Source organism: Chitinophaga sp. CB10, assembly GCA_001870995.2.
GTDB lineage: Bacteria > Bacteroidota > Bacteroidia > Chitinophagales > Chitinophagaceae > Chitinophaga.
In genome coordinates, this window is record MLAV02000010.1 from 57,672 (window position 1) to 115,342 (window position 57,671).

Genomic DNA, 57,671 nt, shown 5'->3' on the forward strand with positions numbered 1-57,671 from the left:
CAAACATATCATCCAGCGCGTCCACAGAGATCAGGTGAGAAGCGTTTACGCAACCGCCGAAGAACTCGAAAGAGTCGTCGTTAGCTTTGTACACTTCGATGTAATCCAGTACTGTACCGTTACCAACGCCACCCAGGGTCAGACCGTTGATTTCGTTGTTTGGTGACAGCTGATAACCAGGATACTCAATACGAACGTATTTCAGGATACCGGAGTTATCGGAATTAATGGTATCGGCAGCGGTAGCATAAGTAGCGCTCGGATCAGTGATACCTTCAATCACTTTGGAAGTCTGCCAGTTAGTTTTAGCGCGGCCCAGGATCACGATACCAGCCCAGTCACCAGACTGTGGGGTAGCGGAAGCGGAAGTGAATACGATTGGCTCAGCAGCAGTACCTTCTGCAATGATTTTGGAACCACGGGTGATGATCAGACCACCGCCCGGAGTACCGCCTACCTGGTGGTTACCTACAGCGCCCAGGATGCGGGTACCTTTTTCGATAGTGATTTTTGCGCCATCTTTTACATAAATCAGTCCGCTCAGGGTGTACACTTTGCAGGACTGGAGATAGATATCAGATGTAATGTTCGTGTTGATAGTACTATCGCCGCAGCTACCTGGAACAGCAGCCAATACCGGGCGGCTAGCCTGGTTTTCTTTTTTACAGGAAGTAGCGAGCATAGCACCAGCAACTGTCATTACTGATAAAGTAGCTACTAATAAGGGTTTCTTGTTCATGGATTTTTTTTTAGAGTTTTCGTTTCGGGTAATTTGAAATTGATACCTGATCAGGGTTATTTTTTACGCGTAATTATTTTGAGTAATTTTTAAAAACGGTAAAGGATGGAAGCATTATACGTTCTGCCGGGGTATGCTTTCAGGTCCACAAAATCTTTTCCATCCTGGTATTGTAAATCGGAGTTTGATGGTTTAAAGCCAGGGTCGTTGGCGATACCGTCAAACTGGTTTTGATATACGATGCTGTAGGCGTTCAATATATTGGCAACGCCCAAACGTATTTCCGCCTTATCCCGCAGCAGGCGGATGGCAATCTGACCATCCAGTGCGTTCAGCGGTTGCTCGTACAAAGCGTTGTTATCAGTAGAGGCGCGGTACAGCTTATTGGAGATGTAGTTATAGTTCAGGCTTACTGAAAAACGGGGCACATCGTAATACAAGCCGGCGTTTAACATATAGGTGCTGGCGCCTGCCTGCGGGCGGTGATCCAGCCATTTGGCCAGCGTTTCCACCCGGTGGAATTTCTTATTTTCATCCTTCTCATAAGTTTCCTCCATGTTACGCACCCAGGAATCCAGGTAGGTAAAGTTGCCATACAGGCTGAAGTTGCGCAATACCGGTACCTGTGTAAAGCCGAATGATTTTTTGATTTCTACTTCCACGCCGTAGTTATCGGCGGATTTGTTGTTTTTCAGGCTGTACACCCTGTTGCTGCCCATTTTGAAAATCTCCATCGGGTAGGCGATCTTTTTCATGAACAGGGAACCGGAGATCAGGTCGCCGGGAGCAGGGTACCACTCGTAGCGGAAATCGAAATTCTTCAACATGCTGGAACGGATGACGTTCTGCGACATGTACTCGCCGCCCAGTTCCCAGTCATATTCCCGGAAGTAGGCCAGCTCGCGGATATCCGGGCGGATGATACTTTCGGAATAGGCCAGGCGCAGGTTCATGGCAGGCGTAATGCTATAGATCAGATTTGCTGACGGGAAAACATGCCAGTTGGATTCCTGGTTAAACAACTCGCTGAAGTCAGCATCCGGCTCCTTGGCTATCAGCTCGTCCATCCTTACTTTGAGCAGGTGGTTGATGCCGTCCAGCGGGAGGTTTTCCGCACGTACGCCCCATACCAGCCGGAATTTTCCGAATTTGTTATCCAGCATGGCGTACAGCGCATGCAGGGTAACGTTGGCATTGAAGTCATCTCCATCGGTAGCCATGTTCACCAGCACGGTAGAATCGTCGAAGAAGTGGGAAAGCGGCTGCGGCAGCTGCACCGGCGTGGTTCTTTTACTGCCGGAGTTCAGCACGTAGAACAGCCGGTCCTTATTCCAGCCGGCATAGCCCACTTTGGCCAGGTTTTCCAGCGGCCCGAGTTTGAATGGGGCGGATACGGCCAGGTCCCAGGAGAAATTCTTTTCCTTTACGCGGCTGTACCAGCGCAGGGAGCCGTCGTTATTAATACCGGAAGCGCCGGTGATGCTGATGGAGTTGATAGGCGTGGTGGAGTCGTAGGCGGAGGCGCCCGTTACCACGCGGTTATCAGGCCGGATCTTGTCCAGTGTCAGGTAATTGGCGTTCCATTTTACTTTTATGCCCTGGTTGCCGATGGCGTGTTCGCCTTTGAGCTGCTGCTGGAAAATTTTATTCTGCACGGCCAGATCGCGCACGCCGGCGGTGTTGGGGCCACTTTCATCGTGGTGGCCGCGCACGATGATCAATTGCTGCTCCAGGGATTGCATATACAGCGATTGATAGCTGATTTTATTTTTTGCATTGCGGTAACCGATGCCAAACACGCCGTTCAGGTTGGCGCTGAAGCCATAGCGGTATCCGCGCGCATATTCGTTCGCGCCGGTATTGTCGCGGTCAAAGTTGGTAAAACCATCCCTACCGTACACCAGCTCCTGGGTAGCGAAGGTATTCCGGTATCCTGCGGCGGCTACCATACCGAAGTGGCTGTTGAACACTTTCCCGCCGGACAGCTGGAAGTTGGGAGAAACCGGTGCGTTCATGCCGGTGAGCTTCCAGTTATTCGCAAAATAGGGTTTGCTTTTATCCCAGTTGGCGGCAGCGTCCATCATTTCCTGGCGGGAGTTCCAATCTGTTTTGCCCATCCACTGGCGGTGGTCGGAAATACGGCCCAGGTATTCCTTGCCTTCCAGGGGTAGTGTGACAAAAGTTTTGCCGGTGGTTTTATCGTTGTAGCTGGCGCCTGCGTTGATGTTGAAGAAACTCTCCGTAGGGATGTCGAGCGTATTCACTTCCACGAGGCCGCCGCCGAATTCGGCGCTGCGGTCCGGCGTCAGCGTTTTTACTACGGTTACATTTTCAATGACGCTGGACGGGATGATTTCGTAATTGAAATTCTTGCGGTTCATTTCCGTGCTGGGCATTACCTGCCCGTTCAGCACTGCCTGGTTATAGCGTTCGCTGAGGCCGCGCACCACTACGAATTTATTATCGATGGTGGAGAGGCCGGTTACCCGCTTCAGCACCTCCCCCACGTTTTTATCAGGGGTACGGCCGATCTGCTCGGCGCTGATACCGTCGATCATGCCGGCGCTGTTCTTTTTGATGGCGTACAGGCCTTCCACGGAAGCGCGTTTATACGTTCCCGTTACGGTGACGCCTTTGAGGGTGGCATTACTGGTTTTCAGCACTACATTGATGGGGGTAGCGTTTTTCGGCGTCACCTCCACGCCGGTTATTTTGTGGGAATCGTAAGAGATAAAGGAAAAAGTGATGTCGTAGGTACCGGCTTCCAGGGGCAGGTCGAAAGTACCGTCGATATTTGTCACGGTGCCGGCGCCGTTGCTAACGGAAACGGTTACACCGGGCAGCGGTTCGTTCTTCGTGTCCAGCACCTTACCGGTAAGGCGGCCCTGGGCGCGGTTGGCCGGGCGGTCCGCCCTGCCTTTTTTGATGGCGATAGTGGAGGCCCCGGTCATCTCGATATCCACAGGACTGTTATAATCCAGGTATTCCAATACCGTGTTTAAAGGGGTTGCTGAAAATTTAACAGCGGCCACCTGGCATTGCTGCAAATATTCAGGGTCATATACGAAAGTATAAGGAGTTTGTTTTTGGAGAGCTTTCACGATTTCTCCGGCATTCGCATTACTGAACTGAAGGGATACTTTGTCGTGCAAGGCTTTGTACGACTGTGACTGTGCGGTTCCCACTGTGCATGTGAGCATACACATCGACAGTATTTTCACAGGCATGGCGGCGCCTGTACAAAATCTGTGTAAAGAATTTTGCATACTTCTTAGCTATTAATAATTGATGATTATGCTACTTCTTCGACGATATCAGGTAAGTGCCATCGTTCACACGGGTACATTTCAGCTCATGCACATAGGCCAGGGTAGCGAGAATTTCTCCGATAGGGGTATCCGCACTGAAATTGCCTGATATTTTTTTTGCTGCCAGTTTTTTATCTGTCAGGGTTATTTTGCATCCTTCGCGCTGTTGTAGCCGGGTAAGCACATCAGCTAACGTGGTCCTGTTAAAAACGATCCTATTCTCTTTCCAGTCGAGTATTTCTTTTTCATCAAAGCCGGTGGTATTGGGGTTGGGCTCTCCTTTGCTGGTGAGCATTTCCCCTGGCATCAGCACTTTCGTATAGCCGTTGGCGCCGGAAACGGCGATCTTACCTTCGAGCAGGCTGATCTGGATGCTGCTATCCGCGCGGCTCACGGTGGATATATGAAAGGTGGTACCGAGTACGCGGGTAGTCAGGAAGCGGGTGTGCACATTAAAGGGCTGTTTGGCGTTGCTGACTACTTTGAATAAGGCTTCGCCTTCCAGCCAGAGGTCGCGGCCATGTACGTTATAATCCGCCGTATAACCCAGGCGGCTGTTGGCGTTGAGCCATACCTGCGACCCGTCCGGCATGTTATAGACCTGCACATGGTTCGTGTTATTATACAGCGTATCCATGCCGGCGGCTACTGCTGCCTTAGGGGTAAACTTCATGTTTTGCCCTGCCAGCACGATGAGCCCGGCTACCACTGCCGCAGCGGCGGCGGCCCACCATAGGCGGTGTACTTTCTTTTCAGGTTTGTCAGCATCCTGCCAGGTATCAGTGAGCAGCTCGTCCAGTTCAGGCGTGGCGGTTTGCTCAAGGTAGGCTTCCACGAGGAGGCGCTCCTGCTCGGAGCAGTCGCCCTGGAAGTACTTTTCTAATATGGCTCTGTTGATGTGCATACACATAGAGTACGTTTGCAGGCAAGAAAGGTATGAGTGTAAAAAGTGGACTTAACAATTTGGTAATAAAAGGGGTAATTTTTCGGGGAGCTGTAAGGAGGGGTGTACCATAGGGCGGCGGGGGTGCCGGCGGCATGGGGAGGACGGATGATTGTGGAGAGGACGGGATTGTAGTGCAATGGCGGCGCTGGATCTCTCCCACTAAAACTTGAAAGGAATAATTACACCCCAAGCCGGGATCGAAGCAGGGGATGTGGATAAAGGAGTGGGGGAGGGATGCCGGCCAGGCGGGCGCCTGACCGGTATGTGATACTATTACCAGCATGCACCAATTTCCTCCAACCAAAAGTCTTCAAAAAAAGTATTATCCGGCCACACCCATGCATAATGATTATTCCATATATCACCAGTAACCCAGTAGGTTTCTATACATCTGAATATTGCTGTTTCGCAAATGCCATTTACCATCCTTTTATATGGCCCTGTACACAATGACACCGGCACCAGTTCCTGCCACATAGGTAAGCGACCGTTAGCAGGTAATTTGGATGCATCTATGCTTAGCCATAGCTTGGCATTTTCGGCAGAAATACATTTATCATCATCAGGTATCGCACTGAGGTCCAAGGCTTCAAAATAGCCTTCACTCACCTTTTGCCTTATCTCTTTGTGTGTTACCAGATAGTTCGATTGGGTTAGCCAAAATTTGCTGGCTTGCCATATACTGTTACACAAGGAAGGATTCACTCCGAATACTGCGTTAAATGACATCTGTGCGTTGGCCAGATTGCAAAGGATACAAAGGCTAATCACTGCTGTAATCTTTTTCATAGATGATATGCGTCTGTCAAAAGGATAATATTTAATAGAAGATTATTGCTTTCTAGCTTCTTCCAGTATCTCGAGTCGCTTCAGAATTGCTGACAACTGGGCTTTCAATACCTCATTTTCATGTTTCAGGCCCCGATTTTCCTCGCTCAGCTCCTGAACTGCCTTCATGGTAATAGCCAGGGAGCTGTTGGTATCAAATTTATCATGGGCTTTGGTCGCAAAGTGCCAGTCAGTACTATCCGCGATGATACCCACGCGGAGGTTATCTTCCTTATCATCCTTATAGACAAACTGCTTAATCTTCACGTTGTTGATTAATGGCAATGCAGGCTCATTGAAATCTGCAATGTCCTTTTTCAGGCTGGCTTTAGATGATTGGTAAAAGCCGTTTGCGAAAATGTTGCCATTACCATCCCGTTGAACGAGGTAGTTGGCAACGGAGGCGGTGGAAAAAAGTAGGTTGCCCGCATGATAAATGGTATTATTATCAATTGTCGGCGTCCCTGTACTTGGCACATTCAGTTTCGATCCTCCAGGTCCTACCTGCAACGTTCCGTCTGTACGCATAATACCTGTTTCATGGTAAAAGGACTTATTGTTATATACACGTACCCATAGGTTGTCTTGCATGAACAGACCGCCACCATAATCTTCGAAATAAATACCAGCAGGTCCTCTAGTCCTGATCCATTGATTACAGGTAATTCCCTGATTATCTATTTGAACTTTGGCCTGATCGTCGCCGGTAATGAATACGAAGCCGCGGTTTAAATGTTTCATCCGGAAGTACATGTTATAGTCATTACTTCCTAAAGTGGATATTCCGGCCCAGCCAGGACTTGCATACGTCATATAGTCTGCACTGCTCATAGTAATGCTATACTCGTCACTACCATCCCAAAAGCGGATTCCATGTTGATTCCCATGATGGAAATTCAATAAATTACCATCAAATAAGCCATTATTATTACGCAATTTAAACGAACCTGCCTCTATTCCGGCGTTAGTAGCACTTCCCCGGGAGGTAACACTTTCCAATGTTTCACCATTTTCAGGAGAACCTATAAAGCGGCGTACGGTACCAGCATCTACGGGGCGGATAAAATTGTCTGCACTACCAAAAATCCTGGTAATTGTACCATTCGACTCTGTAGGGGCAGTAGTATTAAAATAAGTGCCAAAGATATAGCCGTTACCATCCCGTGTTACAATGGAGCTACCAACGGGCGACATGCTTTGGCCAAACCCATCCAGCAGGTTTGCGTCAAGGCCGGAACCGGCGCCATCATTGTCGGAGCGCCACACCAGCCCGTCCACTCCATTGTCCTGCCTGGTACGTAATTCTCCAGCCGCATTCATGTATAAAGCAAGTCCACGCGTTTCGGGAATATGAAAACCATAGGAAGGGAATTTATTGTTACGCGCCTCGTAGTTTCCAAAGGCGAATAAACCGTTATTCATATCCACTGTTTTAACAGATGAAATCGTATTCTTCACCGTAATTAAGCTATCTGTTTCAGCAGAACGGGCTGTTACGGATGCCAGTGTTTCGCCATTGGAGGGTATTCCCAGGAACCTTTTAACAGATGTGGCATCAACGGGCCTGATGAAGTTGTCATAGCTACCGAATAACCTGGATAGGGCAACATTTTCTTCCGTAGTTGCCTGCGTATTATAATAATTAGCATAAAGATGGCCCGTTCCATCACGGACAGCAACTGAATAGAGATTCGGGCTGACTGCCGGCGGCATGCCCTGCAATAGATCGGCATCAAGACCTGAGCCTGCCCCATCGTTGCCGGCGTGCCAGATTGCAGAACCTGTAATGAATATATTTGGTACATTGAAATTAAAGTAATAACCAGTCCATTTCGCAATTCTTTGATTATTGGAATACAGCGTTATTTCGCCGTCTCCATCTGAGTTAAGGCCGGTATCGTGATCCCCTATGGCCAGAGAGATAGCAGGAGGTAATGGTTCTCCATTAGGTTGGTTAACATTATGGACAAATAATCTGGCCGGAGTAGAATTATTTCTCGCTGTAACCGATGCCAGGTTATCCACTTCCTGGAAAGAAGGTTTGTTGGTAATATTATCCCAGTTGATCTGGATAGCGCCTGGTGTGGTTAGGGAAGTTTTAGTTGCAAACTTTGCGTCAGCATAGTCTTTGAAGAGCAATTCCCTCCAGGAACTCCATGCCGTTTGGGTATCATCCTGTGTTCTTAGGAATACTCCATTTACTCCATTTAGTTCGCCGTTCCAATTCACTGCCATTTGGTACCCGGTTTTTCCATATTTCACTGTATGTCCTATATAATATTTGTACAGGCCTGCTTCATTTACCACTGCCTGATCAGAGACCGAAGGCATATCATGTGTATCGTAGGCAAAAAAACCAGTAATGGCATTACTTCGATAATCATTGAATAGCGTAAGGGTATTGTCCGGAATATATTTAAAAGGTTCAGGAGAAGGAAAAGAGTACACTACCCCACGTTTTATGTATTTAATTGAGTCCAGGAAACTAAAGATTGTGTCCACACCATTCCCGATGCCTGGCAAGGCGCTTAGGTCGAGGGTATCCTGGCCGACAATGGCAATACGCGATGCGCCCAAGCTCTGTAGCTTTAATTTGCGGAACTCCGTACGGCCGGCACCTTTGTTAAACAGAAAACCATCAACTTTCTGGGTTCTGTTTTCCAGAATCAGTTCGGCTGTATCACAAACGTTGTAGATGCGTACGCTGTCGGCCCGGATCTGATATACCTTTTGTGCAAACGAAACCTTACTTACGAGTAACAGGATAATAAAAAGGGATAAATTTTTCATTTACTTATCAATAAATAATTCACAAAGAGTTAACTATATTAAGGGGCCCGATAGTGATGGGCCCGATATTAAATTTTTAAAGTTGGTGTTGTTTTTCTAAAGCCTCCAGCCGTTTCATAATTTCTGTCTGCGTCCGGCGAAAGGTTTCAACCTGAGCTTTCAACGCTGAATTTTGATTCCGAAGCTCATCGTTTTGTTTACTTAGCTCCTGTACCGCTTTCATCGTGATGGCCAGGGAGCTGTTGGTATCGAACCTGTCGTGAGCCCGGGTAGAAAAGTGCCAGTCAGTACTGTCGGCAATGATACCAACGTGCAGGTTATCCTCCTTATCATCTTTATAGAAAAACTGTTTAATTTTTACATTGTTCAGCAATGGCAGTGCGGGCTCATTGAAATCAGTAATATTTCTTTTCAGGCTTGCTTTGGAGGACTGGTAAAAGCCGTTGGCAAAAATATTGGCATTTGCGTCACGCTGGACGAGGTTGTTAGCAATGGAGGTGGTGGAGTTAGGAGGAAGGTTTCCTGTATGGTAGATCTGGAACCCGTCGATAGTAGGAGCTCCGTTAAGGGGAACATTCAGTTTGGATCCATTATCTCCTACCTGAAGCGTGCCATCGGTACGCAGGATGCCGCCATTGGGTACATAAAAGGACTTATTACCGTAAGTCCTTATCCAGGTGGGATCTTCCATGTAGAAGCCTCCGCCAAAATCTGCAAAGAATAAACCGTTATTTCCAGCAATCCAAAGGCCGTGATTATCAATCTGGACTTTGGGCTGCTCATCTCCGGTAATGAACACAAAACCCCTATTGTTCCATTGCATGCGGAAATACATGTTGAAATCATTGCCCGGTTCGGTCGTCAAGCGTCTCCAGCTGGGTGTGACGGCTGCCATGTTATCGGCATAAGCCATGCTGATACTATAATAATCCTGGCCATCCCAAAACCTGATGCCGTTTCGATCACCCTGCTGGAGATTTAAGAAGGAACCATCGAAGGAGCCTCTGTTTTCGAGAAATTTCAAGGAGCCCCCGCAGACTACTGGTTTTGCGAAATAAAATTCAGGAAGTGTAGTAAAGAAATGCGAAAATTGGGCATTTCCGGCTCCTATTTGCGTCGTACCGTATCCGTTCTGTATATTCAAATAAGCATCAGGAGATGACAAGGTCAGCCCAGCCGTACTGTTGGAAAATTTGACTCCTGGCATTTGCAACAGATAATCAGTACTGCTGCCTCTTGCTGTTACGCTTTGCAAAGTTTCACCGCCAGGTGCAATTGCAGGTTTATTAAAAATATTTTCCCAATTTATTTGAGATGTGCCGGCAGTAGACAGGGAAATGTTAGTAGCATACTTTCCATCAGCGTAGTCCTTAAACAGTAATTCACGCCACGCTCCCCACTCTTTTTTGGTATCATCAGCGATCCGAAGAAATGCACCTTTAGGGCCATACAGCTCTCCATCCCAATTGACAGCCATTTGATAGCCTGCATCTCCAAACCTGATCACATGTCCGATATAATAATCCTTTAATGTACCCGGATTAATTTGTGCCTGATCTGATACCGGCGGCATATCCGGGACTTGATAGGCCCAGAATCCAGTAATGGCGCCTGGCCTGAAACTGGTAAAAGGTGCAGTGGTACCATCAGGGATAAATTTAAATGGTTCCGGAGAGGGGAAAGTGTAGACCTTTCCCATTTTCATGTATTTTATAGAATCCTCAAAGCTATAGATACTATCAATACCACTACCAATCCCAGGCAGCGCACTTAAGTCCAGCGTGTCTTGACCAACAATTGCAATACGCGACGCTCCAACAGTTTCCAGCTTCAGCTTCCGGAATTCTGTACGGCCGGCGCCTTTATTAAATAAAAATCCATCAATCTTTTGTGTCCGGTTTTCCAGAATCAATTCAGCGGTATCACAAACGTTGTAAATACGGACGCTGTCGGCCCTGATCTGATAGACCTTCTGTGCAAATAACATCCTGGTTATAAAAAAAAGGACAATAAATAGGGATAATCTTTTCATTTTTGACGATGATAAAAACTGATGAGTTAACTAAATATGAACTTCCCAGGTTTAGGACATCTATATACAAACTTGTCGAGCATAGGACTTCACATGTAGTATTTAATTACATTCTTTAATAACCAATATCCCCTCAAAATGCTTCACAACAGTGCTTACACTGGCTCATCAATCTGGCAGCGGTTAACAACGATGTTTAATATTTTCTTAAGTATAGGCTTATGGTTACGCAACGGTAAAAGTACATCAAAATTATTGTAACTGGTATAGCACAAAAGTGAGTTTTCTGAACAAGATGGGTTGGGGTTACAAACTTGTTTCAACTACTTTTTCTCCAGGGCGTCCAACCTACTGAGTACATCAGCTAAGGTAGATTTTAGCTGCTGATTTTCTTTTTGCAGGGAATCATTCTTTTCTGATAATTCCTGGACACTACGAACAAGTAATCCCACAGCAGAGGCATGATCAACACCTTGTTTTCCGGATGCAGACATCTCTTCAGGGACTTCGTCAGCGATAAAGCCGATATATATTTTATTACTGGAATCAGCTTTATATCTGAATGTACGTACCTGGGCTTCCTTCAAAATTGCCAACGCGGACCGGGAGAAAGGGGCAATATCTTTTTTCAAACTCCTTAGGGAAGTTTGTGTAATGCCAGTTGCCTGAACAGCGCCGGTAGCTATAATGTTGCCTCCCTTATCAATTGTCACCATGGGTGTAAGTTCTCTCGGATAAAATATACCAGTCGAAGGTGGGGTAACTGCCATACCTATTATGAGATTTCCATCGTTATTTAATCCCTGCCCCCAATTCAGGTATCCTGACTGGGTAAATGACAGGTAGGATAGATTTCCTCCTCTGGCGCGGGTAATACCAAATGGGGAATAGGCATATGTATCCGGAATCAGCCCTTCATCTACAACTTCCCCCGCTGAAACGGTCGCCCTTCCGGACAAGTAAATATTTGCCGGCTGTGGGTTTACATACTGGTTTTTTATAAAGTCATTTTCACCATTTACTATTTCACCCTCGGTATTTGTACGCAATAACCCATAAGATTTATGGTTATTGAGCATCAGTCTCCCGAAAAACCGGTGTCGGTTACTTTTCCCTGCCACAGTGGTGGTATCCGCCAGCACATAGTTCATATTGGCGCCGCCATAATCGATGTACCCTCCCCGCGTTCCATCTGCCAAATAAAAGCCAATCGAGCCAGAGGATGCTTCCATACTGGCGAAGGCTTCTTCCAGCTTTGTATAGCCATAGAGCCCGGGCCGGCCAAATGAAGCAGCGCCACCTACATTAAGTCTTTCAACTGCCCCTGCGCCATTTCCGATCGTAACGTTTCCATATCCATTAATAATAAAATGGGGTAGCATTGTCCAGCTTCCATACCCATTTGAGCCACCCAGGATAAATGAGTTTTCTGTATTGATACCCATTTGCCAAACTTTTTGTCCTAACCGGCTTAGAGCAATATAGGCAAGGTCGCCGGCCAGGTCACCCGGGCGTGTGACGCCCAAAGGCGCGTAGGCTTTTGTGTCCGGCCCTGTTACATTATCGCTGACCTGAAGCACACTCAAAATGCCTTCACCTTTTAGCCTGAATGAAGCTATCTGGTCGGAAAATGCCTGATTTCGTATGAAATCAGCACTATTAATTGTCAGTCCGGTGAGCAGGGATAAATCTATTGTATCCTGCCCGGGGATAGCAATTTTAGAATCACCTACCTGCTCAAGGCGTATGCGCCGAAACTCTGTTCGACCTTTACTTTTGTTATACAGATAACCAATCGTATCCTGGGTACAGTTTTCCAGTATAAGTTCAGCGGTGTCGCATATATTATAAATCCGGACGCTGTCAGCACGAATTTGATATATTTTTTGAGCGGAAAGGGTATTAAAAGTTACCAATAGGGCAAGGGAGAGAAATAAATACTTCATAGTTTAAATCCGATAATATTAAATGGATATCAGCCAGGCAATAGGATAACATAATTTTCCCGGATGCAATTTTATATAAAAACCGTGATTTCAAATAACTGTAAATTTCCATTGTTATCCTGATATATAAAAGTTGCCCGCAGCTTTTAAATTGTATTATTTTTACAGGCAATACTCACATTACCCAAGAATAGCTACAGTCGACAGCGCCAGGTTTGTCATGACATCTCATGCCTATTGCAGCGCATTAGTATTTAATTCGCTTTTTATCGACCTGTTTAAGTATCAAAATCTATGAAATTCACGCTAGCAATGGTCTGCCTGTTTGTATCCCTGTGGACGAGTGCACAGAACTTTTTACCTTCTCACAGTTTCATCCGTCAAAAAGTCGCGGAAGGATTTTTCACCCAGAAAAGTAACGCAAGTATCCCTGATGATGGCTTCTGTATCACCTCGCTGGAAGCCAAATCCTGGTTGTATATTGATGAAACTCTACTTCCATCGGATGGCAGGATGCCCTGGTTCTCGGAATTGGTGCCACTGATACCGGCACACCCATTATATCCGGTTACCTGTAACTATTTAACCACTTCAGTGGCCTCCACTCCTAATGCTGACTTTACTTCATGTGGCACTTATATATATGCCCCAGGGTTCGACCCTGCCTACTTATACGGAAGCAGCAGAACCCTGATCGACCCTTCGAATGTGTACTGGATCGGCGATCCCCGGAATTGTAGTATGGGTCAGTACTATCCCGGGTATGTATCCGAAGGCCCGCTCAATCGGTGCGGGATTTCATATAATACCCCAAATAACGACGGCAGCTGGAAATACATTACTATTACTATAGGCGCGTCTGAAGACAAAATTTACTATATCGGTGTTGGAGGTACAGGTGATTTCCGGGTATTTCTGGACCAGCAACTGGTAGTTCGTACCGACCTGCAAAGCGCTTACTATGAAAACTATAAAAATTGGCATATAATACCGGTAAATTTAACTGCAGGGACTCATACGTTTAAAGTAGGGTCACAGGATTATGGGCAACAGCAGGTTTTGGGGTTCGAGGTGTATGACAATAGAGAAGATGAGATAATGGCAGCGTCCGGGGTTTATATGTTGAATGTATTGTATAGTACGAAGAATGGGAGGGGAAGTGTGGGGTGGTGTAGGTAGGGGAGGAAGGTCATTCAAGTCACCTCCGGCTGATTTGGGGGGACTATTTCACTAATATGTATAAATTTAATAATGGAGGAATCAAATTAATAAATATTTTCTCATCATCTTATCAAAGGAGGTTAAGAACTGAGGCAGGATCATGTTGCTTAATCTCAGTGATTGCCATCGGTAGTTACCTTTTTGATGGTCAGCATACCGTTTTCAATCACTATTCGATGGGGCTACCACATAAAAACCTGCCTTCTCTAGCCATACACCCCGAACATTTATCCAGTGCACATTTCTGCCATGGTTCTAATGATTACGTAACTGCCTGTCATATAATTTGCTGTGGCGAACCATTTTTGTGTTCATGTGGATAAGTTTTTATTTTACTACATTTATGAATCAAGATGCGACTTATTTGTCGCACATAAACAAACCTATTTTTAGCATACTATTACACACAAGTATCAAAAACCTTCCAAAACTGCCACAGATGGGCTATTTTTGTTAACCTAAACAGACAGTCATGTCGCAAAAAAATAATCTCGGTAATCGTATCCTGGAACTGCGTAAATCCAAAAGCTGGTCACAGTCTGAACTTGCTGATAAAGTGGGGATTTCATACGCGCAGATAGGGAGTTATGAGACTAAAGGCGCCCAGCCACCAGCGGAAGTAATTAAAAAATTGCTGAAGCGTTAGATACCTCTGTAGATTACCTCATCTTCGGCAGCTCCGCCGATAAAGCCAGTGAAGCGCTGCACGATGGAGAGATTATTAGGTATTTTAAAGAGATTGAAGCGCTGCCGCATGAAGATAAAGATGCGCTGCTTAGAGTGATTGCGGCGTTTATTAGGGATGTAAAAACTAAGCAGACTTATATCCAATAAGTAAAACGGCAGCACTACCGTACTGCCGTTTTGTTTTATTTTTCACAATTATTCAGGCTTTTTCACGTCAGGGGGCAATAAATAGAACAAACTATCTAATACATATTCCTTATAGGAAGAGTAAGCTGTATCTGTTCGAACTATTTCAGATTTATCACCTGGAAAAATAAATCTAATCGTACTTGGCCCCATCTTTAATCTAACCATTCCACATTTATGCATAAATCCAGATAAAAACTCTTTCTCCTCATTTGATAAAAATTCGGCAGGAAGATCAGGATTGGGTTTTACTGAATCACACTCCTGCCCAAATGATTTGGCCGTAACTGTAAATTTCAATGAGTAACAAGATGGATAACGATGTTGTAAGGTATCCCTTAATACAGCCACCTTTTTAAATTCTAACTTATTCTTCAAGAAAACCTCATTAGGATCCGACTCCACTCTACCGCAACAACTAATAAATATCCATAAAAAAGCCAACAAAGTAGCTTTAAACACACCTTCTGTAATCGTTTCTAAACGCCTATTAATCTGGCTCTGCATAGTTTTCTGATTTTAATGGAATCTTATCGACCTGTTTTAATTTAATTCCAGTTGGTATTGACCGAACCATTGTTTCATCTTTCATTTTATTAGCAGCACCCTTTCCACTTGCTGATAAGGCCAGCGCTGCACTGCATGACGCGGAGGTTATCAGGTATTTTAAGGAGATTGAAGCGCTGCCTCATGAGGATAAAGATGCGCTACTGCGCGTCATTGCTGCTTTTATCAGGGATGTTAAAACTAAGCAAACTTATAATCATTAATATAACAGAAAACCCCGCCAATGGCGGGGTTTTCTGTTTATTGCTTAATGCATAGATAAACAATTGCGCTATGCAAACACACTACTAAATATCAAAAACAAACCTCCTGTTTTTTTCATCTAATTCGGTAGGTATAGAGGGTACCTCAAGTTTATAGTTTTGAACTAACCACCCTCGCATCGCACAATAAAGTCCTTCCTCCTGAAAATAAATAGGATTGGTATCTAGCCCACGAATAAAAAAACAAACTGTTGAATCGTTTATTTTACCGTAGATTTCACTAGAAAGATCTTTTATAGCCTTAGTTATATATTTATCAACATCATTTTCTGATAAAAAAGGTATCGGATGATTTATCCTCAAATAAATCCTATCATCAACCAACAAGTCATTTTCTAAAAGAACAGGAGACCTAATCTCATCTACGTCAATAAAAATAGCCACTCCATAGCCTTTTTTTGAAACAACAAATTTATAAACCATAATCTACTACTTGCTTCCTTTAAATAAATGAAAAACTCCTTTTGAGAAAAAATGTTCTGAGCCAAAGTTTGAAGTTGGAGCCTTTATGTAATCAAACCCATGTGGCAATCCTTCTCCATAAATACGGCTATACTTGTCAAAAAACAGCGTAGCTTCTTCCGTTCCACCTATAACCGTATGCTGGCTTAATTTTCCAAGTTTAGCTCCATCAATCTTAAATTCTACAATTGACATATCCGTAATGCCTCTTTTCAAATACGTATCCAAGTAAGCTTGTGCTTCCGCTTTGCTACCCCAGGCATATAACCCTTCTCCCCATTGAGCCCGTGTCGGAGCCGTTGGCCAAGGGTTTCCACCGGACAATAAACGTGAAGCATCTTCTGAGTCCTGAACCGTATAAAAAGAAACAGTGGTGCTACGTCGCCGTAAATTTCCTAGCCCCCCTGCTGGCAGCGCCGCATTTTCAGGCCCCATTGCAGCGCTAAACTTTGCTGCCGTAATGCCTGCCATATCAGCAAGTGATCTGGATCCATTCTTTCCAGCGGAAAAATCTTCAAACGATTTATAAGTCGTTCTTACATCAAAATCCTTCCACTCTTGCGACTGATTCGGATCCAGTCCACCATGCCTATCTATGGGTTCTCTATATATATCATGTACAGTAAATAATTGGCGCTGATTAACTCGATTCTCATAGACAGGAACCGGGGCATCATTATATATTCCATGTCCACTACGATAACCAACAACTACCCGGTCTACAATATCATTTTTACCTAAATAGCGTATAGCTGGACGACCATCTTTCCCTTTTATATAAGTAAAATGATATTCCTCCGCACCATCTAGATCTATAGCTTGTATGGGCGTATTTCCTGCAAATTGGTATGGTGTATAATGAGGATATTGTTTCGATAAAGGATCTGTAGAAAGGAACTTCCCTATCCTCGGATCATAGATTCTAAATCCATAATCCTGCTGATTCCCTTCTCCCTTGATTTCGTTGTCGTTCTCCTTACCATTAAACCCATACCTGTACCCTCCCGCATCTAACCCCTTCCATACAGCCCCATCCCCAACGGCTGCCCTCTCAAAGAACTTTCAACAAGTTATACTTTTTTTTCAGATGAACTTTTTCATTTGAAAGAAAAAAATGCAGGCGAGTCGGGTGGATCGGCATCCTGGAAGATAAAGGATGTTACTAACGTCCAGGCATATATCTAATGTCGATTGTAAAACATATGCCCAGCCTATGTTCTGCCGCTGATGCATCCTTTGTCTTCCAGGATGCAAGCAAGATAGCACAACAGTTGATGGATATTCTAAAGCTCATGTTCGCGCAGCATATTCTTCTCCCGTCTAATCAGGGTACTGACCTTCAGTGCTATAACCGAAGCCTAATCGAAGCACCGCCGCCCCCTCCGCCATTCCTGGCCCGGCTGCTGGGGCGGGAGCCGAACGCAGCCCGAAGCGAGCCCCGAAGCGAAGCGTAGGGGCAAGCGCAGGGCAAGTGAGGCGAAGCCACAGCTAGCCGCGCCTTCGACCTATATCTGGCCGGGAGCGCCAGCGGACGGCAAAATCAAAAATGCAAGGCCGGGCCAGGACGGCGGGGGGCGGACAAAAATGGACAGCGAAGGGATGGCGGTCATACGTACAGGCTTTCCATGCGGCACCCAGCCAGACCGAGAGCTGGACGAACGGAGGGTGAGGGAACGCAAAAAGTGTGACAGAACGGAACGAGCCCTGAAGCGAAGCGGAAGGGCGAGTGGAGTGATGGCGCACTTTTTGTCGGACCGAGCCCGCAGTGAGACCGCTTTTCCTTCAACAAAAAGGTCTTTACAATGACCAGGTGACCACTTTTAAGTTACGAGGCGGGTCCTTTATTTCATCGGATGATATTGATCTATGGCCGCTCTTAACACTTCTACCTCGCTTTGCTTATACCGCTCCGTACTGGATGGGTACTTATGCCCTGCGAACTGCTGTACCACACTAATATCATGGCCTTGCGTTAGTAGATTCGCTATCACACTTTGACGTATAGTCTGCGTAGTTACCACACGTCCAGGATAGTAGTTTCTAAAACTACGGATCACATATTTGCTGATATCCTCCGCTGGCATTGGCTGCGACCCTTTACCAATAAGGAGTGTAGCGCTTTCTTTTCCCTGCAGCAGTTGCGGTCGGTCCTCTTTTAAGTAAGTATGTAGTACCATAATCTGCGGCGCTTTTAAGGTTAAGGTGCGGCTATTAGTGTTCGGAGTTGATTTTATGTAGATGTTACCGTTATCCAGGTCAACGTCTGTAACGTGTATCTGGGCGATTTCCTGCACCCTTAACCCCTGATAGACCAGCAGACCCATTAACACTTTATTACGGTTGTAAAGCGCTTTATAACGCTCCGTTTTACCCAGCAACCCTTCCAGCTCCTGAGCAGTAAATAACTCCTGTAACTGTACATCACGGCTACGCTGGTCATGTAACCGGATGGATTTAGCAGGATGATCCTGCCTTTCCCCGCTGTAGCACAGGTAATCATAGTATACTTTTATCGCTGATACAATACGGTTCAGCGTTTGCGGGTTGGCGTAGCGTTGTCGCAGCTGGCGGATGTAAGCTGTAACATCGGTAAACGTGGCTTTGTCAGCCGCTGGGTAGTTTCCCGTAAAAGCAGCTATTTCACGCAGGTAACTTTCCGTAGTCGCAGCCGTGTAGCGACTTTCAAGATAATGCCGTATAGTCATAACTGTTGTAGTTGATGCACACCAGGTATCGCATATATTTGTGTGGATTCCAGGTGGCGGTGACCTAAGTAATCCCGTACATAACCAAGGCTCATACCTCCATGTAGCAGATGTGTTGCAATGCTGTGTCTGAGGTGGTGCAGGGTAATATCCTTGCTTAAGTCCGCTTTAGATAGCAGCTTCTTTAAGATGAGCAGATAACTATCTCCCCGCATAGAGTGGCCTATACGGTTGAGCATAAACGCTGATCCGGATTTACGCGTGCGGCTACGCTCATGCTTCAAGTATTGCCCCAACACTACTACCACCTTATTAGGCAGCGGGATTACCCGCCTGCGGGCATTCTTGCCACGCTTTACATACAACACCTGGTGGCTCAGGTGAACATCCGTTACCTGCAACCGTACCGCCTCGCTGCGCCGCAGCCCACAGCTGTAAAACAGGTGCAATACTACCCGCTCCTTTACCGTAGTAGCCACATCGAAGAGCCTTTCTATTTCTTCTCTGGAGAGAGGCTTACGGCCGTTATACACTGCCGTCTTAAACTTCAGGCCACTGATAGGGTTCACAGGCTGTACGCCCATTGCCTGCAACCAGTCGAAGAACACACGTAACGCATACATGTAATGGGCGATCATCATTTCGCTTAAAGTGCCCTCCTTTCGCTTCAGGGGCCGCACCTGTAGCCATTCGTAAAAAAGACGTATATCCGTTGGGGTAACGAGCGATACGTCATCACACTGCCTGTAATGTAAAAACTCGTTTACACACCTGGGCAGCATAGACTGCGTGCCTATGCTGTAACCCACAACAGACAGGTAGTCTTTGAACATACCTATGATCTGTTTCATAAATTTTTGGTATTATTTTAACTGATTTTTGGAGAGAGGGGCAACACTATGATATAAAACCTATAACTATGATACTTTTTAAAAGGCCCCTTGAGCACTTTTTTGGAACGCGGAACGCCAGACCACTTTTCCGCTACTACAAAGGATTCTAGTGTTCCACTAGCGTTCCTTTTGTGTTCCACACTTTGATAAGGAGATTATTATTGCTGTACTGGCAAGGATTCTAGCGTTCCATTTTTAACAGATGCCTTTATACACTGGATTTGAGAGAACAGATGTTCACTAACTTTTTCACGCAGAGCCATGTAATTATCACTATAATTCAACTTATATGTAAATCCTTTATTGGCATGGCCACCAACTGGATAAAGGTATTCCAACCGGGTCAGGTCATTTACATAACGGAACACCTGTGTTTTACTGTATTTCAGCGCTTGCCGGACTTCCCGCAGGCTAAAAGGAACCTGTAAATATTTATCTCCCTCCTTTTCCTGAAGATACTTTTTTAACTGCTCGTAGAACTGCCGCAGGCTGCCATCCAGCTCGTCCACTTTCAGCACGATGCTTTCGAACATAATATCTACCGCCACTTCAAGATCGGATATTTCTGTAATTAACCGTCCTTTACTATCCCGCTTGCGCTGGTATTGATGCAGCAGCGTTACCATCTTTACAAAGTTTAAAAACAGGTCATTTAAGCGCCTGATCTTATGTGCATCGGGCGGCAGTTGTAGCTTACATGCGTAAGGGTTCACCACTTCAAGCGGTTGAAGGCAGCGCACCAGGTGTTGGATAAACTGTTTTGTTTCCTGCTCCTGCTTACTGTCGATATTACCGGTGGCTTTCGTATTCTGGTAGTTAATAATACGGCTGGTCTGGTCGCTGCTTTCATCCACGGCCAGTAAAAATACACGGCTCATATTATCCTCGTAAATTTCACCGCGCGTAGTACAGGCAAGGGATGCAATAGGCCCCTTCACTGTTTTCTGACCGCTGGTGATAGTTCCATTCTCTAACTTGATGCTGGTGGCGCTGTTCAGCTCTCCATTACTTTGCAGTTCCCTAAACGCGAACTCTGCTTCTTCACTCAGGCCGTCTATATCTTCCAGGCATAGCAACCGGTTTACAAAGTAATGCTCCGGATAGTTATACAGCACCTTATCACTCACGCGGGTAAGTTTGGTAACGTTTTCGGGCGGGATGCAGTCTGATATTTGCTTTAGCAGTCTGGTTTTCCCACTGCCGCTACTGCCTTGGATCAGGGCATGGAGGGTTTCAGGCATTTTATAACTGATGGCGATCAGCAGTAAAAAGATACGGTTGGTTTCTTCCCCAACAATACCAGCACTACCCAACAGCTCATTTAATTGACCGATCAGGTCCGCCTGTTTTAAAAACTGTTCTGCACCGCTGCGTTCCGCTGCTGTCATAGGATACACCTTGGCGCTGGCAGGCTCATTTTGCTGCTGGTCCTTTTCCCGGTGACTGTCCAGCAGATCCGTGAGCGTGGATAAATCCGCATCCAGCAAGGATTTATCAACACATAAACGCTCACTAATATCACGGCTCAGTTTTTCCACCTGCTTATCTTCGTACAGGTCTACTTTGTTGCGGCTTTTCTGGCCGTTATCCTTGCGTTCCACTACCAGCGTAACTTTCATGCTGTCCAGCAGCTTACTTAATCCGCCCTGGATGCAGTACTGAAGCTGGTCAGTTTCGTAGATAAGTTTATGGGGATGGCTGGTATTTAATACAGGCGTAGCTTTTACAGTGGTTACCGGTTCCGGTGTTTTTTCTTCAACTGAAGAAAAAATTGATTTTCTGTTGGTAAGTAGATGAACAAAAATTTGAGGCTCATGGGATAGGCTAATGCTGTTAATATCCTCACCGGTGGGCAGTTCCAAACGAGTAAGTATAATAGCGGGAAGCTGCTCTTTTAATAACGCTGCGTATTTCTCCACGGCCTTATTGCCTGCCTCGTCCCCGTCAAAAGCAAAAACGATCTCCTTCAGGTGCGGCAAAGTTTTGATAGCGCTCATATGTTCGGCTAACAGGCCATTAGTCCCATAACAGGCAAGCACGCTGTATTCCTTGGTAATGGCTGGCTGTTGCAACAGGGTAGCTGCATCGATGATCGCTTCAGTCAGTATTAACCTTTCCGTACTGGCAGCAGGATACCCCGGATACAACCCTTTACGATCCTTTAAGTAAAAGTGTTTTTGATCCTGGTCATTGTAGGTACTGCGGAAGTATAAACCAGACACCTGGTGTTGCTTATTACGCAACGCAAAAACGATACAACCTTTACCGAACACACGATAAGAAGTTTCACCGGTGCGACCCAACTTATCATGTACAGATAATAAGCCCACCTGTAAACAGTCGTTAATCAGGGTTTCATCTTTACGGGCACCGTGATGGAACTGGCCACTATTATAGCCGATTTCAAGGGCTTCATAGTTTAACCCACGCTCCCGGATATACGCTTTTGCAGGCTCACTATTACTAACCGCATTTTTAAAGTAAGTAAACATATTACCCAGGATAGCGGTACGCTGACCCGGTAAAGTCACAGCAGGCAGGGGATTGCCACCGATCAGCTGTTTACATTTTAGGATTGCTTCATACTTGCTGCAGTTTTCTTTGTGCATCACAAAGTCAATCACATCAAGCGGTTTACCGTGCGTTTTGCAGTTGGCGCTGAAGCAGTAGACCGTGTGGGTTTTGTAATACACCTGCAGGCTCGGTGTCTTATCATCGTGGAACGGGCAGTTGAGCCGTAGCGATTTATCGGGCTTTAAGCCGTAGTGGTGCAGGAGAGTAGCAAGGGTTAGCTGCTGTTTAATCTCAGTGATTTCCATGGATAACCAGCTTTTTAATGGTCATCACTCCATTTTCAACGGTGATCTCTATCGGATCACCTACTTTAAAACCATAACGCTCCATCCATAACCCACCGATCCGAAGCCACGGAACACCGCGGTAGCCTGAGCGTCCATCTGGATATAATTTCCTAACTTCCTGACTGCGGCTGTGTAGCTTGCAGTACCTGGTTACTTTTGTGGTTCCCATAACAATTTATTTTTTGACAATCTGACAACCACAAAGTAAAGATTAAATTTCCTTTTTGACAACTTTAAATGTTCAAAAAGTACAGATTTATTTAAAAAATAGCCTTTTTGACTACCTTTCCATTGTAACTTAACCCAGTTTCAGATGAACATCGGCAAAAACATTAAAATCGTCAGGGAACAAAAAAAACTACTCCAAAAAGAAGTAGCCGCAGTAGCAGGCATGCTTCCGTCCAACTATAGCAAAATTGAAAAAGGAGAAAGAGAGCCTTCTATCGAGGCTTTAGAGAAGATTTCACGCCTGTTCGGCATGACCATCGATGAACTGATTCACCTGGAAGGTAAAGTTCCCAGCGATATAAGAGTGGAAGATAAAACCATCGCCGAGAAGCTGCGTTTAATTGAACAGCTTGAAGAGGAAGACAGGCAAGCACTGTACCGGATTATCGATACAATGCTTACCAAGTCTAAGTTTAAAGATTTCTTTCAGAAAAATATGTTGGATTAAACTCCATTTATCCTTGATACAATTTCTTATACAGATTCAAATAAAACCCCGGATATTTTTAGTTTCTCCATCTTACCCTTCAGGTTATCACTAACTATTATTGCGTTATTATAACCTTTAACCCTTACTATATCATAACCTGCCAACATAGCAGGATTAACTACCATTTCAAAGAAGCTACTAAACTCACCTTCCAAGTCTGGCCGAATTGGATCATCTTTTTCCCATACAGTAAAATCTGATTTTTCACGATCAATACAATCCACCTCCTTCAGTATTTTAATTACATAAAATTCCGCCGTAGGGATTTGTTTTATTGAGATAGGTAAAAGTTCTACCTCCTCCTTATCAAATAACTCTTTAACTTTTGAGCTCCCAATAAGCACATCAAAGCCCGCAAATGTTATATCTAAAGGAGCTCCATCATATGACACATCTACAGTCAACCTTGCATCTGGCACTGTTATCGGTCCAATAGAGTTATATTCCCAAATATCGATTTCACCGTCAGAAGAATAGATTTCATCCAGATACCATCTATCTGGTATAGATAAATCATCGGTCAAATTATAATACATGTAAATAGATTTAATTACCTGTTAATAGTTTATTGAGCTTACTTCCTGCTTTCTGGGCATCAGTCGCTAGCTTTTTCATTGCACCCTCAAGCGCTGTTTTATATTCTTTTCCTTTTTTCCCTCTGGTCGCCGCCAGCAGCGCATTGTAAACATATCTGTGATACGCCTCTGGATGTGGACCTCGATGCCCGGGCACAAATACCTTATTCAGTGCATCATCCAGTCCATAACCAGCCTTCTTAAAAATCGGCTCAAACTTCTTTGACCACTGTAATCCCTGTATAAAATTTTTGTTTGTCGCAATATGGTGAAGTGGCCCCTTCAATACTTTATACCATGACCTAGAATCTTGAGCAGCATTCATTACAACTGTGCCAACCTTGCCAGCCTTGCCTCCCAAGCTAAAAGGTGAATCAAACGAGGTCTCAGACCTATCACTTTCATTAGGGATAGGTTGACCAGATTCATCAAAATCTAAATCCCATAATTGGAACAAGTTATCATTAGAAGAACTAGTGGAAAGTGTAAAGGGACTAGTATTTCCAGTCTGCCTAAATACATGCTTAAATACTGTTACCTCTCCTGTTTTAGGATTTTCTACCGGATCATAAATTATAACAGAGGTGTTATCAACATTCCTTATTGGAGGAGCATCATTACCCATCACATAACTCGCCCGAGAACCTACGATCAAATAAACCTGGCTCGCATCTATATTACGCGCTGCCGCAAACTGTTTAGCCCTTGTAATGTGGTTATCATTAGCAATAAAATTCCAGATTATTTCAGCATTTCCAGGAGCCTTCACCGCTTCTAATCCATCTAAATCGATTGCCCAAATAGGTGTATTACTTGCAAATTGATACGGCGTTAACTCTGGATATTTCGCAGTAATTGGATCAACACTCAAGAACTTCCCTATCCTCGGATCATAGATTCTAAATCCATAATCCTGCTGATTCCCTTCTCCCTTGATTTCGTTGTCGTTCTCCTTACCATTAAACCCATAACGATACCTATCAGAAGAAAATCCTTTTTCCACCAACCCCATCCCAAACGGCGTAAATCCTGTGCAAACACAATCCTCGGTACATAATATTCAACAATAGTAGCAGTCACCGAAACGACCAGTTTATCATCAGCTACGGTACCCAGTACATTTCCCAGGTGGTTGGACAATTCAAAGAACTTATATCCGCGCTTAAATGTAGTAAAATATCCTGAACATAAGCCAGGTAATGGTGTGGTGGCAGCAACTTCAGGGTTCTGCCCCTGCGTTACCAGGTTGTTGATTCCCAGGCGGCTGCTACAATAATGGTGGGTTTTCGCGTGGCTCATTAAGCCATTGTTGATGGAGGCATATCCTTTAACATATAGGCTCATTATGTTGCCCGATGCATCGCGGATGTAACGTGCTTTCTATACAACCTGCGATTTTGCTGATGCGATTGCCGGCTACATCGTAGGTGTATTTTATCGGCGACTTACCTGCTCGCTGGATTTCGCTGTTCCTGCCATATACGTTCCATTTAATATTGTCTACCTTACCCTGAACGTCTGATACCAGGCTGTCGATGGGATCGTAGGTATAGTTGTTGGCTGTCTGGTCGTCTATATCGGTATCCGCCTAAGCTGTGGCGGGAACGGCATCATTGATGTGACTGAGCTTATTGGTCCCTGGAAGGTAGTTATAGGTTAACTTATCCCTATCCAGGGCGGACTGGTGACCGTTACGGTTATACGTTTGGATATTACCGCTGCCATCGTAAGTAATAGACTCATTAAAGTCGCCGGTATTTATCGGCATCCAGCGGTTGGCGGCGGCACCAAGGCTTTTGGCCACATCCATATTCCGGATGCGGTTCAGCACATCATAACTATAGTTGAATACCAGCGACTCACCCACTTTGAGCAGGTTTACGGACATGGCCGCGATATTGGCGTTATACAACGGCCTTACCGCTGTAAATGCCGCCACCGGAGCACGGGAGCCGATACCTGACTCACTGCCAAATTGCGCCGGTATGCTTGTTCTGCTTAACCAGGACCACATCGGAAGATGCATCCGCTTTGATGGAAGCTGCAAGTACCTCCGTATCTCCGGACTCAAGCAGAGTCGGTCTGGTTTTGTGCTTCAGAATCATAGTGTTTCACCCAAATAAGCTGACCAGCCGTATCCAGCACACCCGTTATCCAATCTGTAGCATTATTATTCATCTTTCGCAAACCAGCCAAGGTGAAATTCCCTTCGGAAGTCTCAACAACATCACTTCCTTTTACACCATGTTCGGGGCCGGTGGCCCCGTTTTCTTTTGTATGGAATATGCATTAGCACGTGTGGCTATACGGCTTTTAAGGGATGGAGAATATTATAGATGAATTCACTGTAGGCTTCTTTGAAGGGAAGCACCTTATCTACAAACAGCTTTCTTCGGGTAGTGGTCACGGTCTGGCCGGTTGTGGGGTTATGTCCTTCTACCTGCGTATCTTTCCAGTATATGCCGGTACCTCTTTTTTGCCAGGCGGGTAAGTCGTTGTAATTGATGCCATGGGAGAATAGCAGTTCATTTTTATCCGCGGAGCTAAGTCCTTTTACCTGGCCTGTAGCAGCAGCGGGCGATGCTCCTTGTTTTCGCAGCAGCCAGTAACAATGGGCGTTGAGCGCGTTGCGATGGGCATCTTCATTCCGCCAACGGAAGTAATCTACCACAAGGGCCTCCCTGGGAAACCCGGTGATGCGGCAGTCAAAACTGGCAACCCCACCTACCAGCAATGAAAACTTAGCGCTGGCTTCGCCCGCGAGCAGGGAAATGAGCTTGCGCTCCTTCCTGCTGAAAGCATCTTCATCCAGGTGAAAGAGCAGCGAAATTTCATCGCTCTGCGTATAACCATAAGTGATATTAAAGCCACAGTTCATCAGGTGCATCACCGTGGCAATCATATAATCATGAAAACGTTCGTCGAAAGGTTTCTCGAAATCATAGCGCTCCTTGGTGAGCTTTGTAAATCCACGCCCGTCAATCCGCGCTACCATATACATTTCGGGCATAATGATACGGTCGTTCACCGCTTCAAACATCCGCATCCGCTGATCCAGCTCTTCAAACTTCATCCATCCAGGGTTTTATGATAAATTGGTTGTTTTCCTGTGTAATATAATACATCTCGTCATACCCCTCCGCACGCACGGGAACGGCCAGCCGGTGGTAAGCGCTTCGCACTCCTTTTTCAGGAACCAGCTCCCTCCCCACTCTGCCGCTGTTCCTTTCCAGCGCCGCTTCCAGGGAAGATGAAAAGTAATAACATTTCACCCGGTACCGGGATGCCTTCGCCAGGGCAATGTATTTGGCTCTTTCGGCCAAAGTAGGATTGGTATTGTCTACCACAAAAGGCATATAACTTTTAAGGCATGCGTCCAAAAACAGGTCTTCCCGGTGTCGCGTACGCAGCAGGTCCATCGAGATCCTTACATGCGAGTTAAAAAAGTGCTGCCTGTAAAAGGTAGACTTCCCGGTGGCCTGAATGCCACAGAAAATGATTGCTTCCATTTCATTTTTTTACCATAAGGCATAAGGCCAACCCTTCCCCACCAAACACCTCTGCGCTCTCTGCCCCCCTGCGCTCTCTGCGAGAAAAAACTCCGCTCTGCGGGAAAATAACCCCTCACTCCCCTGCCACCTCCGCCGCCAGCTGCTTATAATAAATAATCGTTCCGGACAACCCGCCATGCGGCTTCAGCGCAAAGTCCGGTATCACGCCCACTTTCTGAAAGCCCAGCGCCTCGTACAACCCCGCCGCGCCCTCATCCTCCGCCGTGTCCAGCGTAATCAGCGTCCTGCCTTTTTGCAGCGCTATCTTCTCCGCGGCATGCATCAGCGCGCGGCCTACGCCCTGCCCCCGGTACGCCACCCGCACCATCATCTTCGCTACTTCAGCGCGGTGCGGCTGGTTAGGCGGACAATTCAGTATAAGCGTCACCGTGCCGATCAGCTTCGCGCCGTCGAAAGCGCCCAGCACCACCCGCTCGCCGGCAATGGCCGCATTGATGGACGAACGCCAGAACGCCTGCGCCACATTTTCCTCCAAAGGATGCATAAAGCTTACCGAGCCGCCATTGGCCACGGTTTCAATTAACAGGTCCGCCAGCGACTGGATAATTTCCGGCGTGTACACCAACGGCGCAATATGGTATCGTGGATTCATTTGAACATTGATTTTTTATTTCTATTTTTAGTTTCAGGGAGATGGTAATGCCGCGACTAAAATAATAATTACCGGGATGAATGTTATAAAATTATGAAATCAGCCCGCGGCAAACCAGCTGCGTTGACGGAAGAATATCCACGACATTATATTTGTGACCAAAATCTATATGGATGAGCGCCCATACCGATACGGAACTATTCCATGCGATAGCAGCGGGCAATGAAAAAGCATTTGAGCAGCTCTTTTCCAGCTACCGTAATAAAGTTTATACCATTGCCTTAAAGATTACCGGCTCCACAGAGCTGGCGGAAGAAGTATTGCTGGACGTATTCCTGAAAGTATGGATCAAACGGGAACAGCTCCCCCATATCGAACACTTCAGCGCCTGGCTGTTCACCATCACGCGTAACCGGGTGTTCAAAACGCTGAAGCAACAGGCCCTGCACGCTGCGGGCGAAGCCATTACCGGTGACGACGACCTGCTGCTCTCCCATACCCACCACCCCGGCGTGGTGCTGGTAGAAAAAGAATACCGGCAGGTGCTGCACGAAGCCGTAGCGCAATTATCTCCCCAGCAAAAGAAGGTCTACCACCTCATCAAAGAAAACGGACTTAAACGCGAAGAGGCCGCAGCAGCGCTCAACCTCTCGCCCGAAACGGTAAAACGCCACCTGGCAGAAGCCATGCACGCCATCCGCACCTATTGCAGCTACCACCTGGGCACGTATGCCGCCATCCTGATTATTAAGGAATTGTTATGAGTCAGTTTTTTTCCTGCCGGCACTGACCCATTTTTTAAATACAGGGATTTCTTTCTATAGACAGGGTCATTCCCCTTTATCAGTATGGATCATTTTGAATCGCTTTTTCGCCGCTCGCTTACCCATCAGCAAACTGATGCTGAAAAGCAGGAACTGATGGCGCTCATTGCAGCCGGGCAACACGACGAACAGCTCCTGGAGCTGATCGCCACCGTTATGGCCGAAACCGGCGAAGAAACAGCCGTACCGGACGATAAAGCCGCCGCCATACTAGCTACCATATTGCAAACGAAAGCCAAACAACGGCATCGCATTCGCCGCATGCTGCGCCTGACCGCCGCTGCCGCCGCTGTACTGCTGATCGCCGGCGCTGCATGGTGGCTGCTCCCCCGCCAACGGCCTACCGCAAAACAGGGACATGCCTTAACGCAAGCGCCCATCACCGCGCCGCATAACAGCGCCCTACTCATCACCGGCGATGGCCGCCGCATTCCGCTCGACAGCCTGCAACAAGGTATGGTAGATACCGCGGGCGCGCAGTTCCGGCTGGCAGCCGGCAGCATCGCCTATAACGGCCAGGGCGACGCGGCTACTTTCAACACGCTGGCCACACCGCGGGGCCGGACCTTCCACCTGCGGCTCCCCGATGGCTCCGAAGTATGGCTCAACGCCGCCAGCACGCTCACCTACCCTACCCGCTTTACCGGCAACAACAGGGAGGTACAGCTGGATGGGGAAGCCTACTTTGAAATCGCCGCCGCCACGCAACCATTCTTCGTTAAAACGCCCGGCGCCGTTGTGAAAGTGCTGGGAACCGGCTTTAACGTAAATGCATATACGGATAATCACCACACCATTACCACCCTGCTGCACGGCGCTGTCAACATAGCCGCCGGCACGCGGCAGGCGCTGCTCCGCCCCGGCCAGCAGGCACAGGTAACGGATCAGGATATACGCATCAGCCCTGCGGACACCAGCAGCGCCATTGCGTGGAAATCAGGCAGGTTCAGCTTCTCCGGAGCCGGCATCGGCACGGTCATGAACGAACTGCAACGATGGTATGATATAGATGTTAAATATGAAAACGGTATTCCTGACATCAGGTTTGAAGGCAAATTAGAACGGAACCTTCCGCTGGAACACGTACTGCACATACTGGAGATCTCAAATGTGCATTACCGCCTCGAAGGAAGGACCGTCATTATCACACAGTAAAATTACCTTAAACAAGCGCCGGCCATCCTGCATCTACCAATGCAGCTGCTACCGCCATGCCTGTAACAATCCAAAAATCTACACAACATAATGCTTGCAACAACCACCTATTCACCACGATCGCTGTTCAGCGCCGCCGGCAGCCTGCTGCTGGCGCTCGCCCTCTGCCTGCATGTACAGGCAGGCGCTATGGGCCAACAGGTCAGCATCTCCGGCAAGAAGCTCTCCTTCCGGGAAATCTTCCGGCAGCTGGAAAAGCAAACCGACTACGTCGTCTTCTACAACACCGCCCTGCTGGAAAACACCACGCCGGTGGATGTAGACGCCCGTAACATGGAGGTGAGGGACTTCCTCCGCACCGTGATGGCCAGCCAGCCCATTGACTTCGAGATCAATGCCAAAACCATCACCATCAAACAAAAGCCTGCACCCGCGCTGCCCATCCTCCCTTTGCCGGCACGCAAAGACCCGCCCGTAAAAGGAAAGGTCACCGACGAAGACGGTAACCCGCTCCCCGGCGCCACCGTAGCCGTTGCGGGCGCCAGCCGCGGCGTACAAACGAATGAAAAAGGAGAATTCACCATCGAAGCCGGCGCTAAAGCTACGCTGATGGTGACCTACATCGGCTTCGACCGGAAGCTGATCCCCCTGGCGGACGTGACGCAGCCGCTGCACATCCGCCTCAGCGCTACTAATCAGAAGATGAACGAAGTGGTAGTGATCGGGTACGGAGCGGTCGCTAAAAAGGACCTCACCGGCGCCGTGTCTACCGTACGTACGGCGGACCTGGAAGGCATACCCGCACCCCGGGTAGACCAGATGCTGCAAGGCCGCATCGCCGGCGCTGAAATCGTGTCCGCCGACGGGGAGCCCGGCTCCGGCACCTCCATCCGCATCCGCGGTACACGCAGCATCAGCGCCAGCAACGAGCCGCTGTTTATCGTGGACGGCCTCATGGACGGTATCACCAGCCTCAATGAACTCAACCCGTCCGACATCGCCAGCATCAACGTACTGAAAGATGCTTCCTCCACCGCCATCTACGGTTCCCGCGGGAGCAACGGGGTCATCATCATCACCACCAAATCCGGCGCTAACAGGATGGGCAAAACGAATTTCAACTTCCGGGCGGACCTCGGCCGCTCCGAGCTGCCCCGCTTCCTGGACCTGATGAATGCCACGGAATTCGCGCAACTGCAAAACGACCGCTATTATTTCGCCAGCACAGCCAATCAAACGAAGCCGCTGGAAGAATATCCCTACCCTGATCCGTTGAGCCTCGGGGAAGGCACCAACTGGACGGACGTGATCACCCGCAAAGCGCCTTATCAAAACTATACCCTCTCCGCCAACGGGGGCGATAAAGGCACCCAATACTACTTTTCGCTTAACTACAATAACAACCAGGGCATCATCCTCAACAGCGGCATGCAACGCTACCAGGCGCGCCTCAACCTGGACCGTACCATCAGCAAGTATGTAAAGGCAGGCATCCGCTTCAACTATTCGCAGCTGGCCCGTAAGCTCAATAACGTGGACGTGGGCACGAGTACGCTCTGGTACAGGTCCACCATCTTCCTGGCGCCTACTATTGCGCCGTACAAACCGGACGGCAGCTATAACGACTGGAACACGCAGTGGTACACCGGTACCCTGTTCGACTCCCCGCTGGCCAATGCGGAACTGAAGAAAAATAATTCGCTGGAAAAGAGCCTCAGCTCCATGGCCTACCTGGAAATCACGCCGGTAAAGAATGTGCTGATCCGCTCCACCGTATCCTACACCGATTACAGTAAGGACGACGACCAGTTCTTCCCTTCCACGCTGCCATCCAGGGCAAACGCCAACACCGGCGCTTACGCCTACAAACGCGCCTACGGGGAAAACAACCTGCTCAACGAAAACACCATTACCTATAAAAAATCATGGAACCGGGTACATAACTTCGATGCGATGTATGGCTTCACCATGCAGCAAAAAAAGTTTGTGAACCTCTCCGCCAGCGGTAACGGTTATTTCATTGACGACATTGAAACGAACGACCTCGCGGCGCTGCCTTCCAAGGAAACAATCAACATCGGTTCCCTGCTGGAAAACCTCGGCCGCATGTCGCACCTGGCGCGTATTAACTACAACTACCGCAGCAAATACTACCTGACGGTGACAGGCCGCGCGGACGGCGCTTCCAACTTTGCCAGCAACAACAAATGGGCTTACTTCCCCTCCGCGGCATTTAAGTGGAATGTGCTGAATGAAAACTTTATGAAACGCTTCCGGGATATCGACGAACTGGGTATCCGCCTTAGCGCAGGCGTTTCAGGAAATGACGCTATCGCGCGCTACCAGTCCATGGCCAGGATGGCTTCTACCTCAGGCGGGTACCTGTTTGATGGTGGCCAGCCAGTGGCATATTACCCTCAGCGTATTGAGAACGAAGGTCTGACCTGGGAACGGACCTCTTCTCTGAACGCGGGATTAGATCTTTCCCTCTATAAAAGAAGAGTAGACATCACATTGGATGTTTATAGCAGTAAAACTTCAGACCTGCTGCTGACGGTGCAATTGCCTACCCACACCGGCTTTAATACCCGCCTGGCGAATATTGGCAAGACTTCCAACAAGGGTATTGAACTGAGCATCAACACGGAAAATATCCGTAGCAAAAACTTTTCCTGGAGCAGCACGCTGACGTTTGCCCACAACAAGCAAATGGTGGAAGACATCGGCGGACTCGATCGTGTATCCGTGTACGATAACCCTTACGGCTCCCAATATATGATGTACGGCTATGTGAAGGGCGAGCCGCTGAACGCGCTCTGGGGCATGCAATATGCCGGCGTGTGGAAGAGCCAGGCAGAAATTGACCAGGACAAAAAAGATAAAAAATACGCTTCCGCCTCTACGGCGTTTTACCAACCGGGCCGCCAGCGCTATATTGATCAAAACCACGACGGCCTGCTGGATAATAATGACCTCGTGTACCTCGGCAACGCCGATCCGGACCTCTACGGCGGCATCCAGAACACCTTCCGCATCCGGAAGCTGCAGGTATCCTTTTATTTCAACTACAGCATCGGCGGAAAGATTTATAATCCGACGGAACTGTTTATGGGCACGGGTACTTACCTGAGTAACCAGTACCGCTACATGGTGAACGCCTGGCATCCTGTGCGTAACCCAACGTCCGACTATCCCCGGGCGGATTCCAAGGACGACATACCGAACGACCGTTTTGTACACGACGCCTCCTTTTTGCGGTTCAAGAATTTTACCATCGCCTACCCGTTTGACCTGAGCAGGGTGACGAACAAAAAGCTGCAATCCCTTTCCCTGTCAGTAGGCGGTAACAATATGGCGCTGTGGAAACATTACAACGGCTACGATCCGGAAGTATCCACGCAGAGCAGCGGCTCCACCATCCGGCGTATGGACAATGGCGCCTATCCGTCCAGCCGCACGTTCACCTTTGGCGCCGAACTGAAATTTTAAACAGCATCGACATGAAACGAAATATTTTTCTCCTGTTACTGGCAGCCGCTTCCCTGCTGAGCGGTTGTAAAAAACTACTGGAAGAAGAGCCTTCCAGCTTTGTGAGCCCGGATACTTTTTTTGAGTCGGAAAACCAGTGCGTGGCAGCGTTGAACGGTTGCTATATCCCGCTGACAAGCGTGTTTATTCCGGACCTGATGATCAGCCTGGAAGGCGCTACAGACCTCGCGTTCCTGAACTCTTCGTTTATTGATGCCCGTTACGAAATATCGCCCGCCAACCCCGGCATGGGAGACAACATCTGGACGGCCTGCTACCAGGGCGTGATGTATTGCAATGCGGCGGTGTATGGCATTGAAAACGCGACCATCCCTGCGGAGAAGAAGCCGCCTTTAAAAGCGGAGGCGGTAGCATTGCGGGCCTTGTACTATTATGTGCTGACCAGCACCTTCAACGATGTGCCGTTTTACACGCAGCCGGTCAACAGCTTAAATGCCCTGAACGAAATCAAGAAAATCGGCCGCATGGATGCGAAGGCCACCCGCGATTCCCTGATCCGGGAGTTGCAGACCTATGCGCCTTACCTGCCGCAGAAGCGGACTTCCGACGTGCCGCAAAATCGTATATCCGCTCCGTTTGCCTGGATGCTGATCGGCAAAATGGCCCTCTGGAACAAGGAGTACGAAGTATGCAGCGCCGCCATGGAGGAGATCCGCAAGATTTACGGACAGCTGGCGCAGTACCCGCTGACGGATACCTGGTTCCGGAATAAGAACAAGCCGGAATCCATCTTCGAGGTGCAGTACACCTGGTCCGTTACCGGGTTGAAAAAGACTACCTCTACGGCCGCTTACTTTACGCCCACCAAAACTTCCGGCACCAGCATTTACGACGGGGTGGACATTCCGGAACTGGGCAGCAAAGCCAATCCGTTTACCAGCATCACGCCAACGGAATACTTCATGAGCCTCTACACGGTTACGGACCCACGCCGCGAGATCATTCTCGCTTACAGCTACAACGGCAGCTATTTCAAAAGGCCCATGCAAAATAACGGCACCGGCAAAGCCTGGATGGGCCCTAAGTTCTGGTGCCCGGGTATGGACAACATTGCCGACGGTAACAACCAGAAAGTATTCCGCTATGCGGACGCCCTGCTGATGCTCGCTGAATCCGCCAACGAAACCGGCAACACCGCGCTGGCCATGCAATGCCTCAACGAGGTGAAAAGCAGGGCGGAAGCAGATGCCGTACTCACGGCCTATCCCGGCAAAGCTGAATTTTTCCAGGAAGTGAAAAAAGAGCGGGCCCGCGAGCTGATGGGCGAATACGGCCGCAAGTGGGACCTGGTACGCTGGGGGACGTTCTTTGCAGATGTAAGCGCAACGTCGGCGAGCGAGTTCCCGGTGATGCAGGCGAACCTCAGGCCGTATCATGAGTATTACCCGATACCGGATAAGGAAGTGGTGCGCTCAGGGGGAATTTTGACGAATCCGGCGTATAAATAATACAAATATCGCCATGCTTACCCATCCAACTTATAAACAATCACACATGAAAAAACTTATCAGCGCTATCATACTCCTGACCATCCTCTGCCTGAAACAAACGGCCTACGCCCAGCAGCCCCTCAAGGTCCTGAGCTACAACATCCTCGAAGGCATGGTCACTGATACGACCAAAGGCAAACAGGTATTCGTCAACTGGATCAAAAAATTTGATCCGGACATCCTTGCCTTGCAGGAATGCAACGGGTTTACCCAGAAGTCGCTCGAAGAACTGGCCGCCTCATGGGGCCACCCGTATGCCGTGATCGTAAAAGAGAACGGCTACCCTACCGGCCTTACTTCCAGGTACCCTATTGCGGGCATCCGCAAGATCAATGAAAACATGACCCATGGCTTCATTATGGCGAAGGTGAAAGACTACAACATCGTGGTACTGCACCTGAACCCGCACCGGTATAAAAAACGCCGGCAGGAAATTGCCGCCGTGATGGACAACATTGCCCTGGAGCCGAATAAGAACAACTGGATCATCATGGGCGATTTCAACTCCAACACGCCGCAGGAAAAGTACCGGCTGGATACCGTGCGCATATTGGAGCGCAACCTGGCGGCGATGAAGAAAAATCCCCTGATCGAAAACATGGTGGACGGGAAATTTATCGATTACAATACCCAGCAGCAGGTGCTGGACGCCGGCTTCGTGGATGCGGCCTTTGAGTACAGCCGCCGCGGTGGCAGCGATTCCATCCGCAGTAATAGTCGCATCGATTACATCTACCTCAGTAAAAACCTGGCGAAGAAAGTACTCCGTTGCCACTTCATCTACGATGACTTCACGGCCAAATATTCCGACCACAGGCCCATCTACCTGGAAATTAAAAAATAAATTATGAGCCGCTATCTATATCTCCTCCTGGGATGCTTATTATTTCTTTGCTGCCGCAAGCTGGAAAACGTGCAGTTCAGCACGCCGTTGGCGGTGGATAGTCGCATCGTGCGGATTGCCGCCACGGCGGACACCACCAAAGTGATCGTGTACTCCGATGGCGACTGGCAGGTGGCGCCTGCCGCAGAAACGCCCTGGATACTGCTGCGCCAAAGCGCCGGCCATGGCAAAGGCTATTTCATTGCCGAAGCAACGGACAACAGTACCGCGCTGCCCCGCGCCGTAAAACTGGTGATTAACAGTAACGGCCATACGGACACCGTGCAGATCCAGCAACGCGGGCTCGTTCCCACACTCGCCATTGCCGATACTACCGCCCAGGCAATTGCCAATGGCGGCTTATACCGTACGGGCATCAGCACCAATGTGCCGCTGGCCCTGCAAACCGCCGTGTACCGCTATGATTCCTCCGGCGCCGGCTGGATTTCACAGCTGGATATCAGGGACGGCTACCTGTATTTCCATGCGGATACCAATCACCTGGCGGTGGACCGAGTGGCAGTACTCACCCTCAGCTACCTGGATGCATTGGGTACCACCACCAAAGATTCCATCAAGATCAAACAAAAAGCCGGCATCAGTTTCGACGGGGCCGTGGCAAGGGATTTCAGCTATGTAAAAAGTTTGGCGCCAGGGGTTATCAACGAAAACAGCTACATCGAAGGTATCGTTGTTTCCGACAAAGGCCACCCGAACATAGCGCAGAACCTCAACTCCGCCGCTAACAAGCACGTGGTAGACAAAACGGAAAATAGTATAGCCGTGTACGTGCAAAGCACAGACGGCAGCAGCGGTTTATATCTCAAAATGAAAACCGCCGGCGAAAATATTTTCAACTTTAACGATAGGGTGAAAATCCACCTGAAAGGTGCCACCCTGCAAAAGCTGGCCAACCCGGCCCGCAGCATTATTTCAGGCGTGGAAATTTCCCAGGTGATGCAGAAGGATGCCGGCACTACCGCTTTGCAGCCAAAAGAAAAATACATCTCGGAACTGACGGATAACGACCTGTACACCTACGTGAAACTGAAAGACGTGGAGTTCTCCATTCCCTTCGGCGCCTATACGAATATCAATGAAGGCTATACGGCGAGGATGGACTGCTACCCGCTCAGCATCCGGGATATACAGGGCAACAGCATGTACCTGCTCACCAACCTGGATGTGGCGTACCGCCGGGATGGCAAGCCTATCCCGCAGGGTGCAGGCGCCATTGCCGGCATCCTCGTGAGCGAAAACCATGACCGCTACGGCGGCAATATCGGTAAGTACAGTCTGCGCCATTTACGGCAGCAGGATATAGCGCTGAATGCGGACCGCAGCAACGGCTTCTCCGCCGTACTGGTGGAATGGACACGCTTCAAAACCGAATACCAGGCAACGCCTACCGAAGCGCAAAACCCGCTGACGCCGGACATCGGCAGCGGCAAGCTCTATCACAGCTCCCGTAAGAGTATGGACTTCACCGCTAACGGCATCTATACTACGGTGGATTACAATAACGTATTACAGGAGCCGACTACGAACAAAGGCCAGGTTACCAATAGCGGCTGGGGCGCAAAAGGCTGGTGGAATACCACCACCAACACCGGGGAATACTGGATGGTGGAAACGTCTTCCAAAGGCGTTACACAACCGCTTTCCCTGCAGCTGGATGGCAATGTGGACCCCGGTGGGCCGCGTAATTTCGTGGTGGAATATTCTGCGACCAACAGTAACTGGATCACCGTGGGTACGTTTACCTTCCAGGATGTGGCCAACTGGACGAATACTTTGCTCACGCAGGTGGCAGGGTTTAAACAGGTGAATATGCAGTTGCCTGCGGGCGCGTCCAACCTGGATAAATTATATATACGGATACGTATGGCGGATAAGACGGTGGGTTCCGGCACAGCGGCTACCGGCGGGGCTTATAGTGCAACGGCGGCGTGCAGGTTAGGGCATTTGTCGTTGAAGTATAATAAATAAGGGGGATGAGGGAAGGCCGGTGTGATACCGGCCTTTTTTCTTCTCTGCGTTAATAAGATTTTATTAATTCAAAATAATTCCTCCCCTTCCCTAATATCCCCCTCTTTCATTATTTCAAAATAATTCCTTACCATTGACCCACAAAAAAGAAGATGTGTCATGGACTTTCAAGCTTACGAGCAGGAATTTCAAAAAATTCTACACAACCCGGAACCTGCACCACCATATAACAACCCGGATTACCTGAATTATACAAAACTGAACTGGTCCCGGCAGTCGCGCTGGTTAAAAACCGGAAAATTATCGGAAGATATTATCGCCGCAGCAAAAAGCATTACGCAACCGCAGCACTGGATCATCATCACCGAGCCCTGGTGCGGCGATGCCGCGCACCTGGTACCCTTTTTCCAGATGATTGCCGCGTTAAACCCGCTGATCACCACCGAATACCAACTACGCGATTCTCCGCCCTTCCTCATCCATCAATACCTCACCAACGGTACTTCCAAATCCATTCCCAAGCTGATCATGCGCGATGCCGCGGGAAAAGATATAGCCGTATGGGGGCCTCGCCCGGCAGGATGCCAAACGTTGTACGACCGGCTCAAACACGAGCAGGCGGATTTTGAACAAATGAAAATTTCATTACAGCAATGGTATAATGAAGATAAAGGTGTGAGTGTACAGTTAGAATTATTACCTTTGCTACATAACTACTAACCCATCATTTTTAAAACAGCGTCACGAAGCTTTGTGACGCTGTTTTTTTTTGAGGTGCATTCATTCGGATATGATTACTTTAGTCTTTCCTGTAACTGGGCGTAGTAAAGGCTTTTAGGCGATACGTGTTTTCCCTGCGATACGATGATACCGGCCGGCAACACCGGAAATTTTCCAAACGGACGCGCTTCCTGCCGCTGCTCCCCGATGCAGCCAATCATCCAGTTCATACTGCCGGGCGGCTGCTGATTCAAAAAACTTTTTGCGCTACTGTTCCACACTACGGACCATCCGATGGACCATCCATGCCCTGACCCCATGGAGCCCCGGTTCATATATTCAATCCCTCCTCCCGGTACCTGACAGTTATCTACCAGCATGCCCGTAGCCCAGCGCTGATGTGGCTGTATCCAGCCGCCGCCTTCAAAGGTGCAATCGAGGATCACGATAGGCCCCGTTACTTTAGCGCCGGTAGCAATGTAGAACACGTTGCCGCCTTTGATGTAGCAGCGCTGCACCAGCAGCTGCGGACCGCTGGCATTGATATCCGCCGGCTTCGCTGCGCCGGTGGTAACGGTATCATGGTAAATGCTGATGCGGTCCAGCGTTACGCGGCGGCCGGTTACGCTGATGCTGTTGATCGTATTGAATACCTGGATATCCGCCGCCCAGGCATCCGTAATACCGCTGATATGAAAAGCCTGGTGATGCCGGTCGTTGATCGTACCTGTTTGCGTGGGAGATACTATGCTGAAGCCGGATATACCGCAGTCCGTAATTTCCCCGCTGGTGCTGATGCGTTCCACCACGGTGCTGGCAAATTGCGCGTCATAGCTATCCGTCAACGGCACATCCAGTAGTAAGGTACTGCCGTTGATAGCGGTGATGATCCGGTCAATCGTCAGCTCCCCGTTGATCCAGGTTTGCGGCTTGCCGTCCCGCACCAGGTCGTGCATGCCCATGAACTGCACCCATTCTGCCGTCACCGGTTTGGTGATGCGGATCGTATCCCCTTTTTTGAACAACCCCGGTTGATCCACCGGGATTTTACGGGTACCTGCCGGCACGTAAGCGGCCGTTACTTTAGCCGCCGCGCTGGTTTTGGTATAACTGGGTTTTCCTCTAACGGCAACGGCTACATGCGCCGGGCCCGCGAGTTGCAGGATCGTTCCCCGGGGCGTGCTGCCGCTACCTTTCAGCACCACGCCGCTGCTGTGCAGTAAAATAGTTTTATCGCAGTAATACTTGCCGGGCGCCAGCAGCACTGCGCCGCGGAAACCGTTTACCAACGGCAGGGCGGATACAGAATCGATCGCCGCCTGGATGGCATCCGCATCGTTGGCATTGCCGGGTTGCACCTGCCTGCGCACAGGCACGTCCGGGATATCCACCCCGCCGCCTTTATAGCCGGCGTAGGAAAAATCCATGATACGGTCCCCCCGGGAAGTAGTGTCATAAACGAGCGTACCCCTGGCGTCAACGGATACCCATTGTTGGGCGCGGGCGTGCAGGAAAGGCAGGATTATCAGCAGGGCCATAGATGCCAGCCTTGCAGCAATGCGTTTTTTCATAATGGAATTTAAATCTGTGCAGCATAAAACTACAGCATCCGCATAAAACTATCCGTTCAATTACTGATAGGATTTTCGCGCTGCTGGCGGATGTGGAAGAGGAACCCTACCCCATATACGTTTTTGATTTCCACGAGCGGATTTTTCGCAAAGTATTTCCGGAAGCGGGATACGAATACATCCAGGCTGCGGCGGAGTACATAATCGTTGCTGCCCCATACGGCGGCGAGGATGTCGTCCCGGTTCAGTACTTTGTTCGGATGGCGGAAGAAATACAGCAGCAGGTCGTGCTCCCGCGCCGTGAGCTGAATATCGTCCTCGTCCGGCGCCTGCAGGATGTAGGTATCCTTGTTGTACGTCGTATGCCCGATGGCGATCAGCTTGTCCTCCGCCGGCGCGTCCGGCGCTTTGCCGCTGCGCCGGATGATGTTGTTCATCCGCAGCACCAGCTCTTCGGCATCAAAGGGTTTTACGATGTAATCGTCCGCACCGAGTTGCAGCCCCGTCAGCCGGTCCTGCTTTTGATTGCGGGCAGTGAGGAAGAGGAAGGGCAGCTCCGGTTGCAGCAATTGCAGCTGCCTGGCCAGGGAAAAGCCGTCCATCCCCGGCAGGTTCACATCAATGAGCGCAATGTCGAAATGCTGTTCTGTAGCCTGTTGCAGCGCTACCGTCGCATCCGGCGCCAGGCTTACGGCAAAGTTGCAGAGGGTAAGGTATTGCAGGACCATATTTCCCAGGTCGGTTTCGTCCTCAATTAATAATACATGCTTTTTCATGGACAGGAAATTAACGGAATGGTGATTACAAAACGGCTGCCATAGCCGGGTGTGCTGTGTACGTCGATTTGCCAGTTATGCGCCCGCACGCACTGCTGCACAAAATAGAGGCCCATGCCCAGCCCTTTCACATGGAGGTCGCCGGGATGACGGTCCCGGTAATACTTTTCAAAAATTTTATCGATCGTGCTTTTACTCATGCCTACGCCGTTGTCCGCTAAGGAAAGCACGGCGTTTTTCCCCGCGTCCGCCACCACGATGTTCACCAGCTTATGTTCCTGCCGGTTGTACTTCAGCGCATTGTCGATCAGGTTTTGCAGCATGGTGGTAAAATGGAAAGGGTCCGTTTCAATGCAGAGCGGATGCGGCGGCAGGTCCAGGTGCAGCCGGCAGTTGGGCTGCACGGCGTAGTTAGCCACAATATCGCTGACGAGCGTATTCACGTCCTGCATGCTTTTATCCGTGAGCAGTTTATGCTCCACCGTCATCTCCAGCATTTTGCCCACGAGCAGCTGCAGCCGCCGGGACTGCCGTTCTATCACGGCCGCCAGGTGATGGATGGCCTGGTCTTTTGCCACCGGCAAATGTTTCAGGTTGAGCGTAGCCATGATAATGGTGGTGAGCGGCGTATTCAGCTCATGGGTAATATGATCGATAAAATCCGATTTCATTTCCGACAGCCGCTTTTGCTTCTTCCACCGCCTCACCAGTATAATAAACAGGATCACGATGGCCAGCACCGTACACAGCGAAGGCAGGATGGTGTACCGCATTTGCCGCAGGATGATGGCCCGCCGGTTCGCCGGTTCCGCATGCAGGGAAAAACGCACGAGGAAAGTATTGGGCTTGGGATCGCTCACGGCGATGGCCGCAATAATGTTGTTGTTGGCCGCAGTTTCCATATTGCCCGCCAGCCGTATGCCGGATTTACTCTGCATCCCCGCCGGCAGCTGCGGTAACATCGCCTTCGGGCGAAACAACGGTACATAATGCCGCCCGTCAAACGTAACCGCCATTTCCTGTACCAGTATAGTGTAGGCCATAGGTTCTTTTAGTTGGAGAAGAGAACAAATGCTGTCGAATACATGGTTGCCCGTTGCCGCTTTATAAAGCGACAGCAGTATGCCGTATGACAAAGTGGTAGCATAATGCCGGAACTCCACTGTATCCGCCTCGTATAAGTGCTGCAGCCTCGGGTACGCCGTATCGAGGAAGCTGTTTACCACCCGCTCCCCTCCGGGGAAGAACAGGTCGTTGGCGATCGACCTCGTATAGAGGTCGTGCAGCTCGTATTCCTTTTCTACCGTGTACCGGTCGTTCAGCAATTCATAAGTGTTGTACAGCAGCAGGAACTGCGTTAGCACCAGCGCTACAAAACAGATGACAGCCGTAAAGACGTAGATCTTAAACTGATGACGCATTTGGTTGATATACATGTATCTGCTCAACGATGATAGCCTTTGGACAAGACGGCAATATGCGCCTTTTAATCTGTTGGCAGAAGGCTGTTTACATTTCATTTAGACTTCATTGGTAATTGTTTACATTTCCTTGGATATCTGTTAACAGCTGGTATCCCACAGGTAACGTAATTTAGCCATCAACTGGGATGGAGAACTATTTGCCTGTTTTAGAAAATCGATTTAGCAATAAATAATAGCATCAGTCGCCCAGCCAGCATAAGTATAATCAATATCAGCCAAATTATCTTGTCGGCCAATAAAAAAATGAAAGCACCGTACCTGTAACGAACGATCTGATAAATCCGGACACAACCAACATCAATCGCTATATTAAACAGTAACGTCATGAATAACACACCATGTACCGGGAGGCGGCATGCCCTCTCCCGCACGGCATCCCTTTGCCTGATACCGCTCGCCATTACCGCGGCGGCCAGCCGGCTGAGCGCCGCACCGGCGCCGTTGCCCCCGCAAAGTATAACGCAAACGGATACACGCATCAACGGCATCATCCGGGATAAAGCCGGCAAACCTATCCCCGGCGCTACCATCCGCGTGGTGGGCGCCGCCAAAGGCGCTACCTCCGGCGCGGACGGCCACTTCACCGTCAACGCCAACCCCAAAGGCAGCCTGGAAATATCCTATATTGGCTACAACACGCAGGTAGTATCCATCAACAACTCCGTAGAGCTGGAAATTATCCTCGAGGCCAAAGAAGGGAACATGAACGAAGTAGTAGTCGTAGGCTTCGGCCAGCAACGCAAAATCAGCCTCGTGGGCGCGCAGTCCTCCATCAAAGTGGCGGACCTGAAGCAACCCGTAGCCAACCTCTCCACCGTACTCGCCGGCCGTATTGCCGGCATCGTGGCAGTGCAGCGCAGCGGGGAACCAGGCCATGATGACGGCGACATCTGGATCAGGGGCATCTCCACCTTCACCAGCGGCTCCACCCGCCCACTCGTACTCGTAGACGGCGTGGAACGCTCCCTCTCCAATATCGACCCGCAGGATGTGGAATCCTTCACCATCCTGAAAGACGCTTCTGCCACGGCAGTTTACGGCGTGCGCGGCGCCAACGGGGTGATCATCGTCAAAACGAGAGGCGGTAAATCCGGCAAGCCCCGCATCAACGTGGACTACAACGAAGGCCTTACCAAATTTACCAAAGTGCCGCAAATGGCCGATGGGATCACGTATATGAACCTGGCCAACGAAGCGCTCACCACCCGCGGCTACAATCCCAAATACACGGCCGACTATATCAAGAACACCGCCGCCAACGCCGATCCCAACCTCTACCCGAATGTAGACTGGATCGACGCCATCTTCAATAAAACCGGCCGTAACCGCAGGGCCAACGTCAATATCAGCGGCGGCAGCAACGCCGCCAAATACTACGTATCCCTCGGCTACTACGACGAAAAAGGGTTGTTTAAAACCACCGACCTCGTGAAATACAACCAGGCCATCAAATACCGGCGCTATAACTTTACCAGTAACCTGAACGTAAAGGTAACGCCTACCACTACAGTGGATTTAGGACTGCAAGGCTATATCTCCAACGGCAACTACCCCGGCGGCGCTACCACCATCGATGGAAACGGCAATATCAGCATCAGCAGCTCCAATATCTTTGAACAGGCCCTGCTCGTACCGCCGGTGGAATACCCTATCCTCTACCCCGGTAACTTCGTGCCCGGCCGCAACCCTAACGGCGACCAGCGCAACCCCTATGCGGATGTTACGCGGAGAGGTTATTCCAACGAATTCAAAAACCAGTTATATTCCAACATCCGGCTCACGCAGGACCTCCGCTTCATTGTACCAGGCCTCAGCTTCAGCACCATGTTCGCCTTCGACGCGTACAACGGTAATATACTGGCCCGGCTCAAACGCGAAGATACCTACGTACCCGATCCCGCCACGCCGTACAAACCCGATGGCTCCCTCAACCTCGTGCGAACCTACCAGGGCACCAACTACCTGAGCTATAACGCCAACCGCTCCGGTAACCGCAGGTTTTATACGGAGTCGTCCCTGAACTACGACAGCGCATTTGGTAAACACCGCGTGAGCGGGCTATTGCTCTATAACCAGAGCGATTACCTCAACCCCTTTGCGGGCGACTTCACCCGCAGCATTCCCTACCGCACCCGCGGTATAGCTGCCAGGGTTACCTACTCCTGGAACGATCGCTATTTCGTGGAAGGTAACGCCGGCTACAACGGTTCTGAAAACTTCGCGCCTACACAACGCTATGGCCTCTTCCCTGCATGGGGACTAGGCTGGGTGGTATCCAACGAGCCTTTCTTCAACGGCGTAAAAAACATCATCCCCTTCCTGAAATTCCGCTTCTCCGATGGTAAAGTGGGCAGCGGCCTGCTGGGCAGCGGGGATAATGCCCGCCGCTTCGCCTACCTCACCCTGCTCAACGAAGGCGCAACCGGCTATACATTCGGCACCAACCGCAGCAACCTCACCGGCATCAACGTCAGCGATTATGCGGTAGACGTTACCTGGTCCACCGCCCGTAAAATGGACCTGGGTATGGACCTCCGCCTCCTCCACGAACAACTCTCCCTCACGGTGGACCTCTTCCAGGAACACCGCACTGGCATCTTCCTGCAACGCGGCGCCGTGCCGGCATTCGTAGGCCTGATCAACAACCCCTGGGGCAACCTCGGCGTGGTAGACAACAAGGGCATCGACGCCAGCCTGGAATATACCGCCAAGCTCGGCGACGTCGGCATCAGCCTCATGGGCAACTTCACTTACAATAAGGACAAAGTGATAGAAAACGATCAGCCCATCCCCAAATATCCCTGGATGGACAGGCGCGGCTCCAACATCCTCGCCCGCTATGGCTACGTGGCGGAAGGCCTCTTTGCCAGCGACGATGAAATAGCGAAAAGCGCAAAACCCGAAGGCGCAAAAGTGCTGCCCGGGGACATTAAGTACCGCGACCTCAACGGCGACGGTAAGATCGACGCCTACGACCAGCAGCAGATCGGCAGGGGCGACGTGCCGGCCATCGTGTACGGCTTTGGCCTCAACCTCAGCTACAAACAGTTTTATGTGAGCGCCTTCTTCCAGGGGCAGGCCAAAGCGGATGTACAGCTTTCCGGCCGGGGCATTATGCCCTTCAACGGCGATGGCGGCGTAAGCAACATCTACGCCATTGCCACCGACCGATGGACGCCCGATAACCCGCGCCAGGACGCCTTCTACCCTCGCCTCGCATTTGGCCAGGCAGATAACTATAACAACACGCTGCCCAGCAGCTGGTGGGTGAAGGATATGAGCTATATCCGCCTCAAATCCGCCGAGCTGGGCTACCTGCTGCCGCAGCAATACCTGCGCCGCGTGGGCATCAGCAGCGGAAAGGTGTACCTCTCCGGCTTCAACCTGCTCACCTTCAGCAACTTCAAACTATGGGATGTGGAAATGAGTACGTCTAACGGTGGCGCCTATCCGAATATCACCACCTTCTCCGCCGGCATCAACCTACAGTTTTAATTATTCAAACGCGCACTACTTATGAAGAAAATATTTCTGACACTGATCACCGGGGCACTGCTGGGCAGCTCCTGCCAGAAAGGCTTCCTGGACCAGGTTCCGGACGACCGCCTCACCCTTGAGGAAACTTTCAGCCGCAAAAACACCGTGGATAAATTCCTGGCTAACGTGTACTCCCGCATTCCGGACGAATTCAGCCAGCGTTATGTCAATAATAACAATGCCGGCCCATGGACGGGCGGCAGCGACGAAGCGGAATTCGTGTGGGGCTTCGTTACCTCCAACAATATGAACATCGGCGCATGGGACCCCACCTCCGGGTTCGTGAAATCCTTCTGGTCCAGCTATTACCAGGGCATCAGCAGCGCCAGCTACTTCATCGCCAATATCAACAAATGCGCGGATTGCGGCGCCAACTACATCAGGCAATACGGCGCGGAAGCCCGGGCCCTGCGCGCTATTTACTATTTCTACCTCATGCGCATGTTCGGGCCGGTGGTAGTCCTGGGGGAAACCATCCTCCCGCCGGATGCCTCCTTCAACGATATTCAGCGCCCCCGCAACAGCTATGATGAATGCGTGGCGTTCGTGGTATCGGAACTGGACAAAGCCGCGGCGGACCTCCCCGCCACCAGCATCAGCGATGAGCTGGGCCGCATCAACCGCCCCATCGCCCTGGCCTTCAAACAAAAGGTATTACTCTATGCCGCCAGCCCGCAGTTCAACGGCAACCCGGATTATGCAGCCCTTAAAAATAAGGACGGCAAGCAGCTGATCAGCCAGCAGCCGGACCCCGCCAAGTGGAAAGCTGCCGCCGCTGCCGGCAAAGCCTTCATCGATGAATTTGTGAAAACAGGGCAGTTTAAACTCTACCGGAAAAACGACGCCAACGGCGCTTACAGCCCTTACCTCTCCTGCCGCGATGTAATGCTGGACGACTGGAACCCCGAAGTCATCTATGCCCGTGTATCCGGCAACGTTAGCTGGCTGCAATACGAACGCACGCCCTACCACAGCGGCAGCAACGGCGAAGCCCGCGGCAGCGGCGGCCTCGGGGCCACCCAGGCCATGGTGGACGCTTACTTTACGGACAATGGCCGCTCCATCGACGATCCGGCTTCCGGCTACGTGAGCAGCGGCTTTTCCACCACCGCCACCCCGTTTGCGCCGGCAGGCACCTACAACCAGTGGGTAAACCGCGAACCCAGGTTTTATGTAGGCATCACCTTCAACGGCAGCATCTGGCAGTACACCCGCTACGGTAACATCAAAACCATTACGGAATACAGCGGCAACTCCGGTAAAAAAGTAGGCGGCAACGACTATACCCCTACCGGTTACATCGTCCGCAAAAATGTATTCGTAGGCAACGTGAACGCCGGCAACAGAACCCTCGTACTGATGCGCCTCGCCGAAGTGTATCTCGATTACATCGAAGCCCTCAACGAAAGCGATCCCGGCAACCCGGATATCCTCGCCTACCTCAACGAAATCAGGACCCGCGCCGGCATCCCCGCCTATGGCTCCCAGCAACTGCCCGCGCCCGCCGGCCAGGACGCCATGCGCATCGCCATCCGCAAGGAACGCCGCGTGGAGCTGGCCTTCGAAAACTCCCGCTACTTTGATGTAAGGCGCTGGAAAATTGCGGAGCAAACAGAAGCCGGGCCCGCCATGGGGCTCAACATTGCCGCCGATGGCAATGCCTTCTACCAGGTAGTGCCTTTTGAAACCAGGGTGTTTCTGAAGAAACATTACCTGTTCCCGATTCCGCAGTCGGAAGTGGATATAGATAAGGAAATGGTGCAGAATACGGGTTGGTAAATTTTCCCTCATCCATTTCACCATAAAACAAACACCATGATCAAAATTCTATCGGGAGCGCTCCTGGCGCTATCCCTGGGCTGCGCAGGTAAGGCGTTTGCCCAGTCGGACATCACGGATTTTTCAGGTGGCATTATTACAGACCAGTACAGTGTAAGCGGCGTGGAAGGTAATGCCAAACTGACGGACAACAATATCTACAGCAAGTACCTTACCTTCAACCCTACTACCTGGGTACGTTATCAATCCCCGGTATCATCGGTAGTTACCGCCTATGCGGTAACTGCCGCCAACGATGCGGCAGGCCGCGACCCCAAAAGCTGGACCTTTGAAGGCTCCAATGATGGAACTAACTGGACGGTACTGCATACCGTGACCAACCAGGTTTTCCTCAACCGATGGCAAAGGCTGAAATTCAGCTTTACTAACAGTACCGCCTATACGTACTTTAGGTTGAACATCACGGCCAACAATGGCGCAACCATCGTGCAGCTGGCTGAATGGGAGATATTTGGTACCGGCGCCGGCGCGCCGCCCATCCCGGCGGGGCCTTCCGGCCTTACCGCCACCGGCGTTTCCGGCAACCAGGTCATCCTGAACTGGACGGACAATTCCAGCGCAGAAACAGCCATGCGCATAGAACGCTCCACCAACAACAGCACCTGGAGCCTGCTGCGCCTGGCGCCCGCCAATACCACCCAGTTACGGGATACGGGGCTGAATGGCGGCACTTATTATTACCGCGTCCGGGCGGAAAACAGCAGCGGCAGCTCCGCCTATACCGCCAGCGCCCAGGCTACCGCTACCGCAAATGATTTCCCCCTCACCTGGCAGGAACATTGGTTTGAACATAACCAGGTGGTGACCAAAAAATATGCGGACAACGATGTAGGTATCTATTTCGACAGCGACATGAATCCCAGCATCAACTGGATGGATACCACCGTTTCTAAAGCCTGGCGCTATACCAAACAGGTGTACGGCGGCTTTAGCGACAAACGCCTGTACGCGGTATTCCATCAGAATAAATACGGCGGCGGGAGCCCGGCCACGTATATCGATGCCGACCGCGATTACCGCAATGCCATCTGCCTGGGACAAAACAATTCCTGGGCATCCAATACCGGCTGGAACCTCGATGCCACTATCCATGAAATAGGACATATCGTGGAAAATGCCGCCTGCGGCATAAAAGGCTCTCCCGCATTTGCCCTCTGGGGAGATAGCAAATGGTGCGTGATTTACCAGTACGACGTCTATTATCACCTGGGGTGGACGGCGGACGCCACCCGCTGGTACAACGCCGCCATGGCCACAACAGACAGCTATCCGCGCGCCAACACCAACTGGTTCCGGGATTGGTTCTATCCTATCTGGAACAACTATGGTAAAAGCGCGGTGCTGAAAAACTATTTCCAGCTGTTGTCTCAATACTTTATCAGGCGCAATGATATTTATAGCAGGAATTTGAATTGGGGAGAGTTCGTACACTTCTGGAGCGGCGCAGCCGGCGTAAACCTAAAGCCGCAGGCTACCACAGCTTTCGGATGGACGGCCGATTATGAAGCGCAGTTTAACCAGGCAAGGATCGACTACCCCTTCACCTACCCGGATATGGCGGCCATGGATGCAGGGCAGTTACAGGAGCTGGCAGCAACGCAGCCCTCCTATCTCTCTGGCAAAAATCTCCTTGCGGAAGACATCAAAGTATGGCCTAATCCCGCAGCTAACAAACAGGTAACGATAGGGCTGAGCCCCCGGGCAGGCATTGTGCCGGCGCAGATTTACAATGCGCAGGGCCACTGCGTGTACATGGGTAACCTGCAGGGCCAGACGACGATCAACTTGTCGAATCAGCCGGCAGGCGCCTATTTCATTTTGCTACATACACGGAAGCATAAAATCGCCCGCAAAGTAATATTACAATAGGCGATTCCATCTCAGAAAATCAAAACCGGCTGTACCTCTGTACAGCCGGCATTTTTTTTACTGCTTCACCAACCGCACGCTCTCCGTTTGCTGCCCCATCATTACCCGCACCACATACGACCCCGCCTGCAGCCCGCCTGCCGGCAATGCCAGCTGATGACGGCCTGCCGGCATCACTTTATTTTGCACCGTCCGCAGCAATACGCCATTAGCGCCATAGATGCCTACCCATACAAGCCCCTGTTTGGGATTCGTATAACTCAGCATAGCGTTGGCAGCCGCCGGGTTGGGATAGATGTTCGCATTTATTTCCGAAGCTACGCTGGTGCTGAACTTCGCCGTAGCCAGCGCAGCGCCGCAACTGCCGGCGGACACGCCCGCGCCGGATACTTCCATCCAGTCAATATTGGCAAACTCTTTCGCTTCCGTCGTTTCCAGGCGGATGGTATTGTTGCCGGCCGCCAGCGGAACGCTAACGGTACCGGTTACACTCCATGCGGACCAGCTGCTGGTTACAGGGAACTGCACGTTGCTGTTTACCACTGTGCCATTTACCAATACCCGCGCGGTGGTCGATACATTGCTGCCCCCATTGGCGTAGCCCCATTGCAGGGTATAAGCGCCCGCCGTGCTGACGTTCAAAGCGTAGTTCACCCCTTTCGCAGCGGAGTTGGACAGGTTGATATAATAACCGCCGTAAGCGCCCGCATAAGAATTCTGCCGGCTGCCATCCGCGCTGCAATAGCCGCCGGCAGCAGCTGCCGCATCATCGATGCGCAGGGTGGAAGAAGAGCCGGAAGCGGTGAACGCCGCCGTAACGGTGGTGTTGCCGGTCATGGTAACGGTAGCAGTAGCCGCTGTGCCGGAAGCGCCGCCGCTCCATCCGGAGAAGGTGTAGCCCGATGCCGGTGTAGCCGTTAACGTTACCACGGTGCCTGGCGCATAGCTGGTATTGTTGGGCGACCTGCTAACCGTTCCGCCGCCTGCGGGCGTCACATTGGTAGTAAGCGTATAGCTGGTGGAAGTGCCGCCACCGCCGGATTCCCGTGCGCCGAGGTCCGGCGCTGCGCCGCTGTAGGTAATGCCCGTGGCCGTAACGCCGGCGTCAATCATATCACTGCCGCCGGCCAGGGCAAACAGGTTGCCCAGCTGGGGCGTACCGTCCGCCGCGCGGGTAACGGTACCGGATACACTGACGAAATCCGCCGCGCTGATCACGAGGCCGCCGCTGTTGGTACTGGCGTTGTTCTTCCACCATACGTTGCTGGTCCCCACTTCTGTGCCGTTGGTTTTATCGCTGGCGCCGGCGCTCAGGGAAATGTTATTGCGGAAAGTTGCGGTGCTGCCGATGCGGAAGTTATAGTTGGACTCCGCATTGTTGTAGCTCGTGTTGTTGGTCACTTCAATGTTGCCGGGATTATCGTTGTCCGTAAACCCGTGGTGGCCGTTGCCGAAAGCAATGCAGCGGCGCACGATGTGGTTCACGGCAATGCCGGAGCCACCCAGCTTGAAACCATTTTTATCCCCGCTGCCGGAAGTGCCGCCGGTGCTGAGGGAGCCATTGCTGTAGGCAATGCAGCCTTCCAGCGTTACCGGGCCAATAGGGCCGGTTTCGCTTTTGGCGTAGAAGTCCCACCCATCGTCGATGTTGTGGTGTGAAATACAATTGCGGAAGATGTTGCCCGTGCCGCAGGTCAGCTTGGCGGCAAAGCCATCGGCATTTTCATTGCCGGGGTCCTGGTTGTCGAATGCTTCGCAATTGAGAATAAGGTTGTTGCTCGGCCAGCTGCTCAGCGTGGTGTTACTGGTTTTATACCGGCTCAATTGCAAGCCTGTATCCTTGTTCTTTTTAAAGATACAGTTGGTAATGTTGTTATTGTTGCCGGAGAGCAACATGCCATTATCCCCTGCCCCGCTGATGGTGATACCGGTAATATTCCAGTAGTCGCCATCCAGCACCAGTCCGCGGTTGGCGTCCGCGGTGGCCATAGCGCTGAAGTCCAGCACCGGCGCCTCTCCATCGTACGCCACAATGCTTTTCCGTGCGGATGCCGTACCATTATTGGTATCGGGGATCACTACCGTAGCGGAGATATTATAAGTGCCGCCGCGAAGATAAATAGTGCCACCGGCGGCAACGGTGGCAATTGCATTAACAAGGGTGGTAGGCGCGCTGATGGAAGTGCCCGGGTTGGAAGCACTGCCCGCCGGTGATACATACAGCACCGACTGCGCATTTGCCATGGCGGTTGCCAGCAGGCAAATCACTGCGAGTAAACAATTTTTCATAACGTAAGATTTACTCAGAAATTAAGAAACTTATCAGGTGCATACATCCACCCCTGGAGTATTTATTTACGCAATCGATCCCGATTACGATTGCGTAAAAATCACTAGTAAATCCTACTGAAAAATCGCCGCAGCGGGCCGCCGCTTTTTTTTATCGTTTAGCCGTTTGCGTGATATCGCCCAGCAACCGGATTTCTCCTATCCGGCCCATATCGCGGTTGCGGGTAGCGCTGATGGTCACCGTTAGCTGCGGCTGTTGCAGCGCGCTTTCCGGCAAGGCCACCTGCACCTGGCGTATCGCCGGCGTCCCTTCCTTCTCCGTCGTCACTTCCCGGAGTACTTTCCCGTTGACGGAAATAGTGAAGAGGTTTTCTTTATCATCGCTCAAATATTTCACCAGCAGCATTTTGCCCTGCTGGTTTTTATTTTGCAGCACCACGCTAAACCATCCTTTGCCCTGGCGGAAGTGTTGCCATTCGTACAAGCCGGTGGCCGTATTGTCCGATTGCAGCCGGTGGTCTGATTCCGGTTGTTGCTCGCCCAGGTGCACCACGTCCAGCGTGGCGGCTTCGATCGCTTCCCTGGCGGCATTTTTCGCGGCCAGCGCTTGCTGCATGGCGTTGATCTCCTGCTGGTTGCCGTACGGCCAGTACATCACATAGCGGGCGTCATGCGCCTGGAAGAAAGGTTTCAGCACCAGTTGCTTATACGGCTGCTGCCAGATGAGGCGCGCAGCGGTAAACTCCATGGGGCGCGGGGTGGGCTGCAGCGTTACCTGCGTGCTGTCCGTCATCAGCATGGGCGCATCTTCCAGGGGTTTGAGCGGGCCGTTGGCAATGTGGCCCCACCGGCTCCCATCCGCGATGGTATTGAGCTTCGCGGAATCCGTTGCCACGAGCACAATCGGGCCATGTACCAGGGCTGCCCAGCGGCTGCCGTCCGGTAAAGGTTCCAGGCGGGTTTGCATGGGAAGGGTCATGGTCACTTTATCATTATTTTTCCAAATTCTGGTGATGGAGAAAAAACCATCTTCACCTACAGCCAGTGGTATCGTCCGGTTGTTTATCTGCACGACGGGTCGTTCCGATAGCCACGCCGGTTTCCTTACCCGCAGCGTGAATGCCTGAGGGCTGGCTACTGATACGGTGAGCTGCGTCCTGGGTTCAAAGGGAAAATTCGTGTGCTGAATAAGCTTAATGCCTTTTTCTTTCCAGCGCACATCCGAGTCGATAAACAGGTTTACATACAGGCTGCTGCTATCATGCGCATATACCAGCTCTCCGTATTTGGCGTGGTTTTCCAGCCCCGTACCTACGCAGCACCAGAAGCAGTCCTGGCTGCGGGAATACACGCGGTAATGCATCGGGCGGATGGGCGTAAAATACACGAAGCCGCCGTCCGGATGCTGGGAAGCGAGAATATGATTGTAGAGGGTGCGTTCATAATAATCCAGGTAGCTGCTTTTCGGATGTTGCAGGAACAGGAGTTTGGTGAGCTTCAGCATATTGTAGCTGTTGCAGGTTTCAGGCCCTTCCCGGCTTTCCAGCACAGTCATGAAGTTATCCACCGGGTTAAAGTGTTCCCGCACGCTGTTGCCCCCAAAGGCCACGCTGCGGCGGTTCACCACCGTTTGCCAGAAGAACGCGGCCGCATCGGACATGGCGCTGTCCCTGGCAACGGTACCTATCTCCATGAACCCGACTACTTTCGGTATTTGCGTGTTGGCATGCAGGCCAGTGAGTTTATCCGTATGGCTATGCAGCGGTTCATAAAGCGCCCGGTGTGAAAAGCGCCTGGCCAGCTGCATGTATTGCTGGTTGCCGGTGATCTCCGCCACGGCGGCAAATACTTCGTTCATGCCCCCATGTTCTTCCTGCAGCATTTCCTGCATTTGCGCGTCGGTTAGATGGGCCGTCAGTTGCAGGGCCCAGTTGCACATACCGGTGAGCATGCGCAGCGCCTGCGCGGAGCCGGTCATGCGATAGGCGTCCAGCAGGCCGTTGTAGGTTTTATGCACGTTGTACCAGGGCACCCAGCGCTTTTTCACCGCGCTGACATTGCCGGCAGCCACTTCGTCCCAAACGGCCTTGCCGTTTGGGACACCGCCGATATAGCCGTTTTTGTTGGCCTGCTGGCAACGTTCCAGCTGGTCCAGCATGTATTGCAGTCGTTGATGGTACACTTCATTGCCGGTGCTGGCATACATCAGCGCAAGCGCGGATAAATAATGGCCCCCGATGTGGCCGTTCAGCCCGTCTTTTTCCCAGTTGCCGTAACTATCTTTTACAGGCTGCAGGCCCGCTTCCTTCAGGAAGGGGGCCAGTAGCCTGTCCGCGTCAAGGGAAAGGATGTACTTTTCATCCGTGCGGCGCGCCTCCAGGAACGGCCCCGCGTTTATATGTACAGCGCTCAAGGGAAAGGCGGCTGCTTGTGGCGCTTGCGCATAGGTAGCGCCGCTGTATAGGAAAACAGCGATGGTAAGGATCTTTTTCATAACCCGTGGAAATAATTGTCAAATTAACAATTATTCACGAAAGATGCAAGGCTCACCTGCTTTTTTAGATTACTTTTTCCCATCCGGCACAAACAACACCGCGTCCGCTACCACAACGCCATCAGCGCCCTTGCCTGATAGCTCGACCCATGCCCCGGGCTGCAGTTGATACGTTCCCAGCTCCACCCATTCGCCCGATGTCTGGCCTTCCACCTTCACCCTGGCGGACTGTATATTGGCGGTATGCCGGCTGCGTCCATCATACACCAGCGCCGGCGTCACCGTTGCATGATTGGCTACCCGCGGCACGTAGGTATATACCCGGTAGCTGCCGGCCTTTTTAATGGCAGGCGTGTACCGGATCGTACTGCCCTTACCGCTGTCTACCAGCAGCGTAGGGCCATAGCCACCCCGGTATTCCGTCTTCCAGTCGCCGGTTTTGGCCGTAGCCCCCTCGTCGTTGTCATCAACAAGTATTTCCGGCGTGCTGCCATCCGCCAAAGGATCCTCTTTCAGCAGCTGCTGAATTTTGGCCACATCCGCCTGCTGCACCGGCGCTTTGCCGTCGATGCAGAGCGAGGCCGCCGTAGCGGCGGATTGCGCCAGCACCATAAACACCGGTTCCATGCGGATGGAGCCATAGGCGATATGTGAGGCAGAGAGGCATACCGGCACCAGCAGGTTCTCGCACTCTCCCTTTTTGGGGATAATGGAACGGTAGCTCACCGGGTAAGGGCCAAAGCCCCCTATCTGCACATCTCCTTCGTTTTTGACCATACCGTTTACGACTATACGCTGGCAGTTATGCGAGTCCATAGTATAGGCCGCCATGCCCACGCCATCCGTCACTTTCTCCCTGCCTTCGCAGTTGGCCTGCGTCATCACGTATTCGCCCACCATGCGGCGCACTTCGCGGACGTACAACTGGGGCGACCAGTGCCCGTTATCCGTGTACTCGTCCTTCGGGTAGCCCCATTGCAGCATTGCCTCCCGGATGGAGGCCGGCATGCGCGGGTCGTGCCCGATGAAGTACAGGAGGCCTTTCGTATATACTTCATGTTCATGGATGATCTTTTTGCGGGTTGCGGCATCGGCCTCCGGGTAGTCATAGTTTTTCCCGATCATATCCGTTGAAAAAGCGCCGTTGTTGTTGATATCCGTCTTATTAGCCGGCATGCGGTCCACCTTCAGGATGGTGTTGAGCGTGGCGGAAGGCAACTTTTCCAGGAGGCGCAGCAGCAGCTCATAACGGGCCGGCTGGTAATCTTCCGGCTGCGTGATGGGAATGCGGTTCTTGGGATCATTGCTCAGGCAGATGCGGAAATTATACGATTGCACCTTTTTATCGCCGCTGCCCTGGGGCGCCAGCGCTTCCGGGCTAATGCCCCACAACAGGCCGCTCTCCGGGTTGCCCGGCGTTACGTATGGGTCTACTCCATCGGGGAACTGGTGCTTGTCCCGCAACTGCACGCCGTTATAGGTTTCGTTGTACTGGCTGTTAGCCTCACGGCCCACCGTGTACGACACGCCGGCTTTGGCCATCAGGTCCCCTTCATAGGAGCAGTCAATAAACATTTTGGCGCGGATGGTGCGTGTATCCTTCCCCGTTACCCTGATGGCGGTAATGCGTTGCCCTTCCTTTTCCACGCCTGCCAGCTGGTACTCATAGATCACCGGCACGGCGGCGGACTGCAGGTATTGCCGGAAGGTTTCTTCCGCTACATGCGGCTCAAAAATCCACTGCTCAAAGCGGCCGTAATGCCGGCCAATGCGCCGGTAGAAGTCGCGCGAGATACCCGTGATTGCGGATTTATTACCGATGTCCGTATAACCGAGGCCGCCCGTGGTAAGCCCGCCCAGGCGCTTCTCCGGCGCTACCAGCAGCACCGTCTTATGCAGTTGCTTAGCCGTGTACGCCGCTATAATGCCGGCGGAAGTACCGCCATACACGCAGATATCCACTTCCTGCGGCGGCGTGGCCGCCTGCGCTGCCCCGCTGAGCAGCAGGGCCATGCCTAACAATAAAGTTTTCAATTGCATCATTACCTTTTTTGATTAGTAGCCGGGATTCTGATCCTTCACGGGATCGATGGCTTTGTTATAGTTATATTCATTCGTGGGGATAGGCCATAGCAAATGTTTATCCGCCACGGTGATGTTCTTCATATCCTTTATCACCTGCTTGACTATTCCTAAACGCTTCAGGTCGAACCAGTGTTTGGCTTCCGAACAGTTTTCGTAGGTCCGTTCCCGTACGACGAGGCTGATAAACGCGTCCAGGCTACTGTAGTCACTCAGCTTGAAGTCCACCGCAGGATCCGGCGTGGCGGTGGGTTTACCGTAGGCGCGCCGGCGTATCTGATTGAGCATTTCCATGGCATTTGCATCCGGAGCTCCCGCCGCCCGGGCGAGGCACTCCGCATAAAACAGCACTATATCTGCATACCTATACATCGGAAAATCATTCCCGGCAGCTGTGTTGGTCACTTTGTCGCTGAACTTTTTGTTAAGGATAGTCGTATTGGTCAGGCCAAACGTTTGTACGTACCAGTTATATTTATAACGCAGGTCATTCTTATCCCATTGCGCTACGAATTTATTCTGCACCGCATCGCTGTAGAAGGTGTAGTAACCGCCCGGCTTGTAATAGCCTGAGTTCGGATAATGGGCATACATAGGATAGTTGAAACCCTGATCAGCAGGCGTTCTGCTAAACTTCAGGTAAAACACTTCCTCCGGGGAGCCTTGTACATCCGGCCCGAATATTTTGTCGTAATCATCCGCTGTGGCCACCTGCACCAGGGCGTATTTACCGCTGTTGATCACGGCTGCGGCGGCATCCCGCGCTTTCGTATAGTCGTGCAGGTTCATGTACACATCCGCCAGCACGGCGCTGGCTGACCATTTGGAAGGCGCTCCATCCAACCGCGGTACGGCCGTGAGGTTATCCGCGGCATAGAGGAGGTCCGCCAGGAGAAACTGGTAGGTAGCCTCCGTGGTAGCGCGCGGCACATCCAGCTGCGCCATATTCTCCTCCGCGCGCAGGGGCACGCCGCCCCAGTTGCGCACCAGGTGGAAGTACAGGAGCCCGCGCATGAAGCGCGCCTCCGCCGTGAACCGCGCGGCATCGGCAGCGTTGAGGTTCCTGGCGGTGGGTATCTTTTTGATCACAATATTGGCATTGCGGATCGCTTCGTAGAACTGCGCCCACATATCCCCCACGCGGGTAATATTCGTGTTATCCAGGCCTGCATAGTCGTTCAGCGGGGCATGGCTCCCGCGCCCGTACATGTACTCGGTGTAAATTTCCA

At 50.5% G+C, this 57,671-nt stretch carries 40 protein-coding genes and 1 pseudogene (2 of these 41 cut by a window edge); 13 read left to right on the plus strand and 28 right to left on the minus strand.

Annotated features, from left to right (window positions below; genetic code table 11):
• The 7 genes from BOC67_RS15435 to BOC67_RS15465 all read right to left on the minus strand — a co-directional run.
• Window positions 1–739, minus strand: the 5' portion of a protein-coding gene (locus BOC67_RS15435) for a hypothetical protein (protein WP_291911491.1). The gene continues 626 nt to the left of window position 1, outside the view; only the first 739 of its 1,365 coding nucleotides appear in the window; the start codon lies at window positions 737–739; the stop codon falls past the left edge of the window.
• An 89-nt stretch (window positions 740–828) separates the two neighbouring features.
• Entirely contained in the window at window positions 829–3,939 is a 3,111-nt protein-coding gene (locus tag BOC67_RS15440; RefSeq protein ID WP_291911492.1) for a TonB-dependent receptor, read from the minus strand.
• A gap of 97 nt (window positions 3,940–4,036) precedes the next feature.
• Window positions 4,037–4,951, minus strand: coding sequence for a FecR family protein (locus tag BOC67_RS15445; RefSeq protein WP_291911493.1), 915 nt, complete (start codon window positions 4,949–4,951; stop codon window positions 4,037–4,039).
• A 315-nt stretch (window positions 4,952–5,266) separates the two neighbouring features.
• Window positions 5,267–5,782: a hypothetical protein gene (locus tag BOC67_RS15450; RefSeq protein WP_291911494.1), complete on the minus strand. Its 516-nt coding sequence runs from the start codon at window positions 5,780–5,782 to the stop codon at window positions 5,267–5,269.
• Between the two features lie 42 nt (window positions 5,783–5,824).
• Entirely contained in the window at window positions 5,825–8,611 is a 2,787-nt protein-coding gene (pilV, locus tag BOC67_RS15455; RefSeq protein WP_291911495.1) for a tail fiber domain-containing protein, read from the minus strand.
• 76 nt (window positions 8,612–8,687) lie between these two features.
• On the minus strand, window positions 8,688–10,643 hold the full coding sequence (locus BOC67_RS15460; protein ID WP_291911496.1) for a tail fiber domain-containing protein: 1,956 nt from the start codon (window positions 10,641–10,643) through the stop codon (window positions 8,688–8,690).
• 323 nt (window positions 10,644–10,966) lie between these two features.
• Window positions 10,967–12,589 (minus strand): tail fiber domain-containing protein, encoded by a 1,623-nt coding sequence (locus tag BOC67_RS15465; RefSeq protein WP_291911497.1) that lies wholly within the window; start codon window positions 12,587–12,589, stop codon window positions 10,967–10,969.
• Between the two features lie 294 nt (window positions 12,590–12,883).
• Between BOC67_RS15465 and BOC67_RS15470 the strand changes: the two genes are divergently transcribed.
• Together BOC67_RS15470 and BOC67_RS15475 are read left to right on the plus strand one after the other, a co-directional pair.
• The gene (locus tag BOC67_RS15470; RefSeq protein WP_291911498.1) at window positions 12,884–13,768 is read left to right on the plus strand and encodes a hypothetical protein; all 885 of its coding nucleotides are present in this window, start codon (window positions 12,884–12,886) and stop codon (window positions 13,766–13,768) included.
• Between the two features lie 514 nt (window positions 13,769–14,282).
• A complete protein-coding gene (locus BOC67_RS15475) occupies window positions 14,283–14,456 on the plus strand; it encodes a helix-turn-helix transcriptional regulator (RefSeq protein ID WP_291911499.1) in 174 nt (57 codons plus the stop codon).
• 236 nt (window positions 14,457–14,692) lie between these two features.
• On the opposite strand, the gene BOC67_RS15480 is transcribed toward BOC67_RS15475, so the two are convergent.
• The 8 genes and pseudogenes from BOC67_RS15480 to BOC67_RS15510 all read right to left on the minus strand — a co-directional run bounded on the left by BOC67_RS15480 (window position 14,693) and on the right by BOC67_RS15510 (window position 22,603).
• The gene (locus BOC67_RS15480; protein ID WP_291911500.1) at window positions 14,693–15,190 is read right to left on the minus strand and encodes a hypothetical protein; all 498 of its coding nucleotides are present in this window, start codon (window positions 15,188–15,190) and stop codon (window positions 14,693–14,695) included.
• A gap of 347 nt (window positions 15,191–15,537) precedes the next feature.
• Window positions 15,538–15,936 carry a hypothetical protein gene (locus tag BOC67_RS15485; RefSeq protein WP_291911501.1) on the minus strand — a complete coding sequence of 133 codons (399 nt, stop codon included), beginning with the start codon at window positions 15,934–15,936 and terminating at the stop codon, window positions 15,538–15,540.
• A 6-nt stretch (window positions 15,937–15,942) separates the two neighbouring features.
• Complete coding sequence (locus tag BOC67_RS15490; protein WP_291911503.1) at window positions 15,943–16,446, minus strand: hypothetical protein; 504 nt, start codon at window positions 16,444–16,446, stop codon at window positions 15,943–15,945.
• 342 nt (window positions 16,447–16,788) lie between these two features.
• Window positions 16,789–16,965: pseudogene (locus tag BOC67_RS25395) on the minus strand (RHS repeat-associated core domain-containing protein); the annotation flags it as partial.
• An 851-nt stretch (window positions 16,966–17,816) separates the two neighbouring features.
• On the minus strand, window positions 17,817–18,680 hold the full coding sequence (locus BOC67_RS15495) for a tyrosine-type recombinase/integrase (RefSeq protein WP_291911504.1): 864 nt from the start codon (window positions 18,678–18,680) through the stop codon (window positions 17,817–17,819).
• Entirely contained in the window at window positions 18,677–19,531 is an 855-nt protein-coding gene (locus BOC67_RS15500; protein ID WP_291911505.1) for a tyrosine-type recombinase/integrase, read from the minus strand. Before BOC67_RS15500 ends, BOC67_RS15495 begins: the two co-directional genes overlap by 4 nt.
• 200 nt (window positions 19,532–19,731) lie before the next feature.
• Window positions 19,732–22,392 carry a toprim domain-containing protein gene (locus BOC67_RS15505; RefSeq protein ID WP_291911506.1) on the minus strand — a complete coding sequence of 887 codons (2,661 nt, stop codon included), beginning with the start codon at window positions 22,390–22,392 and terminating at the stop codon, window positions 19,732–19,734.
• On the minus strand, window positions 22,379–22,603 hold the full coding sequence (locus tag BOC67_RS15510; protein ID WP_291911508.1) for a SymE family type I addiction module toxin: 225 nt from the start codon (window positions 22,601–22,603) through the stop codon (window positions 22,379–22,381). Before BOC67_RS15510 ends, BOC67_RS15505 begins: the two co-directional genes overlap by 14 nt.
• A gap of 144 nt (window positions 22,604–22,747) precedes the next feature.
• On the opposite strand from BOC67_RS15510, the gene BOC67_RS15515 reads away from it, so the two are divergent.
• Window positions 22,748–23,110: a helix-turn-helix transcriptional regulator gene (locus BOC67_RS15515; RefSeq protein WP_291911510.1), complete on the plus strand. Its 363-nt coding sequence runs from the start codon at window positions 22,748–22,750 to the stop codon at window positions 23,108–23,110.
• Between the two features lie 26 nt (window positions 23,111–23,136).
• Here the strand turns inward: BOC67_RS15515 and BOC67_RS15520 are convergent, their stop codons facing one another.
• The 6 genes from BOC67_RS15520 to BOC67_RS15545 all read right to left on the minus strand — a co-directional run bounded on the left by BOC67_RS15520 (window position 23,137) and on the right by BOC67_RS15545 (window position 27,891).
• Complete coding sequence (locus BOC67_RS15520; protein WP_291911511.1) at window positions 23,137–23,688, minus strand: DUF1629 domain-containing protein; 552 nt, start codon at window positions 23,686–23,688, stop codon at window positions 23,137–23,139.
• Window positions 23,689–23,698: 10 nt separating this feature from the next.
• Window positions 23,699–24,739, minus strand: coding sequence for an AHH domain-containing protein (locus BOC67_RS15525; protein ID WP_291911512.1), 1,041 nt, complete (start codon window positions 24,737–24,739; stop codon window positions 23,699–23,701).
• Window positions 24,740–25,315: 576 nt separating this feature from the next.
• The gene (locus tag BOC67_RS15530; RefSeq protein WP_291911513.1) at window positions 25,316–25,741 is read right to left on the minus strand and encodes a hypothetical protein; all 426 of its coding nucleotides are present in this window, start codon (window positions 25,739–25,741) and stop codon (window positions 25,316–25,318) included.
• Between the two features lie 288 nt (window positions 25,742–26,029).
• Complete coding sequence (locus BOC67_RS15535; RefSeq protein ID WP_291911515.1) at window positions 26,030–26,800, minus strand: tRNA(His) guanylyltransferase Thg1 family protein; 771 nt, start codon at window positions 26,798–26,800, stop codon at window positions 26,030–26,032.
• Window positions 26,790–27,236 (minus strand): ATP-binding protein, encoded by a 447-nt coding sequence (locus BOC67_RS15540; protein WP_291911516.1) that lies wholly within the window; start codon window positions 27,234–27,236, stop codon window positions 26,790–26,792. Before BOC67_RS15540 ends, BOC67_RS15535 begins: the two co-directional genes overlap by 11 nt.
• A 115-nt stretch (window positions 27,237–27,351) precedes the next feature.
• Window positions 27,352–27,891, minus strand: a complete 540-nt coding sequence (locus BOC67_RS15545; protein ID WP_291911517.1) for an N-acetyltransferase — start codon at window positions 27,889–27,891, stop codon at window positions 27,352–27,354.
• 173 nt (window positions 27,892–28,064) lie between these two features.
• Between BOC67_RS15545 and BOC67_RS15550 the strand changes: the two genes are divergently transcribed.
• The 7 genes from BOC67_RS15550 (at window position 28,065) to BOC67_RS15580 (ending at window position 38,501) form a co-directional block, all read left to right on the plus strand.
• Window positions 28,065–28,655 (plus strand): sigma-70 family RNA polymerase sigma factor, encoded by a 591-nt coding sequence (locus BOC67_RS15550; protein WP_291911518.1) that lies wholly within the window; start codon window positions 28,065–28,067, stop codon window positions 28,653–28,655.
• 84 nt (window positions 28,656–28,739) lie between these two features.
• Window positions 28,740–29,870, plus strand: a complete 1,131-nt coding sequence (locus BOC67_RS15555) for a FecR family protein (RefSeq protein WP_291911519.1) — start codon at window positions 28,740–28,742, stop codon at window positions 29,868–29,870.
• 90 nt (window positions 29,871–29,960) lie between these two features.
• Window positions 29,961–33,359 carry a TonB-dependent receptor gene (locus tag BOC67_RS15560; RefSeq protein WP_291911520.1) on the plus strand — a complete coding sequence of 1,133 codons (3,399 nt, stop codon included), beginning with the start codon at window positions 29,961–29,963 and terminating at the stop codon, window positions 33,357–33,359.
• A gap of 11 nt (window positions 33,360–33,370) precedes the next feature.
• Window positions 33,371–34,867 carry a RagB/SusD family nutrient uptake outer membrane protein gene (locus BOC67_RS15565; protein ID WP_291911521.1) on the plus strand — a complete coding sequence of 499 codons (1,497 nt, stop codon included), beginning with the start codon at window positions 33,371–33,373 and terminating at the stop codon, window positions 34,865–34,867.
• Window positions 34,868–34,913: 46 nt separating this feature from the next.
• A complete protein-coding gene (locus tag BOC67_RS15570; RefSeq protein WP_291911522.1) occupies window positions 34,914–35,753 on the plus strand; it encodes an endonuclease/exonuclease/phosphatase family protein in 840 nt (279 codons plus the stop codon).
• Between the two features lie 3 nt (window positions 35,754–35,756).
• Window positions 35,757–37,781, plus strand: a complete 2,025-nt coding sequence (locus BOC67_RS15575; RefSeq protein WP_291911523.1) for a DUF5689 domain-containing protein — start codon at window positions 35,757–35,759, stop codon at window positions 37,779–37,781.
• A 159-nt stretch (window positions 37,782–37,940) separates the two neighbouring features.
• Window positions 37,941–38,501 carry a thioredoxin family protein gene (locus BOC67_RS15580; protein ID WP_291911524.1) on the plus strand — a complete coding sequence of 187 codons (561 nt, stop codon included), beginning with the start codon at window positions 37,941–37,943 and terminating at the stop codon, window positions 38,499–38,501.
• 74 nt (window positions 38,502–38,575) lie between these two features.
• On the opposite strand, the gene BOC67_RS15585 is transcribed toward BOC67_RS15580, so the two are convergent.
• From BOC67_RS15585 to BOC67_RS15595, 3 genes are read right to left on the minus strand one after another with little or no spacing between them, the layout of a single operon-like run.
• A complete protein-coding gene (locus tag BOC67_RS15585) occupies window positions 38,576–40,072 on the minus strand; it encodes a hypothetical protein (RefSeq protein WP_291911525.1) in 1,497 nt (498 codons plus the stop codon).
• A gap of 56 nt (window positions 40,073–40,128) precedes the next feature.
• Entirely contained in the window at window positions 40,129–40,848 is a 720-nt protein-coding gene (locus BOC67_RS15590; RefSeq protein ID WP_291911526.1) for a response regulator transcription factor, read from the minus strand.
• Window positions 40,845–42,284, minus strand: coding sequence for a HAMP domain-containing sensor histidine kinase (locus tag BOC67_RS15595; RefSeq protein ID WP_291911527.1), 1,440 nt, complete (start codon window positions 42,282–42,284; stop codon window positions 40,845–40,847). Before BOC67_RS15595 ends, BOC67_RS15590 begins: the two co-directional genes overlap by 4 nt.
• Window positions 42,285–42,656: 372 nt before the next feature.
• On the opposite strand from BOC67_RS15595, the gene BOC67_RS15600 reads away from it, so the two are divergent.
• The 3 genes from BOC67_RS15600 to BOC67_RS15610 are packed head-to-tail and all read left to right on the plus strand — an operon-like array spanning window position 42,657 to window position 49,577.
• Window positions 42,657–45,827 (plus strand): TonB-dependent receptor, encoded by a 3,171-nt coding sequence (locus BOC67_RS15600; RefSeq protein ID WP_291911528.1) that lies wholly within the window; start codon window positions 42,657–42,659, stop codon window positions 45,825–45,827.
• 21 nt (window positions 45,828–45,848) lie between these two features.
• The gene (locus BOC67_RS15605) at window positions 45,849–47,648 is read left to right on the plus strand and encodes a RagB/SusD family nutrient uptake outer membrane protein (RefSeq protein WP_291911529.1); all 1,800 of its coding nucleotides are present in this window, start codon (window positions 45,849–45,851) and stop codon (window positions 47,646–47,648) included.
• 36 nt (window positions 47,649–47,684) lie between these two features.
• Window positions 47,685–49,577, plus strand: a complete 1,893-nt coding sequence (locus BOC67_RS15610; RefSeq protein ID WP_291911530.1) for a T9SS type A sorting domain-containing protein — start codon at window positions 47,685–47,687, stop codon at window positions 49,575–49,577.
• A 57-nt stretch (window positions 49,578–49,634) separates the two neighbouring features.
• On the opposite strand, the gene BOC67_RS15615 is transcribed toward BOC67_RS15610, so the two are convergent.
• From BOC67_RS15615 to BOC67_RS15630, 4 genes are all read right to left on the minus strand, one after another.
• Window positions 49,635–51,866: a right-handed parallel beta-helix repeat-containing protein gene (locus BOC67_RS15615; protein ID WP_291911531.1), complete on the minus strand. Its 2,232-nt coding sequence runs from the start codon at window positions 51,864–51,866 to the stop codon at window positions 49,635–49,637.
• Window positions 51,867–52,017: 151 nt separating this feature from the next.
• Entirely contained in the window at window positions 52,018–54,360 is a 2,343-nt protein-coding gene (locus tag BOC67_RS15620) for a glycoside hydrolase family 127 protein (protein ID WP_291911533.1), read from the minus strand.
• 69 nt (window positions 54,361–54,429) lie between these two features.
• Entirely contained in the window at window positions 54,430–56,403 is a 1,974-nt protein-coding gene (locus BOC67_RS15625) for an FAD-dependent oxidoreductase (protein ID WP_291911534.1), read from the minus strand.
• Between the two features lie 12 nt (window positions 56,404–56,415).
• Window positions 56,416–57,671: the 3' portion of a RagB/SusD family nutrient uptake outer membrane protein gene (locus BOC67_RS15630; RefSeq protein WP_291911535.1), read on the minus strand. Its footprint extends 193 nt past the window's final position; the window shows 1,256 of its 1,449 coding nt (coding positions 194–1,449); the start codon falls outside the window, past its right edge — the gene reads right to left on this strand; the stop codon is at window positions 56,416–56,418.

Coding starts and splice junctions, on each gene's coding strand:
- BOC67_RS15450 (WP_291911494.1), bottom strand. CDS start 5,782: ATGAAAAAGATTACAGCAGTGATTAGCCTTTGTATCCTTTGCAATCTG.
- BOC67_RS15475 (WP_291911499.1), top strand. CDS start 14,283: ATGTCGCAAAAAAATAATCTCGGTAATCGTATCCTGGAACTGCGTAAA.
- BOC67_RS15550 (WP_291911518.1), top strand. CDS start 28,065: ATGAGCGCCCATACCGATACGGAACTATTCCATGCGATAGCAGCGGGC.
- BOC67_RS15620 (WP_291911533.1), bottom strand. CDS start 54,360: ATGAAAAAGATCCTTACCATCGCTGTTTTCCTATACAGCGGCGCTACC.
- BOC67_RS15500 (WP_291911505.1), bottom strand. CDS start 19,531: ATGAAACAGATCATAGGTATGTTCAAAGACTACCTGTCTGTTGTGGGT.
- BOC67_RS15590 (WP_291911526.1), bottom strand. CDS start 40,848: ATGAAAAAGCATGTATTATTAATTGAGGACGAAACCGACCTGGGAAAT.
- BOC67_RS15480 (WP_291911500.1), bottom strand. CDS start 15,190: ATGCAGAGCCAGATTAATAGGCGTTTAGAAACGATTACAGAAGGTGTG.
- BOC67_RS15565 (WP_291911521.1), top strand. CDS start 33,371: ATGAAACGAAATATTTTTCTCCTGTTACTGGCAGCCGCTTCCCTGCTG.
- BOC67_RS15605 (WP_291911529.1), top strand. CDS start 45,849: ATGAAGAAAATATTTCTGACACTGATCACCGGGGCACTGCTGGGCAGC.
- BOC67_RS15530 (WP_291911513.1), bottom strand. CDS start 25,741: ATGTGGTCCTGGTTAAGCAGAACAAGCATACCGGCGCAATTTGGCAGT.
- BOC67_RS15470 (WP_291911498.1), top strand. CDS start 12,884: ATGAAATTCACGCTAGCAATGGTCTGCCTGTTTGTATCCCTGTGGACG.
- BOC67_RS15575 (WP_291911523.1), top strand. CDS start 35,757: ATGAGCCGCTATCTATATCTCCTCCTGGGATGCTTATTATTTCTTTGC.
- BOC67_RS15540 (WP_291911516.1), bottom strand. CDS start 27,236: ATGGAAGCAATCATTTTCTGTGGCATTCAGGCCACCGGGAAGTCTACC.
- BOC67_RS15600 (WP_291911528.1), top strand. CDS start 42,657: ATGAATAACACACCATGTACCGGGAGGCGGCATGCCCTCTCCCGCACG.
- BOC67_RS15460 (WP_291911496.1), bottom strand. CDS start 10,643: ATGAAAAGATTATCCCTATTTATTGTCCTTTTTTTTATAACCAGGATG.
- BOC67_RS15535 (WP_291911515.1), bottom strand. CDS start 26,800: ATGAAGTTTGAAGAGCTGGATCAGCGGATGCGGATGTTTGAAGCGGTG.
- BOC67_RS15505 (WP_291911506.1), bottom strand. CDS start 22,392: ATGGAAATCACTGAGATTAAACAGCAGCTAACCCTTGCTACTCTCCTG.
- BOC67_RS15485 (WP_291911501.1), bottom strand. CDS start 15,936: ATGGTTTATAAATTTGTTGTTTCAAAAAAAGGCTATGGAGTGGCTATT.
- BOC67_RS15445 (WP_291911493.1), bottom strand. CDS start 4,951: ATGCACATCAACAGAGCCATATTAGAAAAGTACTTCCAGGGCGACTGC.
- BOC67_RS15570 (WP_291911522.1), top strand. CDS start 34,914: ATGAAAAAACTTATCAGCGCTATCATACTCCTGACCATCCTCTGCCTG.
- BOC67_RS15580 (WP_291911524.1), top strand. CDS start 37,941: ATGGACTTTCAAGCTTACGAGCAGGAATTTCAAAAAATTCTACACAAC.
- BOC67_RS15545 (WP_291911517.1), bottom strand. CDS start 27,891: ATGAATCCACGATACCATATTGCGCCGTTGGTGTACACGCCGGAAATT.
- BOC67_RS15585 (WP_291911525.1), bottom strand. CDS start 40,072: ATGAAAAAACGCATTGCTGCAAGGCTGGCATCTATGGCCCTGCTGATA.
- BOC67_RS15595 (WP_291911527.1), bottom strand. CDS start 42,284: ATGTATATCAACCAAATGCGTCATCAGTTTAAGATCTACGTCTTTACG.
- BOC67_RS15560 (WP_291911520.1), top strand. CDS start 29,961: ATGCTTGCAACAACCACCTATTCACCACGATCGCTGTTCAGCGCCGCC.
- BOC67_RS15625 (WP_291911534.1), bottom strand. CDS start 56,403: ATGATGCAATTGAAAACTTTATTGTTAGGCATGGCCCTGCTGCTCAGC.
- BOC67_RS15615 (WP_291911531.1), bottom strand. CDS start 51,866: ATGAAAAATTGTTTACTCGCAGTGATTTGCCTGCTGGCAACCGCCATG.
- BOC67_RS15440 (WP_291911492.1), bottom strand. CDS start 3,939: ATGCTCACATGCACAGTGGGAACCGCACAGTCACAGTCGTACAAAGCC.
- BOC67_RS15525 (WP_291911512.1), bottom strand. CDS start 24,739: ATGGGGTTGGTGGAAAAAGGATTTTCTTCTGATAGGTATCGTTATGGG.
- BOC67_RS15495 (WP_291911504.1), bottom strand. CDS start 18,680: ATGACTATACGGCATTATCTTGAAAGTCGCTACACGGCTGCGACTACG.
- BOC67_RS15555 (WP_291911519.1), top strand. CDS start 28,740: ATGGATCATTTTGAATCGCTTTTTCGCCGCTCGCTTACCCATCAGCAA.
- BOC67_RS15515 (WP_291911510.1), top strand. CDS start 22,748: ATGAACATCGGCAAAAACATTAAAATCGTCAGGGAACAAAAAAAACTA.
- pilV (WP_291911495.1), bottom strand. CDS start 8,611: ATGAAAAATTTATCCCTTTTTATTATCCTGTTACTCGTAAGTAAGGTT.
- BOC67_RS15465 (WP_291911497.1), bottom strand. CDS start 12,589: ATGAAGTATTTATTTCTCTCCCTTGCCCTATTGGTAACTTTTAATACC.
- BOC67_RS15520 (WP_291911511.1), bottom strand. CDS start 23,688: ATGTATTATAATTTGACCGATGATTTATCTATACCAGATAGATGGTAT.
- BOC67_RS15610 (WP_291911530.1), top strand. CDS start 47,685: ATGATCAAAATTCTATCGGGAGCGCTCCTGGCGCTATCCCTGGGCTGC.
- BOC67_RS15490 (WP_291911503.1), bottom strand. CDS start 16,446: ATGGCAGGCATTACGGCAGCAAAGTTTAGCGCTGCAATGGGGCCTGAA.
- BOC67_RS15510 (WP_291911508.1), bottom strand. CDS start 22,603: ATGGGAACCACAAAAGTAACCAGGTACTGCAAGCTACACAGCCGCAGT.